The 57,671-nt window shown below is 54.6% G+C and carries 48 protein-coding genes, 1 tRNA gene and 3 pseudogenes (2 of these 52 cut by a window edge); 17 read left to right on the forward strand and 35 right to left on the reverse strand.

The features are described 5' to 3' along the window. On the reverse strand, positions 1-257 hold the 5' end (the start) of the coding sequence (gene glpA / locus HMPREF9241_RS07045) for an anaerobic glycerol-3-phosphate dehydrogenase subunit GlpA (RefSeq protein ID WP_050998826.1). Its footprint begins 1,375 nt before the window's first position; 257 of the gene's 1,632 nt are visible here — the first part of the coding sequence; it begins with the start codon at positions 255-257; its stop codon lies off the left edge, out of view. Between the two features lie 326 nt (positions 258-583). Here glpA and HMPREF9241_RS07050 point away from each other — a divergent pair, with 326 nt between their 5' ends. Together HMPREF9241_RS07050 and pepN are read left to right on the forward strand one after the other, a co-directional pair. Next, positions 584-2,635, forward strand: coding sequence for a M13 family metallopeptidase (locus HMPREF9241_RS07050; protein ID WP_006681596.1), 2,052 nt, complete (start codon positions 584-586; stop codon positions 2,633-2,635). A gap of 182 nt (positions 2,636-2,817) precedes the next feature. After that, a complete protein-coding gene (pepN, locus tag HMPREF9241_RS07055; protein WP_006681597.1) occupies positions 2,818-5,373 on the forward strand; it encodes an aminopeptidase N in 2,556 nt (851 codons plus the stop codon). Positions 5,374-5,487: 114 nt separating this feature from the next. Here the strand turns inward: pepN and HMPREF9241_RS07060 are convergent, their stop codons facing one another. From HMPREF9241_RS07060 to HMPREF9241_RS07070, 3 genes are all read right to left on the reverse strand, one after another. Continuing rightward, positions 5,488-5,691 (reverse strand): PRD domain-containing protein, encoded by a 204-nt coding sequence (locus tag HMPREF9241_RS07060; protein WP_006681598.1) that lies wholly within the window; start codon positions 5,689-5,691, stop codon positions 5,488-5,490. Between the two features lie 65 nt (positions 5,692-5,756). Further along, on the reverse strand, positions 5,757-6,587 hold the full coding sequence (locus HMPREF9241_RS07065; protein ID WP_040318675.1) for a Sir2 family NAD-dependent protein deacetylase: 831 nt from the start codon (positions 6,585-6,587) through the stop codon (positions 5,757-5,759). A 135-nt stretch (positions 6,588-6,722) separates the two neighbouring features. After that, on the reverse strand, positions 6,723-8,048 hold the full coding sequence (locus HMPREF9241_RS07070) for an MFS transporter (protein ID WP_083856963.1): 1,326 nt from the start codon (positions 8,046-8,048) through the stop codon (positions 6,723-6,725). A 180-nt stretch (positions 8,049-8,228) separates the two neighbouring features. Here HMPREF9241_RS07070 and HMPREF9241_RS07075 point away from each other — a divergent pair, with 180 nt between their 5' ends. Together HMPREF9241_RS07075 and HMPREF9241_RS07080 are read left to right on the forward strand one after the other, a co-directional pair. Continuing rightward, positions 8,229-9,524 carry an alpha-amylase family protein gene (locus tag HMPREF9241_RS07075; RefSeq protein WP_006681601.1) on the forward strand — a complete coding sequence of 432 codons (1,296 nt, stop codon included), beginning with the start codon at positions 8,229-8,231 and terminating at the stop codon, positions 9,522-9,524. A 512-nt stretch (positions 9,525-10,036) separates the two neighbouring features. Continuing rightward, the gene (locus tag HMPREF9241_RS07080; RefSeq protein WP_006681603.1) at positions 10,037-11,962 is read left to right on the forward strand and encodes an Eco57I restriction-modification methylase domain-containing protein; all 1,926 of its coding nucleotides are present in this window, start codon (positions 10,037-10,039) and stop codon (positions 11,960-11,962) included. A gap of 317 nt (positions 11,963-12,279) precedes the next feature. Here HMPREF9241_RS07080 and HMPREF9241_RS07085 read toward each other — a convergent pair whose 3' ends face one another. The 6 genes from HMPREF9241_RS07085 to HMPREF9241_RS07110 form a co-directional block, all read right to left on the reverse strand. Next, entirely contained in the window at positions 12,280-12,657 is a 378-nt protein-coding gene (locus HMPREF9241_RS07085) for a metallophosphoesterase (RefSeq protein ID WP_006681604.1), read from the reverse strand. Between the two features lie 269 nt (positions 12,658-12,926). Further along, on the reverse strand, positions 12,927-14,405 hold the full coding sequence (gene xylB / locus HMPREF9241_RS07090) for a xylulokinase (protein WP_006681605.1): 1,479 nt from the start codon (positions 14,403-14,405) through the stop codon (positions 12,927-12,929). Further along, the gene (locus HMPREF9241_RS07095) at positions 14,402-15,040 is read right to left on the reverse strand and encodes an SIS domain-containing protein (RefSeq protein ID WP_006681606.1); all 639 of its coding nucleotides are present in this window, start codon (positions 15,038-15,040) and stop codon (positions 14,402-14,404) included. The genes xylB and HMPREF9241_RS07095 overlap by 4 nt, the downstream gene beginning before the upstream one ends. A gap of 3 nt (positions 15,041-15,043) precedes the next feature. Beyond that, entirely contained in the window at positions 15,044-16,528 is a 1,485-nt protein-coding gene (locus HMPREF9241_RS07100) for a sugar ABC transporter ATP-binding protein (protein WP_243440790.1), read from the reverse strand. Positions 16,529-16,623: 95 nt separating this feature from the next. Further along, complete coding sequence (locus HMPREF9241_RS07105; RefSeq protein WP_243440791.1) at positions 16,624-17,649, reverse strand: substrate-binding domain-containing protein; 1,026 nt, start codon at positions 17,647-17,649, stop codon at positions 16,624-16,626. Positions 17,650-17,715: 66 nt separating this feature from the next. Then, positions 17,716-18,708 (reverse strand): ABC transporter permease, encoded by a 993-nt coding sequence (locus HMPREF9241_RS07110; protein ID WP_006681609.1) that lies wholly within the window; start codon positions 18,706-18,708, stop codon positions 17,716-17,718. A gap of 197 nt (positions 18,709-18,905) precedes the next feature. Here HMPREF9241_RS07110 and HMPREF9241_RS07115 point away from each other — a divergent pair, with 197 nt between their 5' ends. After that, on the forward strand, positions 18,906-19,892 hold the full coding sequence (locus HMPREF9241_RS07115) for a sugar-binding transcriptional regulator (RefSeq protein WP_006681610.1): 987 nt from the start codon (positions 18,906-18,908) through the stop codon (positions 19,890-19,892). 227 nt (positions 19,893-20,119) lie between these two features. Here HMPREF9241_RS07115 and HMPREF9241_RS07120 read toward each other — a convergent pair whose 3' ends face one another. The 4 genes from HMPREF9241_RS07120 to HMPREF9241_RS07130 form a co-directional block, all read right to left on the reverse strand. Then, positions 20,120-20,830: a DarT1-associated NADAR antitoxin family protein gene (locus HMPREF9241_RS07120; protein WP_006681611.1), complete on the reverse strand. Its 711-nt coding sequence runs from the start codon at positions 20,828-20,830 to the stop codon at positions 20,120-20,122. After that, positions 20,823-21,527: a DarT ssDNA thymidine ADP-ribosyltransferase family protein gene (locus tag HMPREF9241_RS08805; RefSeq protein ID WP_006681612.1), complete on the reverse strand. Its 705-nt coding sequence runs from the start codon at positions 21,525-21,527 to the stop codon at positions 20,823-20,825. Before HMPREF9241_RS08805 ends, HMPREF9241_RS07120 begins: the two co-directional genes overlap by 8 nt. Before the next feature lie 99 nt (positions 21,528-21,626). Further along, a complete protein-coding gene (locus HMPREF9241_RS09425) occupies positions 21,627-21,941 on the reverse strand; it encodes a hypothetical protein (RefSeq protein ID WP_006681613.1) in 315 nt (104 codons plus the stop codon). 381 nt (positions 21,942-22,322) lie between these two features. Next, on the reverse strand, positions 22,323-25,697 hold the full coding sequence (locus HMPREF9241_RS07130) for a tetratricopeptide repeat protein (protein WP_006681614.1): 3,375 nt from the start codon (positions 25,695-25,697) through the stop codon (positions 22,323-22,325). A gap of 81 nt (positions 25,698-25,778) precedes the next feature. On the opposite strand from HMPREF9241_RS07130, the pseudogene HMPREF9241_RS09720 reads away from it, so the two are divergent. Further along, positions 25,779-26,003 (forward strand): annotated as a pseudogene (locus HMPREF9241_RS09720) (terminase large subunit); the annotation flags it as partial. 22 nt (positions 26,004-26,025) lie between these two features. On the opposite strand, the gene HMPREF9241_RS07135 reads toward HMPREF9241_RS09720, so the two are convergent. After that, positions 26,026-26,772, reverse strand: a complete 747-nt coding sequence (locus HMPREF9241_RS07135; RefSeq protein WP_006681616.1) for a GntR family transcriptional regulator — start codon at positions 26,770-26,772, stop codon at positions 26,026-26,028. Between the two features lie 235 nt (positions 26,773-27,007). Here HMPREF9241_RS07135 and iolC point away from each other — a divergent pair, with 235 nt between their 5' ends. From iolC to HMPREF9241_RS07150, 3 genes are read left to right on the forward strand one after another with little or no spacing between them, the layout of a single operon-like run. Continuing rightward, positions 27,008-28,000, forward strand: coding sequence for a 5-dehydro-2-deoxygluconokinase (iolC, locus tag HMPREF9241_RS07140; RefSeq protein WP_006681617.1), 993 nt, complete (start codon positions 27,008-27,010; stop codon positions 27,998-28,000). Between the two features lie 2 nt (positions 28,001-28,002). Beyond that, entirely contained in the window at positions 28,003-28,890 is an 888-nt protein-coding gene (locus HMPREF9241_RS07145) for a Cgl0159 family (beta/alpha)8-fold protein (RefSeq protein WP_006681618.1), read from the forward strand. 31 nt (positions 28,891-28,921) lie between these two features. After that, positions 28,922-30,064 carry a zinc-binding dehydrogenase gene (locus tag HMPREF9241_RS07150; RefSeq protein ID WP_006681619.1) on the forward strand — a complete coding sequence of 381 codons (1,143 nt, stop codon included), beginning with the start codon at positions 28,922-28,924 and terminating at the stop codon, positions 30,062-30,064. A gap of 259 nt (positions 30,065-30,323) precedes the next feature. Here HMPREF9241_RS07150 and iolE read toward each other — a convergent pair whose 3' ends face one another. The 7 genes from iolE to HMPREF9241_RS07185 form a co-directional block, all read right to left on the reverse strand. Then, entirely contained in the window at positions 30,324-31,250 is a 927-nt protein-coding gene (gene iolE, locus HMPREF9241_RS07155) for a myo-inosose-2 dehydratase (protein WP_006681620.1), read from the reverse strand. Positions 31,251-31,344: 94 nt separating this feature from the next. Then, positions 31,345-33,003 carry an MFS transporter gene (locus HMPREF9241_RS07160; RefSeq protein WP_006681621.1) on the reverse strand — a complete coding sequence of 553 codons (1,659 nt, stop codon included), beginning with the start codon at positions 33,001-33,003 and terminating at the stop codon, positions 31,345-31,347. A 75-nt stretch (positions 33,004-33,078) separates the two neighbouring features. Continuing rightward, positions 33,079-34,275 carry a Gfo/Idh/MocA family protein gene (locus HMPREF9241_RS07165; RefSeq protein ID WP_006681622.1) on the reverse strand — a complete coding sequence of 399 codons (1,197 nt, stop codon included), beginning with the start codon at positions 34,273-34,275 and terminating at the stop codon, positions 33,079-33,081. Positions 34,276-34,427: 152 nt separating this feature from the next. Then, the gene (locus HMPREF9241_RS07170; protein ID WP_006681623.1) at positions 34,428-35,162 is read right to left on the reverse strand and encodes a sulfite exporter TauE/SafE family protein; all 735 of its coding nucleotides are present in this window, start codon (positions 35,160-35,162) and stop codon (positions 34,428-34,430) included. 86 nt (positions 35,163-35,248) lie between these two features. After that, on the reverse strand, positions 35,249-35,476 hold the full coding sequence (locus HMPREF9241_RS07175; protein WP_006681624.1) for a hypothetical protein: 228 nt from the start codon (positions 35,474-35,476) through the stop codon (positions 35,249-35,251). Positions 35,477-35,771: 295 nt separating this feature from the next. Beyond that, entirely contained in the window at positions 35,772-36,767 is a 996-nt protein-coding gene (gene iolG / locus HMPREF9241_RS07180; protein ID WP_006681625.1) for an inositol 2-dehydrogenase, read from the reverse strand. 33 nt (positions 36,768-36,800) lie between these two features. Further along, positions 36,801-37,874 carry a transaldolase family protein gene (locus HMPREF9241_RS07185; RefSeq protein WP_006681626.1) on the reverse strand — a complete coding sequence of 358 codons (1,074 nt, stop codon included), beginning with the start codon at positions 37,872-37,874 and terminating at the stop codon, positions 36,801-36,803. Between the two features lie 413 nt (positions 37,875-38,287). On the opposite strand from HMPREF9241_RS07185, the gene iolB reads away from it, so the two are divergent. The 3 genes from iolB (at position 38,288) to HMPREF9241_RS07200 (ending at position 42,796) form a co-directional block, all read left to right on the forward strand. Next, positions 38,288-39,181, forward strand: a complete 894-nt coding sequence (gene iolB, locus HMPREF9241_RS07190) for a 5-deoxy-glucuronate isomerase (RefSeq protein ID WP_006681627.1) — start codon at positions 38,288-38,290, stop codon at positions 39,179-39,181. Positions 39,182-39,199: 18 nt separating this feature from the next. After that, entirely contained in the window at positions 39,200-41,110 is a 1,911-nt protein-coding gene (gene iolD / locus HMPREF9241_RS07195) for a 3D-(3,5/4)-trihydroxycyclohexane-1,2-dione acylhydrolase (decyclizing) (protein ID WP_006681628.1), read from the forward strand. Positions 41,111-41,302: 192 nt separating this feature from the next. Continuing rightward, on the forward strand, positions 41,303-42,796 hold the full coding sequence (locus tag HMPREF9241_RS07200; protein WP_006681629.1) for a CoA-acylating methylmalonate-semialdehyde dehydrogenase: 1,494 nt from the start codon (positions 41,303-41,305) through the stop codon (positions 42,794-42,796). A 162-nt stretch (positions 42,797-42,958) separates the two neighbouring features. On the opposite strand, the gene HMPREF9241_RS07205 is transcribed toward HMPREF9241_RS07200, so the two are convergent. Beyond that, complete coding sequence (locus HMPREF9241_RS07205; protein ID WP_279378245.1) at positions 42,959-43,393, reverse strand: substrate-binding domain-containing protein; 435 nt, start codon at positions 43,391-43,393, stop codon at positions 42,959-42,961. Between HMPREF9241_RS07205 and HMPREF9241_RS07210 the strand changes: the two genes are divergently transcribed. The 4 genes from HMPREF9241_RS07210 (at position 43,289) to HMPREF9241_RS07225 (ending at position 47,376) form a co-directional block, all read left to right on the forward strand. Beyond that, positions 43,289-43,537, forward strand: coding sequence for a DIP1984 family protein (locus tag HMPREF9241_RS07210; RefSeq protein WP_006681631.1), 249 nt, complete (start codon positions 43,289-43,291; stop codon positions 43,535-43,537). The two genes, HMPREF9241_RS07205 and HMPREF9241_RS07210, sit on opposite strands and share 105 nt — an antisense overlap. A 380-nt stretch (positions 43,538-43,917) precedes the next feature. Continuing rightward, on the forward strand, positions 43,918-45,585 hold the full coding sequence (locus HMPREF9241_RS07215) for a ribulokinase (protein ID WP_006681632.1): 1,668 nt from the start codon (positions 43,918-43,920) through the stop codon (positions 45,583-45,585). A 3-nt stretch (positions 45,586-45,588) separates the two neighbouring features. After that, positions 45,589-46,287, forward strand: a complete 699-nt coding sequence (locus HMPREF9241_RS07220; protein WP_006681633.1) for an L-ribulose-5-phosphate 4-epimerase — start codon at positions 45,589-45,591, stop codon at positions 46,285-46,287. Between the two features lie 27 nt (positions 46,288-46,314). Further along, positions 46,315-47,376: an NAD(P)H-dependent glycerol-3-phosphate dehydrogenase gene (locus HMPREF9241_RS07225; protein WP_006681634.1), complete on the forward strand. Its 1,062-nt coding sequence runs from the start codon at positions 46,315-46,317 to the stop codon at positions 47,374-47,376. Positions 47,377-47,479: 103 nt separating this feature from the next. On the opposite strand, the pseudogene HMPREF9241_RS09665 reads toward HMPREF9241_RS07225, so the two are convergent. Beyond that, positions 47,480-47,965: pseudogene (locus tag HMPREF9241_RS09665) on the reverse strand (IS256-like element ISAod1 family transposase); the annotation flags it as partial. A 99-nt stretch (positions 47,966-48,064) separates the two neighbouring features. Between HMPREF9241_RS09665 and HMPREF9241_RS07230 the strand changes: the two are divergent. Further along, on the forward strand, positions 48,065-49,408 hold the full coding sequence (locus tag HMPREF9241_RS07230; protein ID WP_006680457.1) for an IS256-like element ISActu1 family transposase: 1,344 nt from the start codon (positions 48,065-48,067) through the stop codon (positions 49,406-49,408). 35 nt (positions 49,409-49,443) lie between these two features. Here the strand turns inward: HMPREF9241_RS07230 and HMPREF9241_RS09115 are convergent. The 11 genes and pseudogenes from HMPREF9241_RS09115 to HMPREF9241_RS07285 all read right to left on the reverse strand — a co-directional run. Next, a pseudogene (locus HMPREF9241_RS09115) lies at positions 49,444-50,049 on the reverse strand (IS256 family transposase); the annotation flags it as partial. Between the two features lie 299 nt (positions 50,050-50,348). Further along, positions 50,349-50,421, reverse strand: a tRNA-Ala gene (locus HMPREF9241_RS07240). 132 nt (positions 50,422-50,553) lie between these two features. Next, complete coding sequence (locus HMPREF9241_RS07245) at positions 50,554-51,357, reverse strand: histidine phosphatase family protein (RefSeq protein WP_006681636.1); 804 nt, start codon at positions 51,355-51,357, stop codon at positions 50,554-50,556. 2 nt (positions 51,358-51,359) lie between these two features. Continuing rightward, positions 51,360-51,899, reverse strand: coding sequence for a ribosome silencing factor (gene rsfS / locus HMPREF9241_RS09120; protein WP_006681637.1), 540 nt, complete (start codon positions 51,897-51,899; stop codon positions 51,360-51,362). A 71-nt stretch (positions 51,900-51,970) separates the two neighbouring features. After that, a complete protein-coding gene (nadD, locus tag HMPREF9241_RS07255; RefSeq protein ID WP_006681638.1) occupies positions 51,971-52,663 on the reverse strand; it encodes a nicotinate-nucleotide adenylyltransferase in 693 nt (230 codons plus the stop codon). Further along, positions 52,660-53,943, reverse strand: a complete 1,284-nt coding sequence (locus HMPREF9241_RS07260; RefSeq protein WP_006681639.1) for a glutamate-5-semialdehyde dehydrogenase — start codon at positions 53,941-53,943, stop codon at positions 52,660-52,662. The genes nadD and HMPREF9241_RS07260 overlap by 4 nt, the downstream gene beginning before the upstream one ends. A gap of 37 nt (positions 53,944-53,980) precedes the next feature. Beyond that, positions 53,981-55,096, reverse strand: a complete 1,116-nt coding sequence (gene proB / locus HMPREF9241_RS07265; protein WP_006681640.1) for a glutamate 5-kinase — start codon at positions 55,094-55,096, stop codon at positions 53,981-53,983. A gap of 29 nt (positions 55,097-55,125) precedes the next feature. Beyond that, positions 55,126-56,646 carry a GTPase ObgE gene (gene obgE / locus HMPREF9241_RS07270; protein WP_006681641.1) on the reverse strand — a complete coding sequence of 507 codons (1,521 nt, stop codon included), beginning with the start codon at positions 56,644-56,646 and terminating at the stop codon, positions 55,126-55,128. A gap of 108 nt (positions 56,647-56,754) precedes the next feature. Next, positions 56,755-57,015: a 50S ribosomal protein L27 gene (gene rpmA / locus HMPREF9241_RS07275; protein WP_006681642.1), complete on the reverse strand. Its 261-nt coding sequence runs from the start codon at positions 57,013-57,015 to the stop codon at positions 56,755-56,757. Between the two features lie 33 nt (positions 57,016-57,048). Further along, positions 57,049-57,357: a 50S ribosomal protein L21 gene (rplU, locus tag HMPREF9241_RS07280; protein WP_006681643.1), complete on the reverse strand. Its 309-nt coding sequence runs from the start codon at positions 57,355-57,357 to the stop codon at positions 57,049-57,051. 213 nt (positions 57,358-57,570) lie between these two features. Continuing rightward, on the reverse strand, positions 57,571-57,671 hold the 3' end of the coding sequence (locus HMPREF9241_RS07285) for an Rne/Rng family ribonuclease (RefSeq protein WP_006681644.1). The gene runs 2,644 nt beyond the window's last position; only the last 101 of its 2,745 coding nucleotides appear in the window; the start codon falls outside the window, past its right edge — the gene reads right to left on this strand; its stop codon occupies positions 57,571-57,573.

Here is a 57,671-nt window from a genome sequence, read left to right on the forward strand (position 1 = left end):
GTTGCTTCAACTGCGTTTGAGTTGATGCGCTTAACGATTTCGTTTTCTTCTGCACACTCGGTTGCTGACTCGGGGTCGGACGCGATGTAGCGTCCACCAGAGTGGAGCAGTCCATGGAAGCGGCCAGAGGTACCTTGTGCGATGTCGAATCGTTCAACGAGGACGGTTCTAAACCCTCGCATTGCAACGTCACGGACAACACCGGCTCCGGTGGAACCACCGCCAATGACGACAACGTCAGTGTTGATCGTCTTCACCATTCGTTCCCTTCACATTTTCGCTTCGGGCTTGCACACAGCTAGCCCCTTCGCCTCTTCAATAGTGCCTTGCCTCCCCTCATTTGATTGCATTGTTCAACCCCTGTGCACACATGTTCACAACTTAGGCGTACCTCATTTTCCATTCGTAGAGAAACGCCGGAAACCTGCGCTTTTCAGGTGTGAAATGACAGATTTTCACATAACGAATGATTCGGAATTCGCACTCGGATCTGCCAGGAAAGAGCTGGGGGGCACATGACCCCTCCGACCACTCCCCTGTTTTCGCAAAGCGATATCTACATGCTCTGCCATACAGTTAGCGCATGAGCGAAAAGATTCTGGCGCGAGTCCTAGAAACCGCAAACATCGATTCCAACGTCCGTGCGCAGGACGATTTTTATCGTCACGTCAATGGACACTGGATTGCAACGCATGAAATCCCCGCTGACCGGCCGATCGACGGCGCTTTCCATGCGTTGCGTGATCTTTCCGAAGAACGTGGTCGGGATATTTGCAACGATGCTCTTGCCGGCACTCTTGATGACACGGACGCCACTCTTATTGCTACCCTCTGGGGTGCATTTATGGATGAAAACGCGATTGAGGAAGCAGGCATTACTCCCCTGTTCCCCTTCTTCGAAGCCATCGATCACGTAACTACTCGCGAAGAACTTGATGAATTGACTGGCACGTTGATGGCCGGCGGCGCCGATTCTTTCTTTGGGGCCTACAGCGGTACGCATCCGCATAATTCCGATGCGCGCATTATGACCTTTGTCCAAGGCGGAATAGGTCTTCCGGACGAGGCCTACTATCGCGAAGATTCATATGCACCCATCCGCGATGCCTACGTTTCTCACCTCGAGAAACTCGCATCATTGGCCGGTATTGGTGAAACCTCTGCCCGGGTTGCGCGCCTGATTATGGACCTCGAAACGCGTTTTGCTTCGCATCACCGCAGTGCCGTGGATAACCGCAATCCCCTCCTGTCTGATAACCAGATGACGTGGCGCGAATTTGCTGCCAGTGCGCCTGGGTTCAATTGGGATGCGTGGGCGCGCGGCCTGGGTTGGCAGATCGGGGACGAGGCCCAGATCAGCGTGTCCCAACCCGATTTCTTTGCCGGATCGGCGCAGATTTGGGGCCAGACTCCGATCGAAGATCTGAAGATCTGGTCAAAGCTCTCCGTACTGGATGCGCGGATCGGTCTGCTTTCTTCGGAGTTTGTCGAAGAAAACTTTGATTTCTATGGCCGTACCTTGTCAGGCACACAGGAACTGCGACCTCGTTGGAAGCGTGCACTCGGCCTCGTTGAATCTGTTGCCGGCGAATCGCTGGGGCGCATCTGGGTGTCACGACACTTCCCGCCACAGTCCAAGGAACGCATGGATCAGTTGGTCGAAGGGCTATTGAATGCCTACGGCGAAGCAATCACTGCATGTGACTGGATGGGCGAAGAGACAAAGAAGCGGGCGCTTGAAAAGCTCGCAACCTTCCGCCCGAAGATTGGGTATCCACCGAAGTGGCGCGACATGTCGGGGCTCGTCATTGAACAGGGTGATTCTCTGGTTGACGCCGTGACAAAGGCCTACCAGTTCGAGACCGCGCGAGAACTACGTAAGCTCGATGAGCCAGTCGACCGCGACGAGTGGCTGATGACTCCTCAGACGGTGAACGCTTATTACCACCCTGCGATGAATGAAATCGTCTTCCCTGCCGCGATCTTGCAACCACCGTTCTTCGATCCCGAAGCTGACGATGCAGTGAACTTTGGTGCAATCGGCGCAGTTATCGGACACGAGATCGGGCACGGCTTCGATGACCAGGGCTCACGGTATGACGCTCAGGGCAACCTTGAAAACTGGTGGAGTGACACCGACCGCGAGCTCTTCGAGCAGATCACGAGCAAACTGGTCGAACAGTACGACACGCTCACTCCCCTAGATGTGGCTCAACCTGCGGTCTATGATCTGGACGCCGGCGAAGATACGCAGGTGGAAGAAGAGTCTTCACCTGTTCCAACGGTGAATGGTGCACTGACCCTGGGCGAGAATATTGGCGACCTTGCTGGTCTGACGATTGCATGGAATGCGTGGGTTGCCACGTTGAGCGAACGAGGCTTAACTATTGATTCTGCCCCGGTGATTGATGGTCTGAGCGGACCCCAACGCTTCTTCTACGCGTGGGCGCGAGCGTGGCGAACCGCGTCACGCCCAGAGTTTGCTCTGCAGATGCTGGCGATCGATCCTCACTCGCCCGCAGAGTTTAGATGCAATCAGATTGCACGCAATATGGATCAGTTCCACGAGGCCTTCGATGTCTGTCAGGGCGATCACATGTGGCTTGATCCCTCACAGCGTGTTCACATCTGGTAAAACTCCGCTTCATTTCTACCGTGGCGAACAGCCATCAGTCTGGGACTATTCCCCGTTCACGACTGATCACTCTGGCGGGTCATGCTTGCTTTTTCATTGTCAAATGTGCGTCAAAGGTCGTTCAGTGAAAAGATAGGATCAAGTATTTCTTTGTTTACGTTCCTCTGAATTGAAAGGGCATCATGCCGGGATTGAACCTCACCCGCGAAGAAGCAGCGACACGCGCGGAGATCCTGTCCGTTCACCACTACGACATCACGCTGGATCTGACGCGTGGCGCCACTGATTTTGGTTCCACGACGCGCATCGAGTTCGATGCGACCGCCGGCGCCTCGACCTTCGCTGACTTAGTTTCAAACAACGTCCGTTCGATTCGTCTGAATGGTCAGGAAATCCCCACCGAGGCTCACACTGACCACCGCATCGCGCTGGACGGTTTGGCTAAGCACAACGTTCTTGAAGTTGAAGCTGACTGCCAGTACATGCACACCGGCGAAGGCCTGCACCGTTTCACCGATCCGGCTGACGGCGAAGACTACTGCTACTCCCAGTTTGAGGTTCCGGATGCTCGCCGCGTCTACACGACCTTCGAGCAGCCTGATCTGAAGGCAACCTTCACTCTGACCGTCAGCGCTCCCGCTGGCTGGCTGGTGTTCTCGAATGCTCCGACTCCTAAGCCCGAGGTTGATGGCACGACGTGGATCTACCGTTTCGCTGAAACTGAAAAGATGTCGACGTACATCACCGCGATTATTGCTGGCCCGTACAAAGGCGTTACCGATTCACTGGTGTCCTCTGACGGTCGCACAATTGATCTGGGTGTGTACTCTCGCGCGTCGCTGGTCGAGCACCTCGACACTGATCGCATCATTGACACGACCCGCAAGGGCTTCGCTTTCTTCGAGAAGCAGTACGGCATCGCCTACCCCTTCACGAAGTACGATCAGATCTTCGTTCCTGAATACAACGCTGGCGCAATGGAGAACGCAGGCTGCGTGACCTTCCGCGATTCCTACGTGTTCCGTACTCGCCCGACTGCTGCTCAGCTTGAGACCCGAGCCAACACGATTCTTCACGAGCTCGCCCACATGTGGTTCGGCGACCTGGTGACGATGAAATGGTGGAACGACCTCTGGCTGAACGAATCCTTCGCTGAGTTCATGAGCCACCTGGCTCTCACTGAGGGCACCGAGTTCACCGACGCATGGACAGGCTTCATGCTCCGCAAGGACTGGGGCTTGAAGCAGGATCAGCTGCCCACGACTCACCCGATTAAAGCTGAAATCCGTGACCTCGCGGACGTTGAGGTGAACTTCGATGGTATTACCTACGCAAAAGGTGCATCCGTTCTGCGTCAGCTGGTGTCCTACGTGGGCCGCGAAGGATTCTTCACCGGTCTGCACGAATACCTGACCGCTCATTCCTACGCGAACGCGACGCTCACCGACCTTCTGGGTGAACTCGAGAAGGCTTCAGGCCGTGACCTCAAGGCATGGTCGAAGGTCTGGCTGGAAGAAGCAGGCGTGACCCTGCTCCGCCCCGAAATCAACGTCGACGACAACGGCACAATCTCCGAACTCGCTGTTGTGCAGGAATCCTTCTCTGAAGGTTCCTCGTTGCGCCCGCACCGCATGGCCGTCGCCGGCTACTCGGCCACTGAAGATGGTTCTTTGAAGCAGGTCTTCCGGCAAGAGCTCGATGTTGACGGCGCACGCACCGTTGTTCCTGCTGCCTCTGGCCTTGCTCGCCCCCAGCTGATTCTGCTGAACGACGGTGACCTGGCATACGCGAAGATCCGCATGGACGCCGAGTCCCTCGAGTTCGCAACAAAGAACATTGCGTCGATCACCGATTCGCTGACCCGTGGCGTCATCATGGCATCCGCATGGGATATGACCCGCGATGGTGAGATGTCGGCACGCTCCTACTTGGATCTTGCTCTTGCGGCGATCCCGGGTGAGACGAATATGTCGATGCTCCAGCTGACGATCCGTCACATCGAAGAAGCAGTTCGTACCTTTGTTGCTCCGGCCGAGCGTCAGGCTGCCCTCGAAAAAGTTGGTGGCGCACTTCTGGACCTTGCTGTTGCAGCTGCTCCGGCATCAGACGAACAAAACATACTGATCCGCGCAGCCGCTCACGGTGCTACCACCGCCGAGCAAGGCGAGCAACTCCGAGCAATCTTCGCAGGTGAAAAGGTTCTTGAAGGCCTCGATCTTGACCTTGATTGCCGTTGGGTACTGCTGATCGCGCTGGTTCGCCTGGGTCTTGCCGGCGAAGCAGAGATCGTGGCTCTCGAAGCTGAAGATGGCACGATGACCGGCCACCAGAACGCAGCATGTGCTCGCGCAGCCGTGGAAGACGCAACCGTCAAGCGCAACGTCTTCGACGCGGTCATGACGGATCTGTCGATCCCGAATGACACTCGCTGGGCTATGGTTTCCGGCTTCTGGACGCAGGCTCGCACAAACCCGGCTCTGTACACTCAGTTCGTTGCCGACTACTTCAACCTGATCGAACGCGTGTGGGCAGAGAATACATTCCACACTGCTGAGGACATCGCGATCCTCATGTTCCCGACCGACATTGCTGGCTACGCCGAAGGCGTGGACATCGTCGCTGCCGGTCAAGAGTGGATCGCGTCGCACACCGAGGTGTCTGCTGCCCTGGTTCGCATCATCCGCGAGCGCGTTGACGTTGCTCGCCGCCAGATTGAAGCTCAGAAGGCTGACGTCTGATTCAGGTCTCTAAGCTGAAGGAAGGGGCCCCGAACCGTTACGGTTCGGGGCCCCTTCCACTCTGCACCTCGTGACGACTAGCGCAGAATACGTCGCCTCAGCTTCGTAGCATCGTCACTGAGCCGGAGTCGGCATCGACAAGCGTGCACAATGAAGTGTCAGGTAGGCGATCTCATCGGTCGACAAAGAAGAACCGAGTCTCAGCTCGACCAATTCTGCGATTGTCTTCGCACACGCGTTTTCTTTCGGATACGAGTCAACGATTGATTGAACGACTGCACGCATGTGGTGCTCGAGAAAACGAGCAGCTGCCTTCACCCTGTCACACCTGAGATGTTCTTCAACCGCGCACAACGTGGGCAACCTGCCACGCCTCGATATGTTCAGCCGGCGAGCGCACTAGCAATCTGAGGTAGTACCTCAGACGTGCCTGCCTCAATCCGAACGTCGGCGAAGCGATCCACAGCTGTCACTCCCCTGTTCACTACGATCAGGGTAGCGCCTGCACGCATGGCCTCGTGAACAACCCACAAACCGGTGGAGACAGCGAGTGACGTGCCCGCGACCAACACGACAGTGCACGACGCAGCTGTGTCGAGGGATGGACCGAACGCGGACTCGGGCAGCCCTTCGCCGAACATGACGATGGACGGCTTCAGCATTCCGCCACAGCGTTCACAGTACACGGGAGTGAACGTGCAGACTTCGGCTAAGTCGCGACGGGCATCGGGGGTGATATCGACGTGCGCGGGATCGGTTTCTTCGACGAGGTCCGGATTCAACGCACGCAACCGCGCGGACAATGCTGCGCGGGGCGTGACGGAGCCACAGCTCAGGCATTCAACCGTGTCGTAGCGTCCGTGGAGCTCCCAGATGTTACGCGTTCCAGCGCGCGCGTCCAGACGGTCGACGTTCTGCGTGGAGACGCCCAGCAAGTGTCCGGATGCTTCCATCGTGGCAAGCGCCCGATGCCCATCGTTGGGCTGGCAGTTTTCGAGGATTTTCCACGTCGCTTCATTGCGATACCAGAGCCAGCGATACCACACGGGGTCGGACGTAAACATGTCGACATCAACCGGGGTTGTAGGGGTTGAGCCGGTGCCTCGATAATCCGGCAGGGACGAGTCGGTGGACATTCCCGCGCCAGTCACCGCCAGAATTCGACCACCGCGCGCAATGTCGATTGCTTCTTCGACGCTTCCTTGCATCGTCATTCCTCCCCGCGAACACTTTTCTCCGTTGTACCACCATCAAGAGTGGCATGTTGGTGCGTTATGAGATTGGGCGGATGCGAATGCCAGCCACTTTTGCGTCTTTCGGCCATCGTTCAGGTACGAGGCCACCTGCTCTTACACTTCGTCGTCAACGAATACGGGAGCGGATGCTCGCATGCCAATGATGCCCATCAAGAGAGCCATGATCGTCAGGAAGATCAGAACAGGAGTAGTCGAATCGGTTGCTTGAAGCACCATGCCAACAATGATCGGACCGAATGCTGCGACAATATATGCGCCAGGCTGAGTCATACCCGACAGGCGCGCGGTCATCGATGCAGTGCGAGCGCGCGCAGGGATCAGAGTGACGCAGAGCGGGAACATGAAGCCACCGATCGACAGCAGCGTCACCCACAGCCAGGGAGAGAAGGTTGGAGCAAGCAAGAGGCCGAGATAACCGGAAGCAGTCAGCACCCCGAAGAGCAGAGAGACAAGAGGCAAGTTCTTCACCGAGTCAACGATCTTCGGCATAATCAAGCCGCCAACAAGTGTCCACAGGTTGATGGCTGCGACCATCACAGCTGCGCTTGTTCGGTCGACTCCCACCATTGTGAGAATCGTTGGAAGCTGACCAAATTGAACATAGGCATTCAAAGATTGAAGGCCAAACGCGACCATCAACGCCACGGCGGTTGGTGACGTCATCAGGCTCCGCCTGTTGGTAGCTGAGGGCGATGACGACTGGGGGGCCTCGTCCCCTGTCAGCAGCGTAGAAGACTCAGGTACGGGCCCAGAAGAGTGAGCGAGTGGCGGAGTGTCTCGACCGACACTCTTCCAGACGAGAAGCCAGACGAACACTGCCAACAGTGCCCACGGTGCCCAGATGAACAGCGCGGTTCGCCAGCCGGATGAATCAGGCCCCCCAATCGGCGCGCTGAGGAAGGAACCCGCCGCACCACCCAGCGGGAGAACGCTACCGTAGACCGTCAGAAGCAGAACCGTGCGACCAGCTTTGTGCAGTTTGATCCACGCTGGCACGATGACATTAGCGACGGCGGGACCAGCAAGTCCAGCAACACTGAGCAGGAGGAACGCCCAGTAGTTCGACACGAGGGGACGCACACCCAAGCCGATGGTTGTCACGGCCATTGCGACGGTTACGACGCACGTCAGTCCGAAGCGCTTTGACAGTGGAACTGCCAGTACGCCAATGAGAGCAAAGACAATACACGGCAACGCGGAGAGCAGACCAACCGCCATCGCTCCCACTCCAAAAGTGGATTGGACACCAGTCAGGACAGGCCCGAGCGATGTTGCTCCGACGCGCATCGAGGGTGAGATCGTGAGGACAGCAACCAGCGCCATCACGGTCGACAGTGTGGAAACGCGCCGTGGCTTCACACCAGTCGACGAAGATACGCCTTCGGGGCTGGCGGTCATGTCGCGCTCAGAAGAACTCATACATCCAGGGTCGCATTGCGCGTTGTGGGCGCGCAAACGTGCCCGCGATTGCTTGGTCACAGTCGCACCCTTAAAGTTCAGCGTGCGCACAATCAGGTCACGCCTGCACCCGCACTATCCGTTTGTGCTCCACCTTGTGTTCCACCTCGATTCCCCTGCGTCACGGGCTACAGTTTGCCTATGACCCACAGCGTTTCAACCTCTGATCGCACGCCCGGAGCAGATTCCATATGGTGGCACGTGTACCCGCTGGGAGCGTGTGGCGCGCCGATTCGCGACGGTGATCGGACGCAGACCCCGCGCCTGCGAATGTTGATCAACTGGTTGGATTATGCCGCCGAGCTTGGTGCGACGGGACTGCTACTCGGCCCGATCTTTGATTCGGCGACGCACGGATACGACACGCTCGACTATTTCCGTATCGATCCGCGTCTGGGCAGTGTCGAAGACTTCGACGCGCTGGTTGAGGCATGCCATGCTCACGGAATGAACATCATGCTCGACGGCGTATTTTCGCACGTCAGCGACCAGTATCAGCCTCTGCGCGCGGTTCTTGAAGCCGGCAAGGATCCCGTTTTCGGAACGCCCAATTCCCCCGATGCTCCCCTATTCCACATCGATTGGGAGTCCGACGGTGGCCCCTACCCCTGGTTCTTTGAGGGGAACCAGGACCTCGTGCGCTTCGACCACACGAACGCGCGCGTCAAGGATTTCGTTCAGCAGGTAATGGAGTATTGGTGTGCCCGTGGCATCGATGGGTGGCGACTTGATGCAGCATATTCCGTTCCAACTGAGTTCTGGGCAGACGTGTGCGACCGGGTCCGGGCCTCGTACCCCGATACTTTCTTCCTCGGCGAAGTCATTCACGGTGACTACCCCGCGTTCGTTAGGGATGCCCACGTTGATACGGTCACGCAGTACGAATTGTGGAAGGCAATCTGGTCGTCGATCACGGATAAGAATTTCTTTGAGCTCGATTGGACGCTGAAACGCCACGGCGAATTCTTAGAGACGTTCGTTCCGCAGACGTTCGTGGGCAATCACGACACGACGCGCATCTCGTCTCTGCTTGGCGCCGATGGCGCACTGGTGGCGCAGGCGATCATCATGACGCTGGGTGGCACCCCGTCGATCTACTACGGCGATGAGCAGGGCTTCACGGGGGTGAAAGAAGACCGCCAGTTCGGCGATGACGCGGTGCGTCCTCCCCTGCCCGCATCTCCCGGCGAATTGCTAGGGTTTGGGCACACGACCTACGAAGCATTGAGGTCGCTGGTCTGGCTACGTAGAAAGCGTCCGTGGCTGACCCGCGCGCTCACAATAACCGTCGCTGTCGCTAACACGAGCTACTCCTACCGCTCATACGCCCCAGGCGATGATTCCACCTTCGTGGATGTCCAGTTGTCAATCGACGAGGCCGGAACCGCTCACGCCCTCATCCTGGACGAGGCCGGGCACACACTCTGGCAGAAATAGCTGTTCTTAGTCCCAAGGATTGACGAGTCTTAGTCCCAAGGATTGACGAGCTCCACACCAGTCCCCCTGCAAATCCTTGGCGTTCGAAGTTGCAAGAACTGCCACACGCGTCACGCACATAGACACAATCTGGCGTCAAGAACACTAATCGGTCGCCCCAGCGCGTTCCGACGCGTGACACCATGGAAGTACTCGGTCGTAGCTGCCGAATTGAAGTTAAAGACCAGATGAGATCTGCTGGTGAGACAATCACGAGCACTCACAGTGCGGGATGTGGCCGAAGAATGACATCGATTTCAACGCTGGATATTGTCGCAACGATAATCAGCAGAAAGAACGATAATCAGCAGAAAGATCCCGGGGAAGACCGAGGCCATTCGTTGGATCATGATGTCTCCTCTCAACAACGTTGAGAAGCGGAGAGAACGTTCTGAAGCGGAGAGGTGGTTCGCATCAGTATCTCGGACGGTAGCCTTATGAGGGAAGTCCCGTCCAATTCGTGAGGTGATCCGATGCAACGCTCGCAGGCCCTTGACCTGTCCGCGCGTTTCGCTGATCTACTGCCACTTTTGCTTCGAGATTATGCGACTTCCACTGACGCGGATACACCTGCTGGCGCCGACGGTAGCAATACCGGTGTCTTCTCGCGCAATATTGTGTGGGCGACTCAAGACTATGAGGATCTGGGAATCCATGCTGATCAGCAGATCACCCTTGATGTTTTGAACGCGAATCCTGGCTTGATTACTCCGCGCACAACGAAGGCGCGTGACGCTCAGGCTGTTCGGACGAAAGAACGCGCTGAGATTTTCACTCCGGCGTGGCTGGTGAACTTTCAAAATGATGTCGTGGATCATGCGTGGTCTGGAGGCCACGAGCCTTGTGATGATGCGATCCTGGATGCGTCTGCCAGCATATTGCGTCCGCTCCGACCAAGGCTCCCCGCGTTCAACGATATGTCTGACAGAGCGTGGGAAAACTACGTGGATCGTCGGGTACTTGAAATCGCGTGTGGCGAGGCTCCGTATTTGACCAGCCGGTATGACGCTACGACGGGCGAACCGATTGGCCTTGGTGGGCGCGTTGGGTTTTTAGACCGCAAGTTGGCAGCTATTCCCGTTTCATTGGGTGACGAGGCCGCAACGCTTAATTGGGCGTTGCGCGCATTGAGGGCGACCTTTGGATTCGAGCTTCAGGGTGATTCTTTGTTGCTTGCGCGCCTGAATCTTCTGGCTTCGTTTGATGAAGCAACATCGGCTCTGCTTGGGCGTTCTCTTGTCACAGACGAACTGACCGAAGTAGCTCATGCAATTGCCCGAAACGTCTGGCAGATGGATGGGCTGACGTTGAAGTCTCCGTCTGGGGCGGATGTTGTTCTTCCTGTTGACTCCTTTGACGTTACGGTCGCCAATCCGCCGTATCAGAAGGCGATGGCTGGCACTAGCGATCGTCAGATTTACCCGGACTTCATGGATTTTGCGTTTAGGGTGTCTCCTCTGGCGTGTTTCGTAACGCCGGCTCGCTTCTTATTTAATGCTGGGAAGACTTCGAAGAAGTGGAATCGTCAGGTTCTTTCAGACCCGCATGTGAGCGTGTCTTTGTTTGAGGCGGATAGTCGACGCGTTTTTCCTGCTGCTGAAGTGAAGGGCGGGATCGCTGTCACGCTACGGGATACGAACGTTTCTTTGCCCCCGATCGGCTCGTTCATTCCTGACCGTGAGTTGCGTTCGATTGTTGCTCGAGTTCATGCGGTCGCTGACAGTTTTCTTGATCAGATTATGTTTGCTCCCGAGAGCTACCGGTTCACTTCGGTGTTGCATGTCGAGCATCCGCAGGCGATTGAACGTGTTTCTGCGGGGCATTCGTTTGATATGACGACGAATTGTTTCGATGTGTTGCCTGAGATTTTTCACGATGTTGCCCACAGGGGAATGATCGGAGTGCTTGGCCGGCAGAATAATCGCCGACTTGTGAAGTTTATTGATCGTCGTTACGTGCGCGATCATCCCAATTTGGATGCGTGGAAAGTTGCGCTGGCGAAGTCGAATGGCACAGGCAAGTTGGGTGAAGTTCTTGCTCCTCCTGTTCTGTTGCCCCCTGGTTTCGCTCATACGCAGTCATTCATTTCTATCGGCGCGTTTGGGACGCGTAAGGAAGCTGAAGAACTAGCGACGTTTTTGCATACGAAGTTCGCGAGGCTTCTTCTTGGGTCTTTGAAGGTGACGCAGGATAACAAGCGCGCGGTGTGGGCGAATGTGCCGAACTTGGTGAGCAAGGCTCCAGCTGATTTGAGCATCGATTGGGGGTCTTTAGTTCCAGTGATTGATTCGCAGTTGGCTGATTTCTTTGGGCTGTCGGAAGCCGAAAAGACTTTCGTGAACGAGCGGGCTCAGGAGATGCCTGTTCGTACTTTGGTATGTGGGGGCTTACGCGAATGAATATCTGAATTTTGCGTTGCTTCTCACTATGATTCGCCGCGCTAAAGCTCCTGTCGCATTGTCTCTCTGGCACACCGTGGCCTCGTTGGCTCAGTACAATGACGGCGGTAAGGAGATGCCTTGTCATGACGACATTCGACGTATCAAGGTCTGTACGTTCACCATCCCTGGTGACGACGTCAGCCACGATGGGTTTCGAGCCTCATCAGTGTTGCTGAGGTGCTCTCCATTCGTACACTGCTCACCTTGAGAAAAGCTCGTAGAGCTCACCTCAGGTGGTGAATATTCCGAGCCTCCCCGTTTTCTCGACGTCGCAATCAATGTAGCAGTTGTAGAACAACGGCAGCTGATCCAGCAACCTCAGCAATGGTCTGTGTTGTCGAGACAACCGCATCACGAAGCACTACTCCCAGCGTTTCCACTTGTTCGAACGGATCTTTGTCCGCATTTGGCCACGTGTACGGGTCGTCACAGACCAGAGCCCAATCAATAAAGTCGACTTCATGATTACCCGGAAGAGCGATCGCTTGATATGGAGCTGAGTCAACCAAACCTATCGCCCGTTCGAGAACCTCAAGCGACTGCAGACCACCATCAATGTAGTCACCCAAGAAGAACAACTGGTCGTCAGCGCCCAAGCCAATACGCGCAGGGGCATCTTCTAATGCATCGAGATGCCCGTGAATATCGGACATCGCATATCTGATTCCCTTCGCCACTCCTCACACGAGTCACAATCTCATGATGCTTGGCGCCTACTTTCTTAGGCTAACGACAACTATGTAGCAACCGATTGGCAAGACGTGAAGAGGCGTGGCAACAACCTATAGAAATACGCACGCAATAACCCAGGCGACTGACTACACCGTCGTTGAACGCGTAATGCCTATACACTTATTCCTCCAAGGACGCGCAGTCGCATAAAGATCTGCTTTGGCGAAGCGTAAGGCTTCAAAACATCTGATCAAGAACGCAGATGCGCGGTTGAAGCCGCGTAGTCACACACTGAAATGTAGCGATCGCGGACTTCATCCCAAGACAAGTGCCCCTGGGGATTCACCGTTGCCAAAACTGACGGCTGTTGATCACGCGCCACGATGACCACGTCACCCGTCGTAATCGCAGACAACGCTTGAATACAGGCCCCTCGTGCTGTCGCTTCAGGCTCACGAATCACATCGATAGACCGCCCCAGCAGATCAGCGATGATCTGCGTATAGGCAGCCGATCGTGCACCACCGCCTACAGCAATCGCACGCCCATCGGTAGACACACCAGACTGATGAATCGCATCCAATCCTCGCAGTAGTCCAGCAATAACCCCAACGAAGATCGCCTCAGCAAACTGCTCACGAGTCATATCACTGGTTAAACCAGCAATCACACCGGTCGTACCCGGATACGCTGGCGAACGCTCCCCATCAAGGTACGCAGCAAAAACAGGGAACGGATCATGGGAGCGATACGCATCCAATGCCAGCTGATCGAGTTCCTGCACAGAAACTCCCAGCAGACGCGCAGCCCAATCCGTTACCTTCGTGCAGTTCAACGTGCATGCCAGAGGCAAGTAGCCACCCACAACGTTCGCAACACCATCCACGATTCCAGATGTAACGGGAACGCTACTGGACGTGTACACAACGCCACTGGTGCCCAAGCTGAAAACTACGTCACCGTCATTGATTCCAAGTCCCAGAGCAGCCATATGTTGGTCACCACCACCGACGGTTACAACCGCATCAGTGGGTAGCCCCAGCAAGTTGGCAACGTCAGGAAGGACGGTTCCAGCCACATCATTGGGCTGACCGACCCGCGGGAACAATGATTCCCACGTCAACACGTCGCCGAAGCATCCGCGTAGCAATTCGAAATCATAGGAATTCGACTGCGAATTAAAGTAGCCGGTGCCAGAAGCTTCCGAACGATCTGTGACTGCTTCACCCGTCAGCTTGAAAACCAAGTAATCGTGAGGCAACAGGATACGGTGCAGGCGTGCAATCGTGGCCGGCTCATTCTCAATAAGCCATGCGAGCTTACCGATCGTGAAGGCAGCAGTCGGGACAGAACCAACCCTCTGCGCCCAATAGTCGGCGCCAAATCGAGTAATAAGCGCATCAATCTGAGGCGCTGATGTTGTGTCATTCCACAACTTCACAGGACGAATCACACGGTTGTCCCCATCCAGCGGAACAAGACCATGACACTGACCGCTGACACCAATCGCACGAACAGCCTGCAGATCAATATCAGCTTTCATCAGATGGAAAGCCTGAACAAGCGCCTCCCACCAGTCATCGGCATTCTGTTCTGAAACAGGCGGAGTCGTAGACGCCAACGGCAGGCGTTGTCGCGCTACAACTTCAAAATCCTCAACGCGTCGGGCTTCAACCGTGCACGACTGCGTAGAAAGATCAATGCCGATGACCAGGCGATCGTTAGTCATTTCGATTCCTGCTGGCGTAGAATCTCTTCAGCACTCTTGCCCACAAATCCCGCGGGATGGAGCGACAAGGACTCGGAAACATCCCATCCATTCAGCTTCATCATGGTACGAACAAGCGCGTCGCCCCACACTGCAGCAAGCAACGTTGACCCCATTGCAATCACATTTTCGGGGTCTCCGCCTTCATCAGTGTGAAGGTGAACAAACACATCACACAAAGAGGCAAAGGTCGATTCGGGGTGCTCCCCTAGTCCAATGAGCTTCGTTCCCTTGTCGTGGACCAGCTTGCACAGATTATTGATTTCATCGGACTCGCCGCCCTTCGAAATCGCGATCAGCACGTCCGTGGGTTCAATGGCGCCCATTGTGCCGTGCAAAGCATCCATGGCGTGAACGAACAAGCCGGGCTTGCAGGTGACGGACAAGAGGTGGGCCAGGCGTCGTGCAATCGTGGACGAGGTTCCGCTACCGGTTACGATAACCTTTCCAGTGCACTCTGCGAGCACGTGGACTGTTTCGACGAAAGAATCTGTGAATTGGTCGGCAACCTTGCCGATAGCGCTCAGCTCGCTACTCGCTTCGTTGCGTCCAAAGACGATAAGCTCTTCGTCAGTCATTGAAACGGTCAGGGTCATTGTTTATTCACCTTCAGCTAAATATACGTGTGAGGTTTGGGTCGTAGCGTCGTCATCGCTTTCGTGCCATGCCAACGTACGAAGGGTTGCGATATCCAGTTCCGCAGCATCCAGAGGACCGGCCACAACCTGTCCCCCAACAAAGACGAGCACGCGATCTGCAACGTCCAAGATCTCTTCTTCTTCGGAAGAAACCATGACGACCGTGCGATCGTCTTCGTGGGCAAGCTTCCGCAAAAGAGTATGGATATCGGACTTTGCGCCGATATCAACGCCTTTACTGGGCTCATCGAGCAACAGGATCTCCGGATCCTGCATCAATGCACGGGCAATAATCACCTTCTGCTGGTTGCCACCAGACAAGGAAGTAATCGGCGACTGCGGATCACCTTTAATACCTGTTGATTCAAGTAGCTCGTCCGTGGATTCAACCAGCTTCTTGTTGTTCAGGTATGAGAAAGAGGAGAACTTCTTAAGAACCGGAAGCGAAGCGTTCAAATAGCTGTTCATTTGGGGAACAATGCCATCTTGCTTGCGTTCTTCGGTCAAGAATGCGATTCGATGCTTCATCGATTCACGTGGAGTCTTCGGCAGAAAACGCTCACCATCGGGCATCACAATCGCACCGGATGTAGCCGGATCAATACCTGCGATTGCACGCAGGCACTCTGAGCGTCCAGAACCGCCAAGGCCGTAGATGCCGAGGATCTCCGAAGAACGTGCTTCGAAGGAAACACCGTTCAACAGGTGTCCTTTGAGGTTTTCAACCGTCATCTTAACGGGATGATCGCTGGTCTTTTCACGCTGAACTTCGACACGCTCTGCGTGATCCGCGCCAGCAATCGCGGCAACAACAGCGTGACGATCAATGCTCTCAACTGAGGAGTCAAGCAGAACTTTGCCGTTCATTAAGGCAACGATACGATCTGCAACTCCGTAGAGTTCGTCAAGCTTGTGGTTGATTATCAATACACCAATGCCACGTTCATTTGCGATCTTGCGGATATAAGCCAAGAGCTCCGTAACCTGGTCACCTTCAAGTGCCGTCGTCGGCTCGTCAAGCAGGAGGTACTTTGTTTCACGACTTGAGGCAATCGCGATTTCTAGTAGCTGACGAACTGCGACCGGGTAGGAACCAACCAAACGATCCACGTCAACATCGATGCCGAACTCATCTACGAGTTCTTGGGCCCCCTTCTTCATCTTTGCCTGGTCGAGAGAAAATGGGGCGCGGCGAGGCTCACGCCCAAGCCATACGTTCTGGGCAACCGTCAAGTTAGGAAGCAGTGACAGTTCCTGGTAGACGGTCGAGACGCCTGAATCAATGGCTTCCGAGGGGGAAGCAAATTCGACGCGTTGCCCGTTGATACGAAGCGTGCCACCAGACTGCTTGTGCGCTCCAGACAAAACTTTCAAGAGCGTCGACTTGCCTGCACCGTTATGGCCAACAAGGCCGACAATCTCACCGGGGTGCAATGTGAGGGACACACCCAGGAGCACAGGTACCCCAGAATAGTCCTTTGTGATTTCACTAGCCTCGAAGCTTCCAGCGCCCCTGGGCATGTCCTTCATTGCCATGTTGTTCAGCCAACCTCTCCAGCTGCGGGGGTTTCACCATTGCGGAACATCTTCAGCGGACGGAGAATCTCGGACTCAACCGTCTCGCCCTTCACGTATGCAGCGATCTGCTCGACAACGCGCTTACCGTAGTCAGCAGGTTCCTGTGCCACACATGCCGGGTATGCATCGGTGGTGGTGATTTCAGGTGCGCAGAAGCCGTAGACCTTCACGTCGCGACCCGAAGCCTTGACGGCTTCAATCGCGCCCTGTGCTGCCGGGCCAGTCGAAGCGAAGATGACATTCATATCCGGGTTGCCCTGTAGCATTGCTGCGGTGACGTCCAAGGAGTCGGTGACCTTCACGTTGCCGTCAACAGAGGCAACGACCTTTGCGTTCGGGTTCTCGGCGATCGCTTCCTGGAAGCCTTCGTCACGAATAACAACCGGAACCTCATCGGGTTCGGTGACCAGACCAATGTTCAGAGCAGTGTCTGCGCCCATGTCTTCAAGGACGACCTTTGCGGTGTCAATGCCCCCCTGCTTGTTATCTGCACCCAGGTACTGGATGATCGTTGCGTTCTGTGCCTTCAGAGCATCTTCGTTAACAGTAACGTTGACGGTGAATACGGGGATACCAGCGTCATTCGCGGCGCGAACAATTGCCGCTGCCGGCTCGGACTTCACGGGGTTCAGTGCCAGTGCACACGGCTTCTTCTGCAGTGCAGCTTCTGCCTGAGCGAGCTGCTGTGCATCGTCGTCGTCTGCAATCTGAACTTCAGCAGTGAAGCCGTTGTCAGTTCCAGCGGTTTCAAACCCTTCCTTCATTGCGACGTAGTAAGGGTTGGTCTGGTTCGGAAGCAGAACTGCAATCGTCGGATTGTCTGACGAGCACGATTCCGGCAGAGTTGCCGATGCACCCGATCCTGTTGCATTGCCACTGGCTGGGGTGTTGCTACCCGTGCCCGTATCGATACCACCACATGCGCCAAGAGTGAGTACTGCTGCAGTGACAACTGCGGTAGTACCAAGCTTCTTGCGAATAGACATCATTGTCCTCCTTGTTGTGTTCTCTGCGTGAAGAGACGTTCTGTTATTTCAGCCGATTGCTGAAACAAGTCAGTGGGATGGGGTCGGCTGAGAAGTATCAGCCTTTGAGCTTTCCTTTCCTAGTTTTAAGCGAGAAGTCAGGGTGCTCAGGCCAGCCTTGTTGGTATCAAGCAGGACACCACCAAGAATGATCACGCCGATGACGAGTGGCTGCCAGTAAGAGTCGACGCCGATAACGTTCATGCCGTTCGAAACGGTAGCGATCAAAAGCGCGCCGATGAATGCACCGAGAATCGTGCCGACACCGCCGAAGAGGCTGACGCCACCAACAACTGCCGATGCAATCGAGTAGAACTGCTCGGTGCCCGAACCTGCTGTCGGATAGCCGACCATCAAACGAGAAGCCGTAATGATGCCGCCAAATGCTGCGCACACACCAGAGATGACGTAGACCAGAATCGTGGTCTTCGCGATATTGATGCCGGCAAGACGTGCAGTTTCACGGTTGCCACCAACTGCGTAGATGTGAAGACCTGTTGCGGTGTGACGCAAGAAGTAGCTGATAATCAGTGCCGCGATAATGACCATGATGATCGGGACCGGGACGGAGAAGATCTTGCCACGACCGAAGACAGCGAAGAGCGGCTCGGTAATAGTCACCGACTTGGCCTGAGTCAGAATGTTCGGGATTGACGCAGAAATACCGAAGGTTGCGAAGGTGACGATGAACGGCGGGAGCTTTCCGTAGTGGACCATGACACCGTTGAAGACACCGACTGCGATGCCCACAACGATGGCGACGAGGGCTCCGGCCCACCATGGTGCACCGGCGTGCATTGCAATTGCTGCAATAACACCGGTCAAAGCAATGTTCGAACCAACCGACAAGTCGATGCCACCGGTAAGAAGCACGCACGCCTGACCGATAGCAAGGAATGTGACCACAGAGCCGTTAAGAAGCAACACTGAAAGGTTGCTAGCGGTACGAAACTCCGGTGAAAGAATACCCATCACTGCTGCTACCAAAATAACAACAACGAAAACGCCAAGTTCCTGAGGCATTCGTCTTCTTCGAGGCGACATAACTTCCCTTTGCTCACTTGAGCACCGCGTTGTGCTCGAATACGGTTAAATTAACACCAATCATATGAGTACGCAACTACCTAAACAGCACTCAAATGAGCACTACATGATAATACTGGTAGTAATATCAAGGCGATTCGGAGTCCTCCCTCGCTTGAGCATTATGGAGTTGCAACATGTACACCCCCAGTCAGCCTCGCCAAGGATCTACCGAGCTCACTCAATCTGAACTCATGGAAGCAATCGCGCGCCGCTTCTACTTTGACGATGTCAGTAAAATGCAGATCGGAAATGAGTTTGGCATTTCGCGTTTTCGCGTTGCCCGCCTGCTCGAAAAAGCCCGCGCCATTGGCATGGTCAGAATCGAAATCTCAAACGTTGGCGTCAACATTGATGAGCTAGCTCAGCTTCTTGCTCGCCATCTCCATCTTGACCATGTCTGTCTTGTTGAAGCTAACCGAAATGTTGTAACCGAAAGAGATACTCTGGCGCGTCAAGCAGCCAAGTATCTCTCCACAAATATTCGACCGAACGACCGCATCGGTTTCTCTTGGGGTCGTACTTTGATGCCTATCGCCCGTTATCTTGGGCCTCTTCCCCCATCAGAGTTTGTTCAAATTACAGGAGTAATTGGTGACGATCCTTCAAAGTCTCCAATCACTTTGATCGGACAGATCAGTCAGCAATCTGGCGTTGAAGGGCGAATGCTTATCGCTCCCCTGTTCAGTTCTTCAGCTGAAACGGCGAAGGTTCAGAGGAAAGAACCAGCTGTTGCTCGCGTCCTTGAGCTCTTCGATGACATTGACATCGCAGTCTTATCTGTCGGCGCTTGGGATTCTCGCGTCACCCAGCTTGAGCAAGTGCTTCCTCAGAGCGACATTGAAGTCTTGGATCAGCGTGGTGCGGTGGCCGATTCCACTGGCGTTTTCTTTGATGCCGACGGCAACTACCTCAATCTCTCCCTGAACGATCGCCGTATTTCCATAACCGTCGAGCAAATCTTGAAGGTCCCTAACGTCCTGATGGTTGCTGGCGGAACACAAAAGACAGAAGCAATCCACGCCGTGTGTCGTTCAGGGATCCCAACTGCTCTTGTTACTACCGCGGAAGTTGCGCAAGAACTCCTTAGTCTCCCCGCGATTTCGAAGGGCAAGTATCGCTGACTCCCAGCCAAAACAAAACCCGGACTGCGAAGTAGTCCGGCTGGTTGTTGCCTTCACGTTGAAAGGGATACGGAAGTGTAGGTGGGTGCATTTAGGCACTAGGTGGGTGCACGACCGCCAGAGGTGGGTGCAAAACCAAACAGGTGGGTGCAAAACATCCCAACCGACTATAGAGCTATCGTGTTCTATGAGATTAGTTGAACGACATTTATTGGGTTCAGCTCAGGTCAGAAAAGAAAATCTTGAACCTGCACTCCTTCGGGCTTCCTTGGAACACCGCTGTCCGAACCTTTCTGCCCGTAGCCTATTTCCAGAAAAATCTCGGGGGAAGATAGGGCTTGAGCCAGCAGATTCTGCCTCCACAGGCCAACAGCCTTAGCAACCGATCGCGCCTGGCAGTTAATTGATTTGTTCGGATTAAACTCGATGTCAGTAAAGGCATCATACTTGACGACTGCTGAAAGCAAATCAGGTTTACGAATCAGAGCAGATGCGTATAACCAGTCGTAAAAGTAAGTTTTTGGCTCTAACGGGAAATCCCGCGAGAAAAACCGAAAGCCGATCAATTGACCACTATCCTTCAAGCGGGGATCGCTTTTTGACTCACGGCTTGAGACCTCAAATAAGTCAACAAAAGGCCCACCTCGTAAAAATACCTTCGAAGCTTGAAATGCCGATTCAACTGAATACTCGCCGTAGCCTGGATGATGGATCATTAGATTAAATGCGCTCAATTCAACACCCAGGCTGTCAGGACTTTTAGATGAGACTTCCAAAACCGCATGATCTGGTTCCAACAGATGAAAAGAATCATGCAGGCTAGCAATCGAACGCTGCTTTTGTTGTATCGAAAAACCGGGGTGGAACGTAAATTCAGTCTCCCGCTCATCAACGTACGGCAGGCGGTCCAAAACAAGAAAGACTGGTCTCTTAGCCATGCAAATCCCCCGCAGCGTCCACCCATGCTCGCCAATAACTGGGGTACTTAAATACATTTAAAGATGAATCATTGTTGACTTCCCACTTGGCGTAGACATTCCTGTGTATTCCGGATTGCAACAAAGATTGCTTTGTTTCATAATCATTAACAACTACGAAGGACACTTTTTCCCATGGAATCGTAGCAGCAATCTGGATTTCTGCTTGTGGGTTCGTAGTTAGAAAATCTGGTAAGTCTTCGCTCTGTCGAGAGAATACAACCCCAGATCTTGTGGTCATCTCTTCAACAAACAACTTTTCGACTGCTGCGAGACCGAGCAAGTCTTGTGGATCAGTACGTCTGCACTCTCTTGAGGCAGCATTAGACGGACAAAACACTACTTGGTCATACTCGAGGTCAGATAACACGGAAATCGGGATAAATAGAAGTGCAACATCCTCTTCCCGACTCCAAAGCTTAGTTCTGTAGCGGTACATCATCAAGAAATTCGGGAACGAGATCGAGAAACATGACATGTCTGTACGCTCATCGAGCCGTACTTCATCCAGTGCCTCAAATACAATATCTGGGAAGCCGTCAATCTCATTCCGAGGGAGAATACCGCGTTTTTTGATACCCCCTAAGTTTGTAATAGGAGTAAAATGAACGAGGTGCTCGACTCCCCTATCTTCGAGATACTCAACTACTTCTCTCATCTCAGTGTCACCTTGCCTGAAGAGAATATTTTAACAAGGGTTCGTTTCCCAACATCATGGCACCGTAATAGCCGCAGGGTATGCAATTACATGGCATCATCACGGTTCTCGCCACCCGTATTCTTTCTCAACCTTACTGGCGATCTTTTGATAACGATCTCTTTGTCGCCAATCAACCCCGTAGCGCGAATCTTCGTCGTCAATTACTTCTATAACGGCAGCTTGAGGAACCACACCAGCGTATGCACATGACCCATCAACCAAACAAGACATATGAACTCCAAACCAGACCCAAAGGTCCAACTTTTCGTCCGCAGTCCCGTGCTCGACTGGGACAAAGCCCTGCTCTACCTCATCACCGAGAAGATTCTGGTTGCCACTGACGGGCAGATTGATGTTGAGTTTAGATGCCATGTTTGAGATTTTGGAATGGGGGCTAAGCCAACCTATATATTAACTCTAGTGATTTGGGGTATTCAACCGAATTTTCAAAGTTAAGCATTGAACATGCCCGGTCAACTAAGATCGAACCAGCAACAGTCACTGGAACATCCCGAATAAGTTAATTAGGGTCTTGGAGTAAACACTGCAATAATCCATTTACATCTCGCCCATGTTTTATGAACAATTTGCCGAAACAGGTAGAACTGCCATTTCTAACTATTGACTTTCAATTTATTTCTAATTCAAGTAATAGTTAGAATGGCGTATTTTCATATCTCTAGAACGCATTTCCGTCAACAGCCTCGACACATGCTTTTATGAACTTTTTGCTCCTGACTCATGTCTACTTTTCTATTCAGGTATTAGTTCAACTAGAACCTGCTCGAGTAACTCTAGGTTCACGTTCCTAAGGTTCTCCTGAGTTTCATTATTAAGCTGACTCAAAAGACCAAAAGCTCGCTCTCTGTTCTTATCAAACACCTCTCTCATATCAGAAGTTAGATTGAGGGCAACCAGCATACCCACCATGTTGATGGAAAGCGCCACCCCCCTTGAAGCCATCTCAGCCATTTCCGGGTCAGGAGGGATATCACCAGTCTTGCTTGCTCTAGAGAAATACAGATTCACGCACTTGTCGGCAGCTCCAAATGCCTGGTCTGCCTCATCTATCTTGCCTGACCTCCAGTAACATGATCCCAGATTCAGATAAGCACGACTAAGAACGCTTAGGTAATAGGCCCAATGTTCCGGGGCTCTCTCAAGAAAATTTTCAGTATTCCCAATAACAATCAACTGATTGGTGATTTCGGGGAACTCCCTATCACCTTCAATGAACCAAAGCGGATCATCGTCAACATCAGTTCCTCTCAGGCGTCCAAACCGCCCGTTCTTCATTTGAACCAGCGGGTAAAAGTCAGTGAATTTCACCCCCAAGTTAAGCTTACGCAAGCGGGCATCGACCAACTCAACAAGTTCGATGTCAGCATTCGAATCACTAACAAATTCTGCACGAAGTTTAGTAAGCCGCTTGATCGCTTCATCATCTCTCCTCAGGATTTGATAAATCAACGAGAGGAGGACTTCCGCACGCACCGCGCTACTTCCAGTAGGACCAACCACAATGCGCGCATTTTCAGTCAAAGTCTCGACAACCTCCCGCGCAGAGTCATATTGCTCGAGTTTCAGTAATGTGACGCCTAGCTGGTGTGCTGCACGCAGGCTTAATGGATCATAAGCTCCGTGGTGCTCATTTACCACGGACAAGCAAGCTGAAAACCAATGCTGAGCATCAGCAAATCTCCGCTCTTCAAGTGCGATGTCCCCGGCCCACAAATAAGTATCTGCTCGAAGTGAGGCATAATCTCTTAACTTGGGAATCCTTAAATCTAAATCTCGAAACGCTTCCTCTACATTTTCAATCTGTTGTGCCTTGTATCCCCAAAAAATCAAGTTCGATTCTGCTTCAAGGGCCACAGCCGACTGTCCACCGCTGACTTCTCGAATTTTTGTTAATAACTCGGTTCCTTGGTCGAAAGCGACTTCGCTTTCGGGAGTCTTTGCGTGTACTGCGCGTAGTCGTTTCAACTGAAGAATGAGTGTTTTCAGGGATCGCTCACCATAAATCTTCGCTGATACTTCTGAACCATGATCGTAAAATTCTATGGCATCGTCATTAGCATGACTTTCAAAGGACAAATCTCCCTTGAGTGTTACCAACGGAATATAAATCTCTTGTATTACATTCTCTGGAATCGACTTGCCAAAGAAATGTTGCTGTAACATCTCTGTGATGTGAAGCAAGACTGGCATCGCTCTTAGCGGTTCCCCGCTCCTCATCAATAGTCTTGCATGAAGAAGTTTGACGGCCAGGGTATCTGGATGTGAGTGCCCATCCAGCCTAATCTGTATAGGAAGCAGTTCCATTATGATTGCTTCGGCATCACTATACTCAGACATGGCGTAATAGCAACTCGCAATCTGTCGGAGCAGCATGGTACGATCTCGGTCCCCAGCAACCTCTGCAATCACGTTGAGAGCCGCATTGTAGTGTTCGATTGCCTTGGAAAACTCGTATGCTTCCATGTTGCGTCTTGCGACATGTATTTGCGCAGCAGCAAAAGTAAGTGATGATTCGTCATCTGCAAACTTGAGATACCAGTCCACCACTGCCTCGACCTGTGTAGTGTTCGGTAAGTCAAGGTGCTCACGATGTTCGTCTAGCCAATTTGTACAAGCTTGTTGCGTAATCCTTCGCATATGCGTCTTCAAAGTCGACAAACCCTGTACGGATTTTCGTACATGCCTAGCCAGCAGGGGATCAGAGAAATTTGTCACTTGGATTGATCCTCTACACCACCCGATGGGGTCTCGGGCTTTTTGGATTGCCTCTTTAGTGGTTTCTTCCGAGACTTGATAGATTTCCTTAAAGACTTCTGAAATTACAGCTGGCACGAATCGATTCAGTTTGTCCATATCTGGATTTGATGGATTTCCAGCCACTGCTGTAGTCAGGGCATTTCTTACATCGTCTGGCAAGGCATTCCAGCGGTTTTCCACTACCTGCTCTACGCTATCTGGTAGTTTGAAGTTATCTGATAGAAGGATTTTGTTTCCTGCCAGTCGAATTTCTAGTGCAACATTGGGTTCTGTAATCCAGAGTAGAAGGAACAAAGGGGTATTCAGTTTCTCCACCACTTTTGTTGCGACATCTTCTGAGGTTTCTGGGGCGTAGCGAAGCAAAAGCTCAACAAGAGATTCTTCTTGCAATGACGGCACGTCAACATCAATGAGTCGCATCTGGTCGTCCGACTTTGCTTTCATCTCTGCTTGCCATAGCATAAAGTCATCCTGAGTCATCCCCTCAGGCCAGGCAGTACCAATTACCATGACGGGCCGTTGATTATCGCGTTCGCTTAGCGCATTCAATAGAGATCGAAGTTCTGGACCCATAAGGTGCATATCTTCAACAACAACAATTCCAGGCAGGCGTTTTGCTGTTAAGGATTTGATCGCTTCGGCCAGTTCTTTACCGGCATCCTTCTTAGCCTTAACATGTTGTTTTCCCATGTAAACATCTTGGTGAAGATTTATGGAGTCTTTACGTTTCTTCCCAACCCAACGTAATATGTCAGCAACCCATGATGTGAGAGTAGCAGGAAGCGGTATCCCAATGCTCAGAGCTTCGAGGGAGGATTCAAGTAATGAATCTGCAACATCTGATTGTAGATCTTTGCGCACTCGAGTCGTTACTTCTGAGAGTACACTTCCGATTTGAGCGAGAGTTCCCGATGCTTCCCACCACGCAAGCGACAACGGTGCCAGATGAGTCGCCATCTGCTCTTTCCCCATTGCCACAACATCTATTTTTTGACTATTACGCAACTCCTCGCAGTTAAACGACCACCATCCAAACGTGGGAAGCGTGTCCTGCGCCCAAACAAAGGAATCCAACTCAGGGGAGAGTAGTGCTCGATCTCTCAGCGGGTTGGAACTATTGTCTACGTTATTGAGCTCAGGCCAATACTGACCATACCCATGCCAAGGGTTATTAAAGTTGTCCAATCGTAGCAACTCATATAGACGCTGAATAATTGCCGTCTTGCCAACACCGGATGCCCCTCGAAGCAGCACCACGTGTGGTCCAGAGTAGGTACCATTGGACAGTTCAATAATCCGACTGTGTAAGTCTTGAGCTATCGATTCGTGTTGACCTAATAACTCTGGCATCCAGCCCCTCCCGCTAAGCACACGGCACAATACCAATTACACATTAGTTGAAGCGTCCTGTGAGTCAAGAAGCTTGCGTCTATGATGCCGACCAGGTTCATGTCCACAGGCTCCACCTACAACAAGCGCAAAGCTGACTACGCGGTTGCCTTTATTCAGGCTTTGAAGCATACGAAGGGCGGTGGGTAGGCAATCCTTTCAAACTCCTGGATTGGGCAGAAGAAGATCATGTGCGACCTATTCGGCACCATCAAGGACGATGGCTACCGTCAATTCACGACTGTCTACGTCGAGTTCCCGAAAAAGCACTAAAGCAGAGCCACTGAGATTAATCAGCAAAAAACTTCGTTTCAAACGAATATCTGGACGCCCTATAAATATGGGTACCGTAGTCGACAACTCGTCCCTGATTGTCATACGCAACACGTGTAGCCGTAAGCAAAGCGACGCCACGTTTTTCACCCAAAGCTTCGGCCTCCATCAACGTGGCATTTCGCGCCCCAATCACCTGGGTTGCATACGAGGGCACAACGCCGTTGGCACGAAGACGATTGTAAAGGCCATTTTCCTCCAACTCCTCATGGGTAGGAGCAATATCGCTTGGAATCAAGTTAGACATGAGCGCAATCGGATCCCCATCAGCCAAACGTAAGCGCTGAATAAAAGTAACGGGAGCGCCCGACTCAATCTCCAAACGTTGCGCCTCATCCTCCGTGGCTCGATGAGTGTTATAAGCCATCACCCGAGTCTCAACCTCGAACCCAGCCTGCTCAAGGTCCGTCAGCAAACTCGACAACTGCATGGGCCGGCGAACATGTGGCGAAGTGACAACCGTGCCCGCCCCCCTACGTCTCTTTACCAATCCTCGATCAGCCAAAGACTGCAAAGCCTGACGAGCAGTTGGGCGCGAAACATCCAAGCGCTTCGCCATCGACACCTCGTTTTCAAGACGAGTACCCGGCGCGATCTCACCACTCATAATCATCGCAGCCAAAGCATCAGAGATTTGCACATGGAGCGGTACGTCACTGTCATGCACAACCTGAACGTCCGGACTAAAAGGAGCGCTGGACATCATAAGATCCTTAATTCTAAAACGGAAGCCTAAAGCATGTTTAGGTAGATTAAATAAATCGTACACGACTTTTATAGCCAACAGACTTGTGATACGAACATGAAAACGCAAACAATCTTTGTCATAACAAACGCTTGATGTTTGTCACCTTCGCGACTATCGTTATAGGCAAGAGCTGATAAAAGAACAGCGAAGTTCGCAAATGAAATTGCTCTTTTTGGCTTAGGAGAAAACATTGGCACCCACAACTTCAGTCCCCGAGCTAGACGTACTAACAATCGGACGTTGCGGCATTGACGTGTACCCCTTGCAGACCGGAGTTGGCCTAGAAGCAGTTGAAACCTTCGGCAAATTTCTAGGAGGTAGCCCAACCAACGTAGCAGTAGCTGCCGCAAGTTACCGCCACCGCTCTGCAGTTATCACCGGCGTTGGCAACGATCCATTTGGGCGCTTCGTGTGCACCGAAATGCGCCGCTTGGGCGTCTACGATAACTATGTCATAACAAAGTCTGCGTTCAACACCCCTGTCACTTTCTGCGAGATCTTTCCACCGGACGACTTTCCGCTCTACTTCTACCGCGAACCATCCGCGCCTGACCTTGAACTCACCCTTCAAGACATTCCTACCGACGCCGTGCGAGACGCGAGAATCTTCTGGATCACCGCAACCGGCCTCTCCAAACAGCCGTCACGCAACGCCCACCACGCGGCGCTTGACGCCCGCCAAAAGAGCGGGCAAACCATCATCGACCTCGACTACCGGGCAGACTTCTGGGAATCTGAAGAAGAAGCGCACCAACACGTAAGCGAAGCCCTCTCTAAAGTGACCATCGCCATTGGCAACAAGGAAGAATGTCGTATCGCAGTTGGCGAGACCGAGCCAGACCGAGCCGCAGACGCCCTGCTTGACGCCGGCGTAGAACTCGCCATCGTTAAACAAGGTCCCTACGGCACGCTTGCAAAGACCCGGGACGAGCGCATCGAAATGCCCGTCACCCCCACTCACACATTCAACGGCCTAGGTGCCGGCGACGCCTTCGGCGGCGCAGTTTGTCACGGCCTGCTATCGGGATGGTCTCTCAAGAAGACCATTTACGCCGCTTCCACAGCCGGCGCTATCGTTGCTTCCCGCCTCGAATGTTCCACGGCCATGCCAACCGAGCCAGAGCTACTAGCCACCATGCGTCTACACAAGAACAACATCGTCCCAGAGCTAGAAGACTTCTAATCATGTCACGGACTCCCCTAATCGACACCATCACCAAGATCCGCGTCAATGAGCCTTGGCGCGTCCAAAGCGCCCTCATCAATCGACCTCGCGGAAAAATGCCAAGTGGCGACAAGCCGCTAATGATCATCGCTTGCGACCACGCGGCCCGAGGAGCCCTTGCAGCCGGTGGCAATCTCACGGCTATGGGATCTCGCGAAGAGCTACTACGCCGCTGCGTTGAAGCACTATCGCGCCCCGGTGTGGACGGCTTCCTTGGCACCGCAGACCTGATCGAGGACCTCGCAGTGCTCGGCGCCCTGAACAATAAGCTCGTCTACGGCTCTATGAACCGAGGTGGCCTGGCCGGCGCATCATTCGAAATGGATGACCGCTTCACCGGCTACACCCCGCAGGGTATCGCCTCCGCCGGCCTTGACGGCGGGAAAATGCTCCTGCGCGTCAACTACGAAGATGCAGGGAGCGTGCAGACCCTAGAAAACTGTGCTCAGGCCGTTGAACAACTCGCCAAACAAAGAGTTATGGCCATGGTTGAGCCCTTCATTTCCGAACGCAAAAACGGGCGTATCGTCAACGACCTCAGCCCCGAAGCCGTTATCAAATCTATGGCGATCGCCTCCGGACTGGCCTCCACCAGCGCCTACACGTGGCTCAAACTACCCGTGGTTGACGACATGGAACGAGTCATGGAAGCATCCACCCTACCTGCCCTCATCCTGGGCGGCGAAGTGCAAAAAGACGCCGAGGCCGCAATGAAAGAATGGGGCAAAGCCCTAGAACTTCCAAACGTTAAGGGACTAGTCATTGGCCGCTCCCTACTATTCCCACCCGACAACGACGTCGCGGCAGCCGTCGACGCCGCCGTACAGATCTTGAACAACACCATCTAGAAGCACCCGCTTGTCCACGAAAGGTATCAAAATGACAACCCAAACCCCACAAATTCCGGAAACCATGCGTGCCGCGGTACTACGTGACACCGAAGTTGGCCTGCAGGTAGAAACCATCCGCACCCCGCGCCCGCGCGCCGGCGAAGTTCTGGTAAAAGTTGCAGCGTGCGGCATGTGCCACTCTGACCTGCACGTCATCGGAGGCGCAATCGCCTTCCCCCTACCCGCAGTACTCGGCCACGAAATTGCCGGCACCATCGTTGAACTTGGCCCCGGCGTTGAGCACACCGGCCTCAAAGTCGGACAAAACGTTGCCGGCGGCTTCCTCATGCCGTGTGGCCAATGCGAGGCATGCTCCTCTGGACGCGACGAGCTGTGTGCACCGTTCTTTGAACTGAACCGTCTCAAAGGCGTGCTCTACGACGGTGAAACCCGTCTGTCCACCATCGAGGGAGAGCCCGTATACATGTACTCCATGGGCGGCCTGGCAGAATACGCAGTTGTTCCCGCAACAGCGGTGGCTCCCACGCCGGACAACATCGACCTTGTCCCCGCCTCCATCCTGGGCTGCGCAGCACTGACCGGCTACGGTGCCGTCCGACGCGGCGCAGACCTGCACTACGGAGAAACCGTAGCGGTTGTAGCGGTTGGTGGCGTTGGCACTAACATCGTGCAAATCGCCAGCGCATTCGGCGCGAAGCAAGTGATTGCCATCGACGTGTCCGATGAAAAGCTCGCACCCATGAAGGGATACGGAGCTACCGCAACAATCAACTCCGCCAAGACGGATGCGCGCGAAGAAGTACTTCGCCTCACCGGCGGTAAAGGCGTTGACGTATCATTCGAAGCTCTTGGAATTCCCGCAACCTGGACCACTGCGCTCGACGTCCTCGCGGACGGCGGCCGCATGGTACCGATTGGCCTAGGTGCCGGCGTGCAGACAGCAGGAGTGGAGATTAACCGCACGGTACGCCGCTCGCAATCCATCCTCGGCTCCTACGGTGCACGCACCCGCCAAGACCTCCCTGCGGTAGTTGACCTGGCCTCCGAAGGCGTCATTAACTACAAGGAGATCGTCTCTCAGCACTTCTCACTTGAACAAGCTGACGAAGGCTACAAGGCGCTACGTGACCAGAAGATTCAGGGGCGCGCAGTTGTGGACATGAGCCTCTAGCGTTTCCGCGCTTAATCGCAGATCACTCCCCGTGGTTGGGTCACAACACCCCAGCCACGGGGAGCTTTTCTGTATCTCGACAATCATGGCCGGCAGCAAAACGTCAGGTCGTAGCCGCACCCAGGAGATCAACGAACTCGTTTCAACCATATAAAAAGAGGGCTTGTGGAGGATGGTCGAACCTCCACAAGCCCTCTAAAGCCCACTACAGAGCCGGATACTTTCGACAGTGTGCGAGCACTTTCGAAAGCATTAGCATCTACGCATTGAAGAGGGTCTTCTCAACGTAGTCACGAGCTTTAAGCGCATACTCGTGCGGGTTTGCTACTGCTGGATCCTGCTCCGCTTCAACCAAGATCCACTCGTTGTACCCGTGATCTACAAGGAAACGGTACGGCCTCGTGAAATCAATCATGCCGTCACCAGGAACAGTGAACATGCCGTTGAGGAACGAATCCAGGAACGAGCGATTCTGCTCGCGCGACTCCTGCAGCTTCTCCTCACGAACGTCCTTGAAATGCACGTGACGTACGCGGTCAATCACAGCTTCCAGTAGCCCCATTACATCGCCATCACCCACGAATGCGTGGCCGGTGTCAAAGAGCAGGCTGACCTTGGCCGGATCCGTCATATCCATCAGGCGAATCGTCTCTTCCTTCGTCTGCACAACCGTGCCCAGGTGGTGGTGATAGACAAGTTCCAAACCGTACTCGTGCGCAATATCGCCAAGCACGTTCAGGCCCTCAGCCAGTTTCACCCACTCCTCATCGTTCAGCACTGGCTTATTGGTGAAGATGCAAACGTCGCGCACTCCCTGCACCGAACCGGTCTGCTCAGACACTACGATTCGGGTAGCACCCAAGTACTGCAGATACTCACACTTCTCACGGAACTCGGGGATCACTGCCTCTACCCCATCACGAACAATGAACGAAGAGAACCACTGCGCAACAATCTTGATGCCGCGCGCCTCAGCGCGTTCTTTCACGATCTCCTTAGCCGGGAAGAAGCCGGCGCACTCGGTGCCCCGGAACCCAACATCAGCGAGGTCAAGCAGCATGTCCTCGAGCGTGTTGTATGCGCCAACCTCAGGAATGTCGTCATTACGCCACGTAATCGGGTGCATACCCCACGTGATGCCATTCGGATCAGAAATGGCAGTTTCGAGATCAAGTTTGAAAGACATATTGTCTCCTTCGATAGAGTAAAAAAGTTTTGAAAGTCTAAAATAAGAATTTAATGGGGGGGGGAGGGAGGTGGACCCCCTCCCCCCATCTGGTTTAGGAATAGCGCTCTTCCATGTCGCGCTCAATCTGCTCAAGGGAGCGGCCAGATGTCTCTGGCATAACCTTGAACAAGATCACCGCAATCACAAGGTTAAGCACACCGTACAGCGTGTAGGTAAGCCCACCACCCAGGCTCTCCATCATCGGTGGGAATGTCCAGGTGATGAATGCATTCGTAATCCACATGCAGAAGATTGCAGTACCGTTCATAACGCCACGCACGTCCGCAGGGAACAGCTCGCCCATCATCGTCCACACCACCGTGCCGTTTGAAGACTGCACAATCAGCATGAACACTCCCATCAGGCCAAGAATGAGGAACGAGGCCCAGCTTGGCGGCACAGTGCCATTAGCAATGTGCGGCGCAATCGCGAATTGGAACGTAGCAGCAATACCAAGCAGACAAACACCTACACCAGTTACGTCTGCAATCAGGATTTGGCGACGCCTAAACTTCAAGATCAGCCAGATACCCAAAACAGAACCAATCACGCTCATAACACCATTTGCAACCTGAGCCGTAATCGAAGCGGAAGTGGACATGCCCGCGTATTCAAGAACCTTCGGCGCGTAGTACATAACGGTATTAACACCCGTAGTTTGGTTAACAATGGCAAGGAAAATACCAACCAGCATAAGCTTTCGAAGCCAGGGCACCGAGAACACATACCGCAAGCCCTTGTTCGACTCCTCAGCCTCAGCTTCATGCTGACGAGCCTCAATCATTTCCATGAGTTCATCTTCGAGGGAACCGTCACGCTGCGGGTCACGGATACGCTTGAGCGAGGCAATCGCATCGTACATACGCATCTTCGACATGTACCAGCGTGAAGATTCAGGCATCAGACGAATACCAATCCACAGGGCGATAGCCGGAATTGAACACAGGACAAGCATGTACCGCCACGCGGCACCGTTACCGGCTGCAACCACGAGTTGATCGAGGAACGCATGGTACTGATCTGCGCTCATCGAACCACCCTTGGCAACCTGGAAAGCACTAAGCGTGTCGAAAGAGTAAACACCCGGAGCTAGGTTGCCCGAGGGGTCACTTTCAATAGTTACCTGCGGACCACCGTACATAGCATTGATGACCGCGTTCATGGTGAATGCCAGCAACTGACCGGTAACAATCATCAACTGGTCAACAGCAACGATGGAACCGCGAATCCTCTTCGGCGCCGTTTCAGCCAAGTAGACAGGAACCGTTGCCGAGGCACCACCAACTGCGAAGCCCAGAATCAGACGGAACGGATACATCACCCATACATTTGGAGCAAAGGCGGTACCAAGCGCACCAACCAGGAAGAGTATGGCCAACAGCGTAATGTTGTGACGGCGACCGTAACGGTCTGAAAGCCTAGAACCAATCAGAGCACCTAGAGCTGCACCAACCAAAAGAGTGCCACCGATTGCACCCTCTTGGAACGCAGTGAGCTGCAGGCCCTCCGCCCCATACGGCATGTGCATGTAAGGCAATGCGCCAGAAATTACGCCGGTATCATAACCAAACAGCAACGAACCGAGTGTAGCGACGGCAGCAATCGCGAAAACACCGCGGTGCTTACCCGAAGATGGAGTGTCTTTAACAGCCTTCGCCAACTGGTCGCGGGTTATCCCTTGCATTGGGATTTCACGAGCATCTTTGCTCATGCGACTTCCTTTCTTGATCCTCAACAATGAGAGGTGTAACTGTATTGAAGTGACAATTTGGCAACAAATTGCCGTTTACGAATCAAAAGTAGTTTTGCCTTCAACTACCGAAACGTCGTGCCATTGGCCATCCGCAGCGGAAGCGACAATAGCTTCATCGACTTCTGCTGCACACCAGGCATCTGCCGCAGATGGAGCGTGTTGCTCTCCAGTAAGGATCGACTTCAAGAACTGCGCGGCTTCAACACACTTCATGTCGTCAAACCCCATCGAGGTGCCGATTGCCGGCTGGAAACGGCTCCAGTTATCCCACTGAGGGCCCGCCATAGCGCGCGTGTATCCATGCGTAGCACCATTGTCTACACCCAGGCACACCTCTAGTTCGTTCAAACGCTCAAAATTCCAACGTGCCGACCCCTTAGTGCCGTAGACCTCAACGACATATTCCGCGCGAGGGCCAACACTGACTCGCGACGACTCCATCGTTGCAATCACGCCGTTATCGAAACGAGCAAGCAAAGCAACATAGTCTTCATTCTCTACCGGGCTCGTCTGGTCTCCGATCTCAAAACCGGAATGACCAAAGCCCATCTTCGTAGGAATCGGACGTTCCTTAATGAATGTGTCCGTAAGAGCCGAAACGGAACTGATACGGCCAATGATGTATTGAGCTAGGTCAGCGCCGTGGCTCATCAGATCTGGCACCACGCCCGCACCCGCCTTTTCACGCGAAGCACGCCACGTGAGCGGTCCCATTGGCGAGGAGTTGTAATCAGCAATAAACCAAACACGTGCGTTCGTTATCTTGCCGAGCTCACCGCTACGCACCAGGTGACGCATGTACTCAATAGCCGGAGTGTGGCGGTAGTTGAAACCGACTGCAGTTGGCAAGTTCGCCTTAGCGGCCGCCTGTGCGACGGCCTTGGCCTGCTGCGCACTCACCCCCATAGGCTTTTCAATCCAGAACGGCTTGCCGGCCTCTACTGCTGCCAGGGCGATCTCTTCGTGTAAGAAGTTTGGTGAACAGATCGAAACAACATCCACATCCGGATCTGCGAGTAGCTCACGGTAGTCACCGTAAGCGCGTTCAAACCCTAGATCTTCAACCGCTGCACGTTGAGCTTCTTCAACTGGATCTGCAGCGGCAACAAGCTTTACCTGTACCCCGAGTTCAGGAAAGTGCTCACTCACAGCCTTGTAACTGCGCGCATGTAAGCGCCCCATCCATCCCAGGGAGATAACGCCAACGCCAATCGTCTTCTTGGTAGTCATTGGTTTCCTCCGAACATCTTTGTCCGCTCATTGCATCGCCCGATTTGGCAACATTGCCCAAAACTTTGTATTGACAAATCTATCAGCGAGATTCGGCCTGGTCAAGACTCTTGATTGGAAAAGAGGATATAGAGTTTTCCTGATCAGGCGTGCTAAATCAACAAGTACCCGGCCGAAACCACTGTCAAAATAGTAACTACGGGATCAAAAACCTCTTGCGACATACGCGAAGCTAACACTTTACCAAGCAACGCCCCCAGCAACACGAGGGGTAAAAACGGGACGGCGATGTGCAATGATTCACCCCCGACACTCCCCAAAGCCAAGGCGAACGGGAGCTTTGCTACGTTAACTAAAAAGTAGAACCAGGCCGTGGTTCCCAAAAAAGTCTTTACCGGGAACTTCGCCGCCAAAAAATACATCGTTGTTACCGGCCCGCCCGCGTTCGCGGCCATTGTTGTTACACCCGCAAGAGAACCGAAAACCGCTCTCGCCCAAGGCCCCTCTAGGTTCAGATGTGCATTTTTCTTTAAAAGAAAAGTTGTCACGGCAATGAGGGCGAGGAGAACCAAACCAATACTCACGCGTATCACGCGGTCAGAAGCCACATACAAGAACAACGCGCCCAAAGCGAGTCCTACCAGAACTCCTGGCACGAGACGCGCCAAAGTTGGCCAATGAGCCTTCTTGCGATACATAACTATCGCGATCACGTCACCCGCGAGCAACATCAGCAACATAACGCCCGTGGACTGCAGAGCAGGCATCACTGCCGCTAGCAAAGCAACAGCGAGCGTGGCAGCACCCGGCAACGCCGTTTTAGATATGCCCACTATAAATGCACACAGTCCCAATACGATCAGTGCACCTGTTGTGAACCCTGCCATTTTGCCCTCACAAAGAAAAAGCACCGTTCCCCCCATTGGGATCGGCGCTTGCTAGTTGGCGGTCGTTTTACAACCTAACCGGAAGCTCACCTGCGATTCATCTGTAGATGTAGATCAACGAAAACACCAGCAATAGCTCCACATACGGTCAGGAGCCCTGCGAAAACGACCATTGCGGTTAGATCAGTCGCGATACCGACAACCACCATGGAAGCCACAATCACTGCAAAAACAGCGATAACCAGCTTGAACAGAGGACGAGCCTCTACCTTAATCGTGTGCGGAGCAGCAACAGTAAGTGCGTACGTACCCAATGTAGATCTTCCTTTACGGTTCCTTGTGCGGAACCGTTTGGGATAACGTCCCGCACGGCTATGTGCTCGGCTTGCGCCGACATCAACCACCCTTGTGATCGACATTTACAGACTACTCAAGCCCCCATACTTTGTAAAGACAAATATTTTCGATGGGACGTCAGTTTCCGCGTCTGCTCACGCAGCAATGTCATGTAGGTTTGCGCGCAAAAGCGCGCAAACCTACATCTCACAAACGACTTTGCGCGCCGGAGAATACTGCTATACCCGGCACGCAAAGTGTTGAAACTAACAGCTAAAGCTTGACTACTACGCCTTCCTTTGCCGCCTTCTCAGCAGCTTCAGCCAAACGTAGAGCCTGTGCACCATCCTCAATTCCTGGGGAAGGAACGCGACCATCGGTGACGGCATCGATGAACGCACTGAGTTCGCGCGCATACGCGGCCTCGTAACGCTCCAAGAAGAAGTCTAAATACGGCTCCTGAGCATCCGTCACGTGCTTGTTAGAACGACGAACCGTGGTAGGACGAATATTCTCAGCAAAGAGCGCGCCCTCAGAGCCGAACGCCTCCAGCCTCTGGTCATAGCCAGAAGCACAGTGGCGCGAGTTCGTAATCGTGGCGCTACGGCCCGCCTCGTTCTGAAGAGTTACTACAACACCATCGAAATCACCGGTGTCCGCAAGCTCGGGGTCAAGGTTTTGCCCCACCGCAGTAACCGTCTTGATGTCGCCCAGGAAGTGGCGAACCATGTCGAAATCATGGATCGTCATATCCTTAAAGATGCCGCCAGAAACCGCAATGTACTCCTTTGGTGGAGCAGCCGGGTCACGAGAAATAATCGTCAGCTGTTCAAGCTGACCAATCTCGCCAGCCTCTACTGCCTCATGAATCGAGCTGAACGACGGGTCGAAACGACGGTTGAATCCCAGCATCACCAGCGGATTAGGCGTGCCCTGGGCTTCGAGACGCTCACGAATCTGAGCAACGGATTCGCTATCCATAGCCAGCGGTTTCTCACACAAAGCCGGCTTACCGGCAGCGGCAGCGGCAACAATATGATCTCCATGCAGCGGAGTTGGCGAACAAATGATGATTGCATCAACATTGTCAGATACGAAAACATCATTAGCTTCACTCGTTGCTTCCGCCCCGTAAGCCTGGGCAACCTCTTGAGCAGAATCCAACATGGGATCAGCAATCAAAGTGAGCTTAGCCTGCGGGTGAGCCGCAACGGAGCGAGCATGCACGCGGCCAATGCGGCCCGCGCCAATAATTCCAATTCGAAGCATAATTAACCTTTCAACGAGACAAGCACAACGGTTTTACGGGGCAGGAACAATGATGTCTCGAACCAGAGCATCAAGGTTGGCGTCTGCCTGCAGGAACTGACGGAGAGTCTTACGAGTGGCCCCGAAGTCCTCGAACTCCTCTACCGTCATGCCGTCCTCGTCATAAGCACGGTGGAATTCAGGGATCCGGCGAAGCTGTTCGAGGTAGTACTCATCAACCGGAACGTCGATGCGAGAAACCGGCTCGTAGTCGGAAGCGTTAATGATCTCCTGCCACTTAAACGGCGGCGAAACAACCATGTCAGCGCCCTGGAATTCGCTCCACTGCAACACATTCCTGAATGCGGCAACTAGCGGACGGGCACGGAAACCGCGCTCCTGGAAGATCTTGTAAACCTTCTTCATAGCCGCAACGCCAGCCCACTCAAGAGCGGACGGATCGATAAAGATGCGATCGCGAGCAACAACGTGCTTCAACCAGTCATCCAGACGGCCAACCATAAGGGTAACCACCGGGCCCATCTGCGAAACGTCATGGCCCTCAGCCTCGCGACGCTTCAGGCCGCGCTCGATAGCCTCCCCTGCTTTAACACACTGAGCAACAGTGAACGAAACAGTGACGTTCATCGATACGCCGCGGTATGTGGCCTCTTCAATCGCCTCAAGACCAACCTTGGTTGCAGGAATCTTCACCACAATATTCGGTGCCAGATTGTGGAACTCTTCAGCCTGGTCAGCCAGCGCCTTAGCGTCGCGGTGGAAACGCGGATCGGTCTGAACCGACAGGCGTCCGTTGCGACCCTTATGCTCCTCGAATGCCGGCTCCAGCAGCTTCGCAGCCTCGACAGACATGTCCTTAACGGCGCGCCAGCCGATCTCAGACTCACCCCACGTCGGATTCGCATCTGCGATCGCCTTAATACGATCGTTCCAAATCTCCGGATGCTTTGAAATAGTGGTGTAAGCAATCACCGGGTTACAGGTAGCGCCAACACCGCCAAACGAAATTGACTGGCGCAACTCTTCTAAATCCGACGAGTCATTCCAAAGAACCGTAGGGAATTGCTTAGTCGCGGTAAGCAAAGGTCCGGGGGTAAAATCAGTCACAGTTCCTCCTGCGAAAATCCTGAGGATGGCCACCATTGGACATCCAACTATCCGTAGCCCTAAGTGAACTCCAAATCAGAACGCATGTCAAGCATTTGTAACGACAAATTAGTTTCGTTCCCGGCCAGCTCGTAGACGACATCCCCTATAATTCTGCACCACCAGTGCCCAAACGAGCACTTATAAGCATAAAGTCCGCCGTGCGGGGCTAGAATCTCCACATCCCGCCACCCCTGCCGTGCGCCGACATCCTTTTTCTTAAATTGTCTTGACAATACTTGACGTACAAAACACAAAGACCGACAATTGCAAACAAGTGCTTTCTTAGCGCGAGCGACGAAGACGTTAGCTTTTGCGCACACGCACCATAAGCTTTAAAGAGCGGAACCAATCGTGAATCCCAAGGAGTACCAATGACGGACAACAGCAAATACATTGTTCGCGCCGGCTCAACATCGCACGGCTCGTACGAAACCGACCTGGATCCTAAGCGGGCTGGCTGGGAATGGTCCTCGCTACGCGTGCTCAATCTTCCTGACGGCGAAACAATCACCGTCGAAGGTGACGAGACAGAATACCTCGTGCTTCCACTATCGGGCGGATGCACAGTTAAGGTAGAGAACGAAGAATACGAGATCAAGGGACGCGAATCCGTGTTTACTGACATCACGGACTACGCCTACATTCCGCGAAACACGGACATCACGATCACCGCATCCGGACACGCCCGCATCGCCCTACCTGGCGCCAAAGCTACCAAAGACCTCTCGCCTCGCTACTGCCCCCGCGAAGAAGTGGGCACCGGTCTTCGTGGCGCCGGCCCCTCCTCTAGGCAGGTCAACAATTACGCGCTGGGCAACACGGTTGAAACCTCGCACCTACTGGCCTGCGAAGTGCTAACACCGGGCGGAAACTGGTCTTCCTACCCCCCTCACAAGCACGACGAGCACAACGAAGTTGAGCGCGAACTTGAAGAAATCTACTACTACGAAATTCGCCGCGGAGACGCAGGCCGCGAAGGCTTTGCAATCCAGAGGATCTACCCCTCCCCCGGACACGACATTGACGTCTGCACCGAAGTTCGTGACCGCGACATCGTGGTAATGCCCTACGGATACCACGGTCCCTCAATCGCAGCACCCGGTTACGACCTCTACTACCTCAACGTAATGGCAGGGCCGGCAGAAGACTCTGTGTGGCTCATGACCGACGACCCCCACCACACATGGGTGCGTCAAACGTGGGAAACCCAAGAGGTTGACCCCCGCCTGCCGATGACCCCCATGAACCCCTCCGACTCTGAGTAGCTATAGAAAGAACGCATCATGACCCACCAAGTCCAAACGATTCGACTCACGGTCGCGCAAGCCACCATCCGTTTTCTGGTCAACCAATACAGCGAACGCGACGGGATTGAACAACGATTCATAACCGGAGCCTTCGGCATTTTCGGACACGGCAATGTGGCCGGCATCGGCCAAGCACTGCTCCAAAACGAAATCGACCCCGAACCTGACGGCGGCGAGATGCCGTACTACATGCCCCGCAACGAGCAGGGGCAGGTCAATGCCGCCGCTGCCTACGCGAAGGCATCTGAGCGCATGCAGGCGATGATGTGTACCGCTTCCATTGGCCCCGGCTCTTTGAACATGGTTACCGGCGCCGCACTGGCCACCACTAACCGCCTGCCCGTCCTTCTATTCCCCTCGGACCAGTTTGCAACCAGAACGCCCGACCCAGTACTACAGCAGGTCGAAAACCCGCAGACGTTGGATACGTCGGTCAACGACGCATTCCGCCCAGTTTGCACCTTCTTTGACCGCATTAACAGGCCTGAGCAGTTGTTCCCCTCCCTCATGCAAGCCATGCGCACGCTCACCGACCCTGCCGACACTGGCGCTGTAGCACTCGCAATGCCGCAGGACGTGCAGGCAGAGGCATACGACTTCCCCGTTGAAATGTTTGAAAAGCGCGTCTGGCATATTCGTCGCTCGCCCGCCGACCACGCTTCCCTAGAGCGCGCGGCGCAGATGATTCGGGGTGCCAAGCGTCCCCTTCTGATTGCAGGTGGCGGCGTTATCTACTCCCACGCTAGCGAAGAACTACGAGAGTTCGCTAAAGTCACGGGCATTCCCGTATCCGACACGCAGGCTGGCAAGGGTGCAATCAACTTTGACCACCCGCAGTCCGTAGGCGGAGTTGGCTCCACCGGTTGCGACGCCGCAAACCACTTGGCCGACAAAGCCGACTTGGTGATCGGCGTAGGAACGCGCTACTCGGACTTCACCACCGCCTCCCGCACCCAGTTTAAGAACCCCGATGTGAGCTTCCTGAACATCAACGTCAAGGCATTCGACGCCGTTAAGAACAGCGGCGAAATGGTTATTGCTGACGCGCGCGAGGCACTGTCCGCCCTCACAGAAAAACTCGCCAACCACCATGTGGAGGCCGAATACGCTGAGGAAATTGCAACAGAAAAGGCCGCATGGGACAAGGTAGTTGACCATTTGACCAACCTTGGCCACGCCCCACTGCCATCCCAGGTAGAGGTATTTGGCGCCCTAAACGAAATGATGGGCGACAACGACGTAGTGATCAACGCAGCCGGATCAATGCCCGGTGATCTACAGGCCATGTGGCGCGCACGCACCCCCGTGCAATACCACGTGGAATACGCATTCTCTACCATGGGCTATGAGATTCCCGCGGCTCTCGGCGTGAAAATGGCACTACCGGACTCGCAGGTAGTTTCGATCGTTGGAGACGGCACCTACCAGATGCTGCCCATGGAACTAGCCACGATCGCCCAAGAAGGCGTGAAAGTTATCTTCGTCCTGTTGCAAAACTACGGTTTCGCATCCATTGGCGCACTGTCTGAATCACGTGGTTCGCAACGATTTGGCACCCGCTATCGTGCGGGCGGCGGCACCAGCCACACCGAGGACGGCTGCAAACTGGACGTGGATCTAGCCGCGAACGCTCGCTCGTGGGGCATTGATGTGATCGAGGTGCACACCATCGAAGAGTTCAAGGAAGCGTACCACGTAGCCGAGAAGGCTGAGCGGACCACCATGATTCACATCGAGACTGACCTTTACGGACCAAACCCGCCTTCCAGCTCTTGGTGGGATGTTCCCGTATCGCAGGTATCTCGCATCGAATCCACCCAAAAGGCATATGAGGAATACCTGCGCGACCAGGAGCCTCAACGTCAATACACCAAGCCAGCTAAATAGGCCCCAATAGAACCCGGATCGGGTGGGATCACGCCATTTTCCTTCTCGGCGTGTCCCACCCGATTCATGTTTTTCACGCACAAACAACCAAGCAACATCTTTGTCATGACAAATGCCGCTTACGGTTGTATACTGTAGCCGTCGACGGGATCATCTTCCCGCTTTTCCAATAGTGCACAAAGAGGTTCGCAGATGAAAACTATTAAGCATTGGGTCGACGGAAAGTACTACGAAGGCAACCCTATTGCCACGCTTGACGTTGAAAACCCCGCCACGGGTGAAGTCGAAGGCACCCTACTGGAAGCATCCGGTGAGGACCTTGACCACGCCGTAGAAATCGCTAAGAAGGCACAAAAAGAGTGGGCTAAAGTGCCGCTAGCCAAGCGCACTGCAATCATGTTCCGTATGCGCCAACTGGTTCTCGACCACCAAGACGAGATGGCTCGCCTGATTGTTGCGGAGCACGGCAAGAACTACTCGGATGCAATCGGCGAGATTCAGCGCGGACGCGAAACCCTCGATTTTGCGACCTCGATTAACGTTGCGCTCAAAGGCGAGTACTCATTTGACGTCTCCACCGGCGTGGACATCCACAGCATCAGACAACCGGTTGGCGTTGTTGCCGGTATTTGCCCGTTCAACTTCCCGGCCATGGTTCCCATGTGGATGCACCCGCTGGCGATTGCCACCGGCAACGCGTTCATTTTGAAACCGTCCTCAGCCACCCCCTCCGCCGCATTGCTTACTGCAGAGCTGTACAAGGAAGCTGGCCTTCCCGACGGCGTATTCCAGGTACTATCTGGCGACCGCTCACTGGTGACGAACATTTTGGAACACCCCGGCATTGACGCTGTGTCCTTTGTTGGCTCAACGCCAGTTGCACACATTGTGCAGGACACGGCAACCAAGCACGGCAAGCGCGTTCAGGCACTGGGCGGGGCAAACAACCACGCCATTGTCATGCCGGACGCAGACCTTGATTTTGCCGCACAGCACATCTCTGCGGCTGCTTTCGGAGCGGCAGGCGAACGTTGCATGGCACTGCCCGTAGTTGTAGCAGTTGGCGGGATCGGCGAAAAGCTCGCCGGCCTCGTGAAGAAGCATGCTGAGAAGATCCACGTTGGCGAAGGCATGGGCGAAGGCGTCGAGATGGGTCCGGTCATCTCCGCAAAGGCTAAGGAACGCATCACCGGCCTCATTGACGATGCAGAAAAGCGTGGCGCGAAGGTTGTACTCGATGGCCGCAAGCTAGTTGTTGAGGGCTACGAGAACGGCCACTTCCTCGGCCCAACCATCCTCGACGACGTGCCGTTGGACTCACCGGCATACTACGAAGAGATCTTTGGCCCCGTTCTTGTGATCGTCCATGCGGACACCTACGACGAGGCAATCAAGATCGTAAACGCTGTGGAGTTCGGCAACGGTTCAGCAATCTTTACCAATGATGGTGGTGTTGCCCGCCGCTTCAGCCTAGATGTGGAGGCCGGCATGGTTGGCATCAACGTGCCGATCCCAACCCCGGTTGCCTACTACTCGTTTGGCGGCTGGAAGCAGTCCTTGCTTGGCGACATGCACATCCACGGCCCCGAGGGCGTGAAGTTCTACACCAGGGCAAAAGCAATCACCTCACGCTGGCCGTCTGAACAGACCTACGAAGCAACCATGTCTTTCCAGCGCGAAAGCTAAAACGCTTCCTCGCGAATAGTAGAAAGCTGAGATAGCCGAATACTGGCACTGCCCTCGCCACCTGTACCGTGGCGAGGGCAGTTCATGTTGTAGCACGATTCCTGAGCCGCTCGATCGGAGTCTCGACGAATTCGAACTACCAAACTTAAACGAATAGGGGCTCTATTCCTTCAGATTCGCACATGAGCCTCGATCAATAAACTTCGGCTCGAACACCACACTATTGGAGAGGTCTTCAACGGACTTCGCGCGTGAGGCATCAACCAACAGATCCACGCATTGGCGTCCCATCTGCTCGCGGTCCGTTGAGACCTCCGACAAATCAAACGCCGTATCAGCCGTGTAACCGATCTGGTTACCCATCGTCACAATCGAAAAATCGCGCGCAACCTCAAGCCCTTGATCCGCGGCAAAACCGATCACCCCCTCCGCTACCGGCATGTTGTCAGTAATAATCACAGGATTGCGTCTGCCTGAATCTTCACAGCAGAGATGGCGTTCGCTGCGATCTTCACCGACGCGATAGCTGCCCGGGATATCGCTCTGATACGCAGGCGTCTGCTCGCCGAGACGGCCGATGCGGCAAGCACTCGTCAAGACGTCTATTCGCGCTCCGAGGTGCGTTACGTCTCTTCCGTGGACGCGCCTAAGCTGCGCACCCAGGCCGATGAGGCGGCCAAGAAATACCGCCTTCTGGATACGAAAATCCAGCAGCTGAACTGGCTGACCGAACTTAACTAAAAAGACTCGTTGGTAGTCTCGCGATTTTGGCGAGCGTCACCGCGGCCGACGGTTTCGGCCACATGGCAGTCCGACATAAGCCAGGACTAGGGCGTTCATGCCGCCCCAAATCACTCAGGGCTTATGCGCGGCGCACAAGAGCACTACGCGAGAGCCTGGCATGGCTCACTGATTTACTACCGGACGCTGAAAAATCGCGAGGCGAGGGTGGGGTCGGGGATCTGTCTTTTAACTTTTAGATTGAAGACCAAGCTATGGTGAAAGCAGTTTCGTGTAAAGTTGCAAAGTATCAGTGATTCAGTTCAAGGAGGGGCTGGGTCATCGCTTTGTTAACTAGCAAAAACTCCTCGTATTGAGGAACCGAGTACGGAAAAGCGAAGATGCCAGAAACTAAGTATCTAGTCGGTATTGACTTTGGAACACTATCTGGGCGTGCTGTTGTGGTTCGCGCAGACAATGGTGAAATGCTTGGCACTGCTGTTGCCGAGTATCCGCACGGTGTCATGGACGAGACGCTGGATAGTGCTGATGGCCAGGCGCTGCCGCCTAGCTACGCGTTGCAGGATCCGGGCGATTATGAGTACGTTCTTCGCCGTGTAGTTATTGGAGCCGTCAAGGACGCCGGAATCGATCCCACTCGTGTGGTCGGAATTGGCGTGGACTGCACGTCGGCAACCATCTTGGTAACGGATAAATACGGCGTGCCGCTTTGCAAGAAGCCCAAGTATGCGAATAATCCGCATTCTTGGATCAAGCTGTGGAAGCATCACGGTGCGCAGGAGCAGGCAGACCGTCTGGTTGCCGCCGCTAAGGAGCGTAACGAGCCTTGGCTGGCCCGTTACGGTGGAGTCCTTTCTTCCGAGCTACTGCTGCCGAAGGTCCTGGAGACCTACGAGAAGGCCCGCGACGTTTACGACGGAGCTTCTTACTTCGTCAACTTGATGGACTGGCTGACCTGGAAGCTGACAGGAAAATTGACTTACGCGGCTGGCGACTCAGGCTACAAGCGCATGTACCAGGATGGCCATTACCCTTCGCAGGAATACCTGGAATCGGTTTCTAAGGGCTTCGGTACTGTTTTCGAGGACAAGATGTCTGGCCCGATCCTGCCGCTGGGAGCCAAAGTTGGTGGTTTGCATAGCGAACCTGCAGCAATTCTGGGACTGCCTGAAGGAATTGCAGTCGCTTCTGGCAATATTGACGCGCACGTTGTTGTTGCTGGTGCTAACGCCGTCAAGCCTGGTCAGTTGACCGCCATCATGGGCACCTCCAGCTGCTACGTAGTTAACGATAAGGAGCTACACGAGGTTCCTGGCGTCTTCGGAATTGTCGACGGCGGTGCTGTCGATGGTGCTTGGGGTTACGAGGCAGGCCAGACGGCAGTTGGCGACATTTTCGCGTGGTACACCGAGAACTGCATCCCTGTAAGGTACGAGGATCTCGCCAAGGAGAAGGGCGTTTCCGTCCACGAGCTGCTCGGCGAACTAGCCATGCAGCAGAAGATTGGCGAACACGGTCTAATCGCACTGGATTGGCATAACGGCAACCGTTCAATTCTTTCTGACTCGCGCCTTTCAGGCACGATCATGGGCTTGACCCTAGTTACAAAACCAGAAGAGATCTACCGAGCACTACTCGAGTCGACCTGCTTCGGTGCGCGCGTGATTATCGAAAACTTTGAGCAGTACGGCGTCAAGATCGACGAGATTGTTGCCGCAGGTGGTCTGCTGAAGAACGAGTTCTACATGCAGATGCTCGCGGACATCACCCGCAAGCCGATCACGATTTCGACGGCTCCGCAGACTGGCTCCTTGGGTGCTTGCGTCTTCGCTGCCACTGCCGCCGGTATCTACCCATCGGTATTCGAAGCTGCTGAGGCAATGTCCCAGACCGAGCAGTACAAGTACAAGCCGAACGAGCCCAGCTCCAAGGAGTACGACGTGGTCTTCAGCTTCTACAAGGAACTGCACGATCACTTCGGGCGTGACGAGACCGACATCATGGCAAGGATGAAGGCATTCCAGAGCGAGCAGAAGGAAAAGAAGTAGTAAATGCACATTTCTGATTTTTCGTCTGATATCCGCGACCGCATTCAGTGGACTCGCGAGAAGGTGGCAAAGTTGCACGCCGAACTGCCGGCAAACCAGTTGGTTGTATGGACGGCGGGCAATGTCTCCGAGCGCGTTGAGGGTGAGGACCTGTTCGTCATCAAGCCTTCGGGTGTCCGCTACGACGAGCTAGAGCCCGGCAAGATGGTGGTCTGCGACCTTGACGGCAACAAGATCGACGACGACACCTCGAAGGGTCTGAACCCGTCGTCGGACACTGCCGCTCACGCATATGTCTACCGCCACATGAGCGAGGTGGGCGGGGTTGTGCACACGCACTCGCCGTACGCCACCGCTTTTTCTGCCGTGCGCAAGCCCATCTCGTGCGTGCTGACCATGATCGCCGACGAGTTCGGCGGTGAGATCCCTGTTGGGCCGTTCGCGATCATCGGTGACGACTCGATTGGCAGGGGAATCGTCGAGACGCTCAAGTCTTCGCGTTCCCCAGCCGTGCTGATGGCAAACCACGGCCCCTTCACTGTGGGCCAGGACGCAACCGCAGCCGTGAAGGCGGCGGTGATGGTGGAGGAGGTCGCCAAGACCGTGGCGATCGCTAATTCCTTGGGCGGGGCGGTGCCGGTTGAGTCCGATGCCATCGACAAGCTCTGGGAGCGCTACCAAAACGTCTACGGCCAGAACTAAAGCTTCAATCAATAGCAAGGATTTGTTATGGCAACGATGGTTGTTTTGGGTAGTGGAATTATGGCCACCGCTCTATCATTCCCGGTCACTGAGAACGGCCACGAGGTTCGCCTTGTCGGCACGCATCTTGACCGCGAGATCATCGATTCAATCCAGAAGACCGGGGTGCACCCGAATCTTGGCCTGAAGGTCAACGAGAACATCAAGGCTTACCAGCTTGAGGACGTCGCCGAGGCATTCGAGGGTGCCGACGTCGTCATGTGTGGCGTTAACTCGTTCGGTATCGAGTGGATCGCCGAGCAGTTCAAGACCCTGCTGAAGCCGGGTCAGAAGCTGCTTTGCGTGACTAAGGGCATGCGCGCAGACGAGGACGGCACCTTGCATCTGCTGCCAACCATTATCCAGAACGCGCTACCCAAGGAACTTGTAGATCAGGTTTCTTGGAACGCGATTGTTGGCCCGTCGATTGCTGGCGAGGTTGCCGTTCATCACGACACTTGCGTCGTGTTCTGTGGCCACGATCAGGACGATCTGGATTATCTGGCTGACATGTTCCGTACGGATTACTACCACGTGTGGACGTCTCTGGATTTCGTCGGCCACGAGACCGGCGCTGCAACCAAGAACATCTACGCGTTCGCTGCCGGCTTCGCCAAGGGCATGCTTGAGGCGGCAGGCAAGGAGAACGACAAGTACGTCATGTACAACTACTCCTCGGCGGTGTTTGCCCAGGGCGCTAAGGAGCTGATCCACTTCATCAAGCTGATGGGCGGCGATCCGAATACAGGCATCGGTCTGGGTGGCGTTGGCGACATGTTCGTCACCTCCATGGGCGGACGCAACGTGAAGGCCGGCACTTTCGTCGGCCAGGGCGTGCCGTTCTCTGAGGTGCGTAGCGTCCACATGAAGGGCGTGACGCTGGAGGGCGTTGCCGCCATTTCGGTGGTTGGTAAGGCACTGCGTGCGCTGACAAAGCGTGGTGTGATCAAGGAAGAGGACTTCCCGCTCTGCCGCTTCCTCTACTCGGTTGTTGAAGAGGATCATCCACTGGAAATGCCATGGGATAAGTTCTTTGCGAACCTCAAGTGAGTTAAGCTCTAGTCAATAAAAGGCTGCCCTGCCAAACTGGAGGGCAGCCTTTGTCTGTCTAGCGCCATTCGTGGCTTATAGGACAAAACGTGTTGGTTTTTGTTTAGTAGGTTTCTTTCCATGGTTGGCAGTGGTGGAGGTCGGTCCAGTTGATGGCTGTGCCCCAGCCTTGTAGTTGTTTTTGTTTTTGGGCGCGGTGTTGGGCGGTTGCGAATAGTTGGGTGATTTCTTGATCTGTGTGGGTGTTGGTGAGTATTTGTGCGGGGACGGCGGGGTTTTCGGTGTGTAGGTAGCACCACCACAGGACGGCTTTTACGCGGTGGTTTAGAGGCATTCCCCGGTGGGTGCGCAGTAGTGCTCTTAGTTGGGTGTTAATGGCGCCTTCAATGTGGTTGGTGGTGGCTGGGATGGGTTGTGTGGGGATGTGTAGGTGGGGGTCTAGGTAGGTAAATAGAGTGCCTTTGCGTACTAGGCTGTTAAGGGAGTTACGCGCTTCTATTAACCGCCGGTGGGTGGGAACTATGGCCCCGTTTTCGAGTCTTGTTTTTTGGGCCAGGAAGGCTTTGTAAGTAGTGTTCCAAGCAGCTAGGTCTACTCACCATTGGGTGGCTTGAGCTGAGGTTTTTGAGGGTGTCGGAAGTTTTGTGTATGAGGTTTAATCCTCAATCACGAAGGAGAGTGCGCAACAATGACTGTTGTGTCCCCGAAGAAACATGGTGGCGCTGAGCGCGTCGCCGATATCAGCCGCCGGCTGATGGAGAACCCGGAAACTGCCAGGCTGATCCAGGAGCTGGGTGAATCAACCGTCGACGCCAACGAGCTGGTGCGTGGCTTGTTGCAGGCCACGATTAACAGTGGGCTCAACGCGGAAATGGATGCACACCTGGGCTACGTCAATGGCGACCGGGCTGGTAAGGAAGCGGCCGGCCAAGCCAACAGCCGTAACGGCTCCTATCCTAAAACCGTGGACTCGGCATACGGGCCAGTTGATATCAGTGTCCCTCGAGATCGAGCAGGCACTTATATGCCGCGCATGGTCCCCAAGGGTAGCCGCAGACTTACCGACCTCGATGACATGATCATTAGTTTGTATGCGGGCGGAATGACCGTGCGTGACATCGAACATCATCTGGCTACCACCATCGGCGTGAACTTGTCGCCAGATACCATTAGCGCGGTCACCGATGCGGTCTTAGAGGAAGTCACCGCGTGGCAGACCAGGCAACTCGAGGCGTTCTATCCAGTTATCTTCCTTGATGCCCTACGTGTAAAAATCCGTGACAACGGACGCGTCGTCAACAAGGCGGTCTACATGGGTGTCGGAGTGGACATGGAGGGCATTAAGCACATCTTGGGCTTGTGGGTAGCTACCAATGAAGGTGCAGCATTCTGGTCGCAGGTGTGCGCAGAAATCGCCAACCGCGGTGTCAACGATGTCTTTATTGTCTGCTGTGACGGACTGAAAGGCTTTCCGGAAGCAATCCAGGCAACCTGGCCGGACTCCATGGTCCAAACCTGCGTGGTGCATCTGATTCGTGCCGCTAACAGGTGGGTAGCCTACGGCGACCGGAAAGAGGTCTCGAAGCATCTACGAGGCATCTATACCGCTGTCAACGAGGATGAAGCTCGAAGTGCACTCGATGAGTTTGAGGCCAGCGAGCTTGGCCAGAAGTATCCGCAATCAGTGAAAGTCTGGCGCGACGCGTGGGACAGGTTCATTCCGTTCCTGCAGTTCCCGCCAGCGGCAAGGAAGGTTATCTACACCACGAATTCCATCGAATCGATGAACAGTGAGCTGCGGAAAGCAACACGAAACCGCGTTCAGTTCCCGTCGGATTCAGCGGCAGTGAAGACGCTGTGGCTGATGATCTGTAACATCGAGGACCGTCGTGCTGCCCGCCGCGCTAAAGAAGGTGCCAAGGCTTCTGCTTCAGCCAAGCGACTTATCGAAGGCAGCAAGACCAGCAACTGGAAACAGGCAATCAATCAGCTATCCGTGGCCTACCCCGACAGGTTCGCCGCATACTTGTAAATCAGTCCCCGTACACAAACGGACTGACACCCTCAGGTTTTTATGTGTAGTAAACGCTTTGCTAGCCCGTAGAGTTCCACTCCGGCCTGGGTGCGAGGACGCGTGGTAGTTTTACGTTTCACCGCGCTGAAAGCATGAAAAGTACACCTTTGCACCCTGGTGGTAGGCCACTGAGCTTGTAAGGCGCTAGCGATCCCGCTGCCCCCATCGCAGATCACGACATCTGGTGGGGCGATGCGATCAAACAAGGCTTGCCACGCTCCGGAATACTCGCCTTTGGCCACATACCAGCCCAACACGTGTTTTTTAGTGCAGGCAATCAAAACCACCACGTTACAGGCTAGATAAATCCCATCTACAAACACCACATGATGAACCTCATCCACCAGTGGGCTAGTAGGCCATAAATGCCAAAACCTTTCAAAATGGCGCCGAGCACTACGACCCCCACCAAGTAGATCCTGGTAGCGTAACCGGCCAGTGGCAAACTCTAAAAACGCGGCGAAATACCGCGCTTGAATATCATTACGACGCGACTGACTCGCTCCACACTTACTACACCTAAACCTGACTCGACCAGCAGCAGTCTTGCCCCACTTATGTGTTGATCCACCACAAACTAAACAACGAGGATTTCCCATCCTCGAATTCAACCGACTTCAAACCCGACTTTCCCCTACCAACACAACGAAAAGTCCACGAAAAACCAACACGAAATGACCTATAAGCCCGAAATGACCTATAAGCCCAAAATAGAACTTCCTGCAGATAGCTATTAGAAGCACGAAAAACAAAAGGGCTGACCACCGTTCAGGTAGTCAGCCCTAGTTTTATGCCTGTGAGCAGGAGCTTTAGATTTTTCGCGCGTTTTCACATTTTGCGCGCACCTTTGCGCAAAACTCTAGTTCTGCGAAATTGTATCAACTCAGCGTGCTCGTAGTGGAGCTAAGGGGATTCGAACCCCTGACCTCTTCCATGCCATGGAAGCGCGCTACCAACTGCGCCATAGCCCCGTATTCAGTTCATCGCACTTGCGACCCGTTAAGCATAACGGAACGCCAGCCGGTTCGTAAAATCGAAACCCCGTGCAGGCCATCACACCAGCCGCGATCACAGGATCCACGCGACAAGCAGATGCGCGATGCTTACGCGCCCAACACATCCTCGCGGTATCCAATATTGTGCGCAGCCAAACGGAAAGACGGAGCACCCGACGCACCGGAACCTCCCCCACCCACGCGAACAAGCTCTGACCAGTGACAATTATCCAAGCCACGCATCGCATCAAATTCAAGCGGGTTCAAGCCCATGCAGGTAATCAGACCGCGCAAAATTGCTGCACCGTGAGCAACCACAATGACAGTCGCATCCGAAGGAGCCTGGCGAGCCGCCTCAAAAGTAGCATCCCGCACGCGCGCCCCCACAACATCCGATGGCTCAATTGACGCCTCGCCACTCTCGCCCGTCTGACGCCACGCATCCACCAAATCCGGATACTTTTCGCGAGCCTCCGGCAGGGTTAGTCCCTCAAACAGGCCGTAGTTGCGCTCAATCAGGCGCTCATCCACGATCGGCCCTTCAACATCGCCGCCCTGGGCACGAAACACTCCAGCCATCAGCTCAGCAGTTTCCGAGGCCCGCGACAGAGGCGAACAAACAATCACAACCTTATTCGAGGTCTGGGAAGCAACACTCACACCAACCTGAGCACTCCGTGACAGGACACGCTTCGCTAGAACCTCGCCAGCGCGCTCAGCCTGCTTACGACCACAAGTATTCAACGGACGATCAATCACACCCTGGAAACGCCGCTCAACGTTATAGTCCGTCTGTCCGTGACGCACGAACACAATACGGTTCGCGCCGTCATCGTGTGTCTCAACAGCAAAGTTAGTGTCGCTGGCAGGTGCGGTGACAGTAGCGGGTGAAGAAGTAGCAGGCTCGGTCATGATCAGTCTTCCTCAGCGTCAGAATCGGCGGCTAAATCCATCGCGCCTGATGCAATCGCTGACGCCAAGTCCATGCCTCGCGTATCACCCATCGACGCAACAACCTCAGCCGCCGACATCGGAGTACCGACCCCAGCACCCACCGTGCCCGGCGCCACAACAAAACCGGCAACGCGTGCGGCCTCTCCCTCGGGAGCAAGGTGCGTCACCTTACCGTCTGCCCAGAGCTTTTCCAGAGCGTAGAACTCGCGCTGTTCATCGGTCAGAACGTGGCAGATCAGCTCACCGTAGTCGATCAGTACCCACGTGCCACCTGTACGCCCCTCGATGCGATCGGGCTTCACACCCAGCTGCTTCGCCGTCTGATCCATGATTTCTTCAGCGATCGCGCGCACCTGACGATCCGTAGGAGCAGAAAAAATCAGAAATGACTCAGCCAACGCCAGACGATTCCCCACGTCCACCGCCACCGGATCCGTCGCCAACTTGTCGATCGCTGCCTCTACGATGACGTCCCGCAGATCCTTTTGCGCTTCACTCACGTGGTTTTTCCTCTCTTCACGCCGACAATCGGCGGATGCTTCACGCCGACAATCGGCGAGTTCTATGCCCGTCACTGATCCGTGTACAGGTCGTATTTCTTGATGTACTGGACAACACCGTCGGGCACTAAATACCAGACCGGATGCCCACCTTCAACGCGCTTACGGCAGTCCGTTGACGAGATCGCCATTGCTGGGACCTCCACCAACGACACCGAATTACTAGGCAAACCCGACGCATCCAATTGATGTCCTGGACGAGTAACGCCGACGAAATGCGCCATTTCGAACAGTTTATCCGCGTCCTTCCACTGGGCGATCTGTGCCAGAGCATCTGCGCCCGTAATGAAGTAGAAGTCCGTATCCTCCGGGTATTGCGCCGCAAGATCGGTCAGTGTATCGATCGTGTACGTTGTCCCACCACGGTCAATATCGACACGAGACACGGTAAAACGCGGGTTCGATGCCGTGGCAACAACCGTCATCAGATAGCGGTGTTCGGCGCTGGTCACCTTGCGCCCGGCCTTGAACGGTTGCATCGCCGCGGGGACGAACACAACCTGGTCAAGTTGGAAGACTTCCATCACTTCCGACGCCGCGACAAGGTGGCCGTGGTGAATGGGGTCGAAAGTTCCACCCATGATCCCGATGGATCGACGAGGGCGACCGGCTGAAAACTCTTTAGCTGCACTGGTGGTCAGAGCATCATCGGGCGCCTCGACACCATCGACGCTACTGGCCTGGATGCAAGTCTGGTCACTCATGGACGAACCGTCCCATCGCCTTCAATAATCCACCGCGTTGTCGTCAGTTCAGCCAAGCCCATCGGACCCCGAGCATGAAGCTTCTGAGTCGAGATACCGATCTCTGCGCCCAATCCAACCTGGCCACCGTCGGTGAAACGGGTCGACGCGTTAACCGCAATGGCAGCCGAATCAATCTCAGTCTGAAAACGGTTCGCGGATTGAAGGGAACGGGTGCAGATCGCTTCAGTGTGACCGGTCGAGTAGCGACGAATATGGGCGATGGCCTCATCAATCGAGGGGACAACCCGCACAGCCAAATCCATCGACAGGTATTCGGTTGCCCAGTCTTCTTCGGTTGCCTCAACCCACATATCGGAGTCAATCGACGGGGTCTGACGAGCAATCTGGGCAGAAGCAGGATCCAAGTGCAGAGTAACGCCAGCTGTTGCCAAACGAGTCAGCGCTGACAGCAGGAAACGCTCGGCTTCGGCTTCGTGCACAAGGAGAGTCTCAGCTGCATTGCAGACACCCACACGCTGAGTCTTCGCATTCATAATGATGCGTTCAGCAGCTTCCAGGTCTGCGCCCTCATCAACGTAAACGTGACAGTTACCCGTGCCTGTTTCGATAACAGGGACAATCGAGTTTTCGACGACAGCTTGGATCAAGCCCGCACCACCGCGAGGAATCAGCACATCGATGCCACCACGAGCACGCATCAAAGCCGTCACACCGGGACGTCCCAGATGGTCAACCGTCTGAACTAAATCAGCGGGCAGATCAACGCTTTCAAGAGCATCACGCATCACGGTGATGATCGCCTGATTCGAGTTAAACGCCGCGCTACCACCGCGCAGAATAACCGCGTTACCGGACTTCAGGCCAAGCACTGTCGCATCAATCGTCACATTCGGACGAGCTTCGTAAATCACTGCGACAACGCCCATAGGCACGCGCACCTGACGGATACGAAGACCCAGCTCATTCACGGTTCCACGGAGGATCTGGCCGACCGGATCCGGCAAGCTGGCGACCTCGCGAACAGAATCAGCAATTGACGCGATACGCGACTGGTCCAACGCCAAACGATCCAAGAGCCCAGCGGACATGTCGTTTTCGCGACCTCGCAGTAAATCCAGCTGGTTCGCAGACAAGATTTCGCGGGACCGTTCTTCAAGGGCAATCGCAATTGCTTCCAGCGCGCGATTCTTCACACCAGCTGTCGCCACGGCGAGCGACAAGGAGGCCGTGCGCGCAACCGTAGTCAGATCTGAAATATCAGGAATCTGGTCAGTCATGTCCCCATTTTCCCACAGGTTGGAGCGCTGAGCAGTACTAGACCAGCGGTGCCAAGTCGTCGCGATGCACGATCGGGCGCGGATGCTCCCAACCCGAAAGACGCAGATCTTCAGCAGACAAGCCCGCCATGTGTGCGACCTCATCGGAGTCGTAGGAGACGATGCCTCGCGCCAACAGGCCAGCTGGGCCAGCAATATCTACAACATCGCCTAAATCAAAGTGTCCGATGATGCGAACAACGCCGGCAGCCAGCAAAGACTTCTTGCCTGCGGTGATTGCACGACCCGCCCCCTCGTCGACGATGATTTCGCCACGAGAATGAGCAACATGAGCAATCCAGAGGCGACGTGATGCCGGACGAACCGATGAAGGAGCGAACCATGTACCCGTCGCGCTCCCCGACAGTGCAGTCCCCAGTTCATCCGCGCTAGTCAAGACCACCCCAATGCCGGAGGTCGCAGCCATCGTCGCAGCCTGAACCTTCGTCACCATGCCTCCGGTGCCCACCTTTGATCCCGAGCCCGTCACCAAGACAGCATGTAGGTCGTCGGTCGAATGAACCTCGCGAATGAGCTGCGAACCCGGATGGCTGGGAGGCGCGGTATACAGCCCATCAACATCGGTCAGCAGGATCAGCGCGTCGGCTGCAACCATCTGCGCCACATACGAGGCCAGACGGTCATTGTCGCCAAAGCGAAGCTCGCGAGTAGTGACCGCATCATTCTCGTTAATAATCGGAACAACTCCACAGCTGAGCAGGCGATCAAGCGCAGAACGCACGTTCGTGTAGTGTTCGCGACGCATGACGTCTTCAGTGGTGAGCAGCAACTGAGCGACATCAAGGTGGTGCGCCTGAAATGCTGCCGTCCAGCGAGCAACCAGGAGCCCCTGCCCCATCGCGGCAGCAGCCTGAACGCTTGCCAGATCGCGCGGACGCGAATTGAAGCCCAGCGGATCCAGACCCGCTGCAACCGCACCGGAAGAGACAATGATGATCTCTTTACCCGGCGTCTTCCACTTCGCGACCAAGCGCGCTACGGAATCAATACGGTTCAGATCCAGGCCACCATCATCGCGGCTCAGCGACGAGGATCCAATTTTGACGACAATACGGTTCGCATCGTTGATACGGCCGTCACACGAAGGAGTCACTTCGAGTCCTTGCCTTAGGGATAAGTGGTTCAGTTTTCGCTATGTGGGTCGGTCCACACGCCCTTCTGGCGTTCGGTCCATAGTTCTTCACGCGCCGCAGTCTTCGCGTCCATCACCTGATGGTGGATCTCGCGCTTCTGCTTACGCGTCGGGCGAGCCGACTGGTTAATACGCACGTCAGTGCCACGCTGTCCCAGCAGTTCCGGACCGGTGGTAAGCGTCGGTTCCCAATCGAAGACAATGCCGGTATCCAGCGGACCAATGACGACGGTATCTCCGGCGAAGGCACCGGCCTTCATCAACTGGTCTTCAACGCCTGCGGCAGCAAGACGGTCAGCCAAGTAGCCGATCGCCTCGTCATTCGCAAAGTCAGTCTGGCGAACCCAGCGTTCAGGCTTATCACCACGAACTTGGAAGACCTCTTCACCATCCATCTGGACGCGTCCAACAGTGACGGTGTCACGCGACCCGACAGCCTTCGGACGAATAACCGGCCGCGCTTCGCGTTCAGGCAGGGATTCGCGGTGCTTCTTCACCAGGGCGGCCAGCGTGAAGGACAGTTCCTTCAAGCCCTCGTGCGTGACGGCAGAAACCTCGTGGATCGGCCAGCCGAACTGCTCGAGTTCGGGGCGCGTAATCTCTGCCAAGTCGCGACCGTCCGGCACATCGACCTTATTGAGGACGATGACACGCGGGCGTTCCATCAGTGGAACGTAGCCTTCAATCTGGCCAAGATCGCCCTGATAGGCGGCCAGTTCAGCTTCAATTGTCTTCAGGTCAGACAGGGGTTCACGCTCGGATTCGTAGGCGGCGGTGTCCAGCACGTGCACAATCACACCACAGCGTTCAATGTGACGCAGGAAGTCAAGGCCGAGGCCCTTACCGGAAGAAGCGCCAGGAATCAGACCGGGAACGTCAGCAATCGTGTAGCGTTCATCGCCAGCCTGCACAACACCAAGGTTCGGGATCAGCGTAGTGAACGGGTAGTCCGCAATCTTCGGGCGGGCAGACGACATCGCAGCGATAATCGACGACTTACCAGCCGACGGGAAACCGACCAAAGCAACGTCTGCGACCGACTTCAGTTCAAGCACAACATCGCGTTCTTCGCCGGGCTCCCCCAGCAGAGCGAAGCCAGGAGCCTTACGTGCCTTCGAAGCAAGCGCAGCATTACCTAGGCCACCTCGGCCACCTTCAGCAACAATGAAACGCTCGCCTGCACCAGTGAGGTCAGCAAGCAACTCACCGGACGGGGACTTCACAACCGTGCCGTCGGGAACGGGAAGAATAATGTCTTCGCCGTTCTTACCCTGACGGAAGTCACCCATGCCGGGCGTACCGTTACTCGCCTTCTGGTGTGGACCACGGTGATACGTCAGGAGCGTCGTCACCTGCGGATCAACTTCGAGGATGACGGAACCGCCATTGCCGCCGTCGCCGCCATCTGGGCCAGCGAGAGGCTTGAACTTCTCACGCTTAATCGAGGCAACACCGTTACCGCCATTGCCACCAGCAGCATGGATTGTCACGCGATCAATGAAGTCTGCCATTTCGTCTCCTTAAAGCGATCCGAGGATCTGTGCACAAACCTCTGCACATCAAAGCTATGTGAAAAGGGCGCCCGGCATGTGCCGGACGCCCCCTTCAAGCGATCGGTCTCAGGCAGAGACCGGCTCAACGACGTTGACAACCTTACGGTCGCGCTTCACACCGAATTCAACGGCGCCTGCACGCAGGGCGAAGAGGGTGTCATCCTTGCCACGACCAACGCCGTCGCCCGGATGGAAGTGAGTGCCACGCTGGCGAACGATAATCTCGCCTGCGTTCACAAGCTGACCGCCGTAGCGCTTAACGCCCAGTCGCTGAGCGTTCGAGTCGCGGCCGTTACGGGAGGAACCAAGGCCCTTCTTATGTGCCATCAGAAACTACTTTCTGCTCGAATCGGTCTCAGGTCAGGCGATCTCAGTGATCTTGACAACCGACAGCTTCTGACGGTGTCCCTGGCGCTTACGGTAGCCCGACTTATTCTTGTACTTGATGATGGAAATCTTCGGACCCTTAGTTGCGTCCACAATTTCTGCTTTGACGGTGACCTTGCCAAGCTTGGCAGCATCGACGGTGATGGCATCGCCATCAACCAGCATCAGCGGCTGAAGCTCGATGCTGGAACCGATTTCTTCGGAAACCTTGTCGACGACGACGACGTCACCGACGGAGACCTTCTCCTGACGGCCGCCGGCCTTGACGATCGCGTAGACCACGTGTAGCTCATCTCTTCTAGATATACGGAACGGGATTCGCTTGAACAGCGTTTCAATATTTATCCCGCTGGCGCTGGTCGCGCCGACGATCAAATTTAGCTGATTTGCCTATCTGAGGGCAACTTGGATGAGCCAAAAACAGGGGTTTTACGCTGTGCGATTCCACACCCTGCAGCTTTTGGCGACACGCCGAGTCACCCTAGTTTAGATAAATCAGGCAGTCTCGTCGCCGCTTTGGGTGGCGACGCGACGACGACGCTTCGGCTTGGAAGCGCTAGACGTGGAGGCTTCAGGTAAAGCCAACGCATCCGTTG

The organism is Schaalia turicensis ACS-279-V-Col4, assembly GCF_000296505.1.
Classification (GTDB): Bacteria; Actinomycetota; Actinomycetes; order Actinomycetales; family Actinomycetaceae; genus Pauljensenia; species Pauljensenia turicensis_A.

What these genes read in the sequence shown, in the direction of transcription:
- HMPREF9241_RS07050 (WP_006681596.1), top strand. Translation starts at nt 584, where the DNA reads ATGAGCGAAAAGATTCTGGCGCGAGTCCTAGAAACCGCAAACATCGAT.
- HMPREF9241_RS07230 (WP_006680457.1), top strand. Translation starts at nt 48,065, where the DNA reads ATGACTGTTGTGTCCCCGAAGAAACATGGTGGCGCTGAGCGCGTCGCC.
- HMPREF9241_RS07225 (WP_006681634.1), top strand. Translation starts at nt 46,315, where the DNA reads ATGGCAACGATGGTTGTTTTGGGTAGTGGAATTATGGCCACCGCTCTA.
- HMPREF9241_RS07070 (WP_083856963.1), bottom strand. Translation starts at nt 8,048, where the DNA reads ATGAGTTCTTCTGAGCGCGACATGACCGCCAGCCCCGAAGGCGTATCT.
- HMPREF9241_RS07135 (WP_006681616.1), bottom strand. Translation starts at nt 26,772, where the DNA reads ATGTCCAGCGCTCCTTTTAGTCCGGACGTTCAGGTTGTGCATGACAGT.
- obgE (WP_006681641.1), bottom strand. Translation starts at nt 56,646, where the DNA reads ATGGCAGACTTCATTGATCGCGTGACAATCCATGCTGCTGGTGGCAAT.
- iolD (WP_006681628.1), top strand. Translation starts at nt 39,200, where the DNA reads ATGACCCACCAAGTCCAAACGATTCGACTCACGGTCGCGCAAGCCACC.
- HMPREF9241_RS08805 (WP_006681612.1), bottom strand. Translation starts at nt 21,527, where the DNA reads ATGAGAGAAGTAGTTGAGTATCTCGAAGATAGGGGAGTCGAGCACCTC.
- HMPREF9241_RS07260 (WP_006681639.1), bottom strand. Translation starts at nt 53,943, where the DNA reads ATGACTGACCAGATTCCTGATATTTCAGATCTGACTACGGTTGCGCGC.
- HMPREF9241_RS07110 (WP_006681609.1), bottom strand. Translation starts at nt 18,708, where the DNA reads ATGCCTCAGGAACTTGGCGTTTTCGTTGTTGTTATTTTGGTAGCAGCA.
- HMPREF9241_RS07095 (WP_006681606.1), bottom strand. Translation starts at nt 15,040, where the DNA reads ATGACCCTGACCGTTTCAATGACTGACGAAGAGCTTATCGTCTTTGGA.
- HMPREF9241_RS07120 (WP_006681611.1), bottom strand. Translation starts at nt 20,830, where the DNA reads ATGGCTAAGAGACCAGTCTTTCTTGTTTTGGACCGCCTGCCGTACGTT.
- HMPREF9241_RS07145 (WP_006681618.1), top strand. Translation starts at nt 28,003, where the DNA reads ATGTCACGGACTCCCCTAATCGACACCATCACCAAGATCCGCGTCAAT.
- iolB (WP_006681627.1), top strand. Translation starts at nt 38,288, where the DNA reads ATGACGGACAACAGCAAATACATTGTTCGCGCCGGCTCAACATCGCAC.
- xylB (WP_006681605.1), bottom strand. Translation starts at nt 14,405, where the DNA reads ATGACTAACGATCGCCTGGTCATCGGCATTGATCTTTCTACGCAGTCG.
- HMPREF9241_RS07115 (WP_006681610.1), top strand. Translation starts at nt 18,906, where the DNA reads ATGTACACCCCCAGTCAGCCTCGCCAAGGATCTACCGAGCTCACTCAA.
- HMPREF9241_RS07245 (WP_006681636.1), bottom strand. Translation starts at nt 51,357, where the DNA reads ATGACCGAGCCTGCTACTTCTTCACCCGCTACTGTCACCGCACCTGCC.
- HMPREF9241_RS07130 (WP_006681614.1), bottom strand. Translation starts at nt 25,697, where the DNA reads ATGCCAGAGTTATTAGGTCAACACGAATCGATAGCTCAAGACTTACAC.
- iolG (WP_006681625.1), bottom strand. Translation starts at nt 36,767, where the DNA reads ATGCTTCGAATTGGAATTATTGGCGCGGGCCGCATTGGCCGCGTGCAT.
- HMPREF9241_RS07220 (WP_006681633.1), top strand. Translation starts at nt 45,589, where the DNA reads ATGCACATTTCTGATTTTTCGTCTGATATCCGCGACCGCATTCAGTGG.
- HMPREF9241_RS07105 (WP_243440791.1), bottom strand. Translation starts at nt 17,649, where the DNA reads ATGATGTCTATTCGCAAGAAGCTTGGTACTACCGCAGTTGTCACTGCA.
- HMPREF9241_RS07150 (WP_006681619.1), top strand. Translation starts at nt 28,922, where the DNA reads ATGACAACCCAAACCCCACAAATTCCGGAAACCATGCGTGCCGCGGTA.
- HMPREF9241_RS07065 (WP_040318675.1), bottom strand. Translation starts at nt 6,587, where the DNA reads ATGACGATGCAAGGAAGCGTCGAAGAAGCAATCGACATTGCGCGCGGT.
- HMPREF9241_RS07170 (WP_006681623.1), bottom strand. Translation starts at nt 35,162, where the DNA reads ATGGCAGGGTTCACAACAGGTGCACTGATCGTATTGGGACTGTGTGCA.
- HMPREF9241_RS07215 (WP_006681632.1), top strand. Translation starts at nt 43,918, where the DNA reads ATGCCAGAAACTAAGTATCTAGTCGGTATTGACTTTGGAACACTATCT.
- rpmA (WP_006681642.1), bottom strand. Translation starts at nt 57,015, where the DNA reads ATGGCACATAAGAAGGGCCTTGGTTCCTCCCGTAACGGCCGCGACTCG.
- HMPREF9241_RS07075 (WP_006681601.1), top strand. Translation starts at nt 8,229, where the DNA reads ATGACCCACAGCGTTTCAACCTCTGATCGCACGCCCGGAGCAGATTCC.
- HMPREF9241_RS07165 (WP_006681622.1), bottom strand. Translation starts at nt 34,275, where the DNA reads ATGACTACCAAGAAGACGATTGGCGTTGGCGTTATCTCCCTGGGATGG.
- iolE (WP_006681620.1), bottom strand. Translation starts at nt 31,250, where the DNA reads ATGTCTTTCAAACTTGATCTCGAAACTGCCATTTCTGATCCGAATGGC.
- HMPREF9241_RS07160 (WP_006681621.1), bottom strand. Translation starts at nt 33,003, where the DNA reads ATGAGCAAAGATGCTCGTGAAATCCCAATGCAAGGGATAACCCGCGAC.
- HMPREF9241_RS09425 (WP_006681613.1), bottom strand. Translation starts at nt 21,941, where the DNA reads ATGGCATCTAAACTCAACATCAATCTGCCCGTCAGTGGCAACCAGAAT.
- HMPREF9241_RS07210 (WP_006681631.1), top strand. Translation starts at nt 43,289, where the DNA reads ATGGCGTTCGCTGCGATCTTCACCGACGCGATAGCTGCCCGGGATATC.
- HMPREF9241_RS07085 (WP_006681604.1), bottom strand. Translation starts at nt 12,657, where the DNA reads ATGTCCGATATTCACGGGCATCTCGATGCATTAGAAGATGCCCCTGCG.
- pepN (WP_006681597.1), top strand. Translation starts at nt 2,818, where the DNA reads ATGCCGGGATTGAACCTCACCCGCGAAGAAGCAGCGACACGCGCGGAG.
- HMPREF9241_RS07080 (WP_006681603.1), top strand. Translation starts at nt 10,037, where the DNA reads ATGCAACGCTCGCAGGCCCTTGACCTGTCCGCGCGTTTCGCTGATCTA.
- nadD (WP_006681638.1), bottom strand. Translation starts at nt 52,663, where the DNA reads ATGAGTGACCAGACTTGCATCCAGGCCAGTAGCGTCGATGGTGTCGAG.
- HMPREF9241_RS07200 (WP_006681629.1), top strand. Translation starts at nt 41,303, where the DNA reads ATGAAAACTATTAAGCATTGGGTCGACGGAAAGTACTACGAAGGCAAC.